This window comes from Catenulispora sp. MAP12-49 (genome assembly GCF_041262705.1).
Classification (GTDB): Bacteria; Actinomycetota; Actinomycetes; order Streptomycetales; family Catenulisporaceae; genus Catenulispora.
In genome coordinates this window covers 1-51,648 of record NZ_JBGCCP010000054.1, presented here as the reverse complement: position 1 = coordinate 51,648, position 51,648 = coordinate 1, and the positions used below count along the sequence as shown (strand labels likewise).

Genomic DNA, 51,648 nt, shown 5'->3' with positions numbered 1-51,648 from the left:
TCCTGGGCTCCATCCGGGAGACCGGCCAGCTCTCCGACGACACCGTCTCGGCGTTCAAGGACGCGGTCGCGCAGTTCAAGCGCGGCTTCGAGCTGGGCGACGGCACGCTGCTGGCGGACCAGGACAAGGCCGAGGCGATGGACCAGGACAACGTCGGCCAGGCCACGATCACCAAGCACAAGGCCTGATCGCGGTGGCCTACGACAACACCAGCTCTCGAGCGTGGGAAGGGGTGAACTGATATGGCAGGCCAGCTCCGGGTATACCGGCGCCGGATCGCCTCGGTGAAGGCGACCAAGCAGATCACCCGGGCCCAGGAACTGATCGCCACCGCCCGGATCGTGAAGGCGCAGCAGAAGGTCGCCGCCTCCACGCCGTACGCGGAGGAGATCACGCGCGCCGTCTCGGCGGTCGCCTCGCGCTCCAACGCCTCGCACGCTCTGACCACCGAGCGCGAGCCGCAGGCCGGCACCCGGCCCAAGGCCGCCGTGCTCGTGGTCACCAGCGACCGCGGGTTCTGCGGCGGCTACAACTCCAACGTCCTGAGGGAAGCCGAGCAGCTGATGCAGCTGCTGCGCGAGCAGGGCAAGGAGCCGGTCCGCTACGTGGTGGGCCGCAAGGGCGTGTCGTACAACTCCTTCCGCGAGCGGCCGATGGCCGGCACGTGGGTCGGGTTCTCCGACAACCCGGCGTACACGGACGCCCGCACGGTCGCCGACGAGGTGATCGAGGCGTTCCTGGCCGAGGACGGGATAGACGAGATCCACCTGGTCTCGACCCGGTTCATCTCGATGCTCTCGCAGCAGCCGACCACGGTCCGGATCCTGCCGCTGGCGTACGAGGAGACCACCGAGCCCCCGGCCGGCGGGGTCTTCCCGCTGTACGAGTTCGAGCCGTCCCCGGAGCGGGTGCTGGACGCGCTGCTGCCGCACTACGTGCGCGCGCGCATCTACAACGCCATGCTCCAGTCGGCCGCCTCCGAGCACGCCGCCCGGCGCCGCGCGATGAAGTCCGCGACCGACAACGCCTCGGACCTGATCGACAACCTCACCCGGCTGGCGAACGCGGCCCGGCAGGCCGACATCACCCAGGAAATCAGCGAAATCGTGGGCGGCGCCAACGCGCTGGCCGACGCGAATGTGGGAAGTGACTGAAATGACTGCGACCACAGAGACCGCGACGAAGGCCGTCGGCCGCGTCGCGCGCATCATCGGCCCGGTCGTCGACGTGGAGTTCCCCGTCGACGGCATGCCCGACCTGCTCAACGCCCTCACCATCGACTACCCGTTCCTCGGTGAGACCCGCACCCTGACCCTCGAGGTCGCTCAGCACATCGGTGACGGCATGGTCCGCGCCATCGCGCTGAAGCCGACCGACGGCCTGGTCCGCGGCGCCGAGGTGGTGAACACCGGCGGCCCGATCTCGGTGCCGGTCGGCAACGCGACCCTGGGCCACGTCTTCGACGTGACCGGCGAGGTGCTGAACCTCAAGGAGGGCGAGGAGTTCCACGCCGAGGAGCGCTGGGGCATCCACCGCAAGGCGCCCTCGTTCGACCAGCTGGACTCCAAGACCGAGATGTTCACCACCGGCATCAAGGTCGTCGACCTGCTGACGCCGTACGTGAACGGCGGCAAGATCGGCCTGTTCGGCGGCGCCGGCGTCGGCAAGACCGTGCTGATCCAGGAGCTGATCTACCGCGTCGCCGCGAACTTCGGCGGTGTGTCGGTGTTCGCCGGTGTCGGCGAGCGCACCCGTGAGGGCAACGACCTGATCGCGGAGATGACCGAGACCAACGTCATCGAGAAGACCGCGCTGGTCTACGGCCAGATGGACGAGCCCCCGGGCACCCGTCTGCGCGTGGCCCTGTCCGCCCTGACGATGGCGGAGTACTTCCGCGACGTGCAGAAGCAGGACGTGCTGCTGTTCATCGACAACATCTTCCGGTTCACCCAGGCCGGTTCCGAGGTGTCGACGCTGCTCGGCCGCATGCCCTCCGCGGTGGGCTACCAGCCGACGCTGGCCGACGAGATGGGGCAGCTCCAGGAGCGCATCACCTCGACCAAGGGCCACTCGATCACCTCGGTCCAGGCGATCTACGTCCCCGCGGACGACATCACCGACCCGGCCCCGCACACCACCTTCACCCACCTGGACGCGACGACGGTGCTCAGCCGTCCGATCACCCAGAAGGGCATCTACCCCGCGGTGGACCCGCTGGACTCCACCTCGCGCATCCTGGACCCGCGGTACATCTCGCGGGACCACTACGAGTGCGCGACCCGGATCAAGGCGATCCTGCAGAAGTACAAGGACCTGCAGGACATCATCGCGATCCTCGGCATCGACGAGCTCTCCGAGGAAGACAAGATCACCGTGCAGCGCGCGCGGCGCATCGAGCGCTTCCTGTCGCAGAACACCTTCGTGGCGAAGATCTTCACCGGCATCGACGGCTCCTTCGTCCCGCTGGACGAGACCATCGCGGCCTTCACCGCGATCGCCGACGGCAAGTACGACCACGTGCCGGAGCAGGCGTTCTTCATGTGCGGCGGCATCGAGGACCTGGAGAAGAAGGCCAAGGAGCTGGAGCGGGCATGAGCGAGTCGCACGCCGGCGCCCGCCGGTTGAACGTCTCCCTGGTGGCGGCCGACCGCAAGGTGTGGCAGGGGACGGCCGAGATGGTCATCGCCCGCACCACCGAGGGCGACACCGGCGTGCTGCCGGGCCACCAGCCCATCCTGTCCATCCTCGCGCCCTCGGTGGTGACCGTCCGCGGCACCGACGAGGGCACCATGGAGGCCGTCGTCTCCGGTGGCTTCCTGTCGGTCGCCCGCGACGACGTGTCGATCCTGGCCGAGAGCGTCCTGCTCCCGTCCGAGATCGACCTGGCGGCGGCCAAGGACCTGGCAGCCTCGGCCCGCGCGGCCGAGGACGCAGCCGGCGAGGACACCGCAGCCCGCGACCAGGCCCAAGCGGACCTCCGCTTCGCCGAGGCGCAGCTGCGCGTATCCGGCGACGCCTCCGTGGGCGCAGGACACTGAGGGCCCTGAGGTACACGTAGATGCGGCCAGGACCCGACGGTGAGGAGCTTTCGTAAATGCTCAGCGCTGTCGAGGTCCTGGCCGTCTGCTTTGTGGTGCTCTGTCTGTCGGTGGCATTCATCCCGATGCGCCGCCACCTGATCCGCCGCGGCGGCGGAGCCTTCGACTGCGCAGTCCGCTTCGGCCCCCTCCCCACCCCCGGCGACGCCTCCGGCTGGTCCTTCGCCGTCGGCCGCTACGGCGACCAGACGGTGGACCTCTACCGCGTCTTCAGCTACTCCCCGCGCCCCCGCACGAGCCTGGCTCGCCGGGGGTTCGACGTCGTGGCCCGCCGCGACGCCGCCGGCGAGGAAACCCGCACCCTGCTCCCCGGCTGGGCAGTCCTGGAGTGCTCAGCCGCCGGCCGCGTAGTGGAGCTGGCGATGTCGACGGAGTCGATGATGGCCTTCCTGACCTGGGTGGAGGCGGCACCCCCCGGCTGGGACATCTCGCGGGTGAGCTGAGCGGCGACCCGCGCGCCGCGCAGCCGGAGTGCGGCACGCACCCCACAGAGGGGGTTGTGTTCGGGGGACCCGGAACACTGGCGACCACAAGCAGCACCGCCACCGAACAACGCAACGCGCCCACGCACGAAGACAAAGCCGAACAGTCGCGGGCCGCCGGTTGCAGGAGGTCCGCAGGGGGCGCCCCCCCGCTGTAGAGCGCCCGCCGGAGGCACCTGCCTTTGATCTTAGGCACCCACCAAACGCGGCAGACGCCCGCCAGACCAAACGCGTGCGCAGTGACTTGGACCGGCGCGCACCCTTGCCCAGCCATGACCGCCGGCCGCCAGCGCTGCTCGCGTCGCTCCACCGAACCGCGCCACCAGCGGATTCCGCAAACCGTGCGCGAAGCCGTAAAAAGCTCTTGAAGCCCAACCCCGACCGCAGCCGCCCCCGAAAGCCGCTCCCACAAAACCGCCGCCGCCCCAGCCGTCCCACCCCAGGTGACACCGCCCACAATCCCCACCCCACCACCATGCACCGGCCGTACCCAGCCACTACCGTGTCCCCCATGGTGAACCTGACCCGCATCTACACCCGCACCGGCGACGACGGCACGACCGCTCTCGGCGACCTGAGCCGGGTGCGCAAGACCGACGCGCGGCTGGCCGCGTATGCCGATGTCGACGAGGCCAACGCGGCGATCGGCCTGGCCGTGGCCTTCGCGAAGAACGACCTCGGCATGATGCACGACGGGATCAGGACCCTGCTGCTGCGTGTCCAGAACGAGCTCTTCGACCTCGGCGCCGACTTGAGCACGCCGCCGGCCGAGAACCCCGAGTACCCGCCGCTGCGCATCGAGCCGGAGTACGTCGAGCGCCTCGAGGCGGCCTGCGACGAGTGGAACGAGACGCTCACCAAGCTGCGCTCCTTCATCCTCAACGGCGGCACCGTGGTCGCCGCGCAGCTGCACGTCGCGCGCACCGTGGTGCGGCGTGCCGAGCGCAGTGCCTGGGCCGCGGTCGAGGAGTACGGCGACGCGGTGAACCCGCTGGCGGTCAAGTACCTGAACCGGCTGTCGGACCTGCTATTCATCCTGGCTCGGGTGGCGAACACCGACTCGCACGGCGGCGACGGCGACGTCCTGTGGGTGCCGGGGGGCGAGCGCTAGGGCGGTACCCCCCTGCCGCCGAGGCGGCTGCGGGGTTCGGAGCGGTAGGCGCGCCTGCCGGACCGCCCTCAGTAGGCGCCTGCCGCGCCCTCAGAAGGAGCTTGAGAGCCCCGCAGCACCACTGCTGCCTGCCGGGGCTGCCCCGGAATCAGGGGACGGCGCTGGACGGCCCCGTAGACGCGCTGCCACCGCTCGCGCTGCCACCACTCGGAGTCGAGACGACCGTCGGCTTGGGCCGCGCCCCCGAAGCCGACCCCGAAGCCGACCCTGCCGGCCCCGACCCTGCCGACCCTGACACCGACCCGGACCCCGCCCCCGACACCCCCACGCCAGGCCCCGTCGTCGAATCCGGACTAGGCCGCGCCGCACCCGCACCCCCGCCGCCAGCCCGCGCCGGCACCGTCCCCCACTCCCCGCTCCCGCTGCTCCACAAGCTCATCGCCCCGTCCAGCGCGAAGTCCGCGGCGCTCCAAGCCCTCGGCGGCGTCAGTGCGACGTTCTTCGCGTCGCGTACCTGAATCGCGTCCGCGTACCGCCCCTTCACCAGCTGCCTGGTGCGGGGGAACACCGCGACGCCGTCATCGGTCTTCTCCGGGATCAGGTCGCCGCCGGTCTTCGCGTACAGCACCGTCTCGGTCTGCGGCGTGCCGAGGACCACCAGCCGGTTGCTCTGCGGCAGCCACACCGACAGCTCCGCGATCTGCTGCGTGTCGTCGGCGTCGTCGGACGAGCCGGGCCGGGCGTGGGTGAACGTCACCGGCGTCGCGTACACCGACATGCTGGACGCCTTGCCGGCCTGCGTCTCGGTCTGCGTGTAGTCGCCGACCAGGAGCTGGGCCGAGGACGGCGTGCCGTCGGGCCCGTTCGTCCAGCCCTGCATGACGTACAGCCAGGTCTTGTGCGCCTTCTGCGACACGGCCTTCGACGGCGCCTTCGACGGCACACCGTGCCCGGTCGGTGCCGCGGTCGGTGCCGCCGTGGGTGTCGCCACGGTGGTGTCCTCATCAACCTGCGCCCACAGCGTCGTGACCGTCGCGGTCGTCGTGGGCGTCGTCGGCGTGGCGGGTGCCGTGGGCACCGCTGCCGAAGCGTGCTCGACATGGTCCAGCAAGTACGACTTCGCGACATCCACCGCCTGCGCCGGCACCGCCGCCCCCCGGCTCGGCCACGTCAGCGCGTTCGCTGGCTGCGTCGGCGTCGCTACCGCGTCGTCCCCCTGCGCCGCCGCCGGCACTGGATAGGCGCTGGTCAGGTCCACGATCGCGGACGGCGGCGGCGCGGCCGAGGCGGCGCCGCCGTGCATCCCCAACTGCGAGGCGACCGACGGCCCGAGCACCGCCGCCACGACCAGCACCGCGGTCGCGGCGCCCGCACGCATCGCGCGGCGGCGCCGACGGATGCGCGTGGCCCGGGCCATCACCTCAGGGAACAGGTCGCCCTGGGGCGCCGAGGAGTAGTGGTCGGCGATCAGGTTCAGCGCCCGGCGTAGATCCGGCTCGGTCCGCGGCCCGGTCTGCGGCCCGGCCTCCCGCCCGGCCTCCCGCCCGGCCTCCCGCCCGGCCTCCCGCCCGGCATGCGGCCCGGCCTCCAGCTCGGCCTGCGGCCCGGTCTCCCGCCCGGTCTGCGGCCCAGCCTCCGTCCCAGCCCCCCGCCCAGCCCCCGCCGACCTCCCCTCGGAGATCGCCGAGGAGGCGCCGATCGGCTCATCACGGTCAGGCCGCGCGTTGTCCCAGGTGTCCATGGCGACTACGAAGACGCGAATCGAAAGCCGCAGGTTGCCTGCCGGTCACCCGGAGGCGGTAGCGGAGTGTGCCAGGATGGCCGGTCGTGGAGCGTTTCAAAGTTGCCGGAGGGGCCCGCCTGGCGGGCGAGATCGCCGTGTGCGGCGCCAAGAACAGCGCGCTGAAGCTGATGGCGGTCGCGCTGCTGGCCGAGGGCCGGACCGAGCTGCGGGGCGTCCCGCGCATCCTGGACGTCGAGCTGATGGCCGAGCTGCTGCGCCGGCTGGGCTGTGATGTCCGCCTGGACTGGGAGCCCGGGCCGGAGCGGGAGGACGGGCCGCAGAAGGGGTCGGCCATCGTCATCGACGTGCCGGCCGATCCGGGTACCGAGGCCGACTACGACCTGGTGCGCCGGCTGCGGGCGTCGATCTGCGTGCTGGGGCCGCTGCTGGCGCGGCAGGGCGAGGCCAAGGTGTCCTACCCCGGCGGTGACGCCATCGGCTCGCGCGGTCTGGACATGCACATCGACGGCCTGGAGCGGCTCGGCGCGGACATCTCCCAGGAGCACGGCTTCCTGGTCGCCTCGGCGCCCGGGGGCCTGACCGGGTCCAGCATCCTGCTGGACTTCCCGAGCGTGGGGGCCACCGAGAACATCCTGATGGCCGCGGTGCTGGCCAAGGGGACCACGGTCATCGACAACGCCGCGCGCGAGCCGGAGATCGTCGACATCTGCGCGCTGCTGGCCTCGATGGGTGCCAAGATCGACGGGGCGGGCAGCTCCACGCTGGTCATCGAGGGTGTGGACACCCTGAGTCCGGCGCCCTCGCCGCACCAGGTGGTCGCCGACCGGATCGTGGCCGGCATGTTCGCGGTCGCGGCCACCATGACCCGCGGCGACGTGCGGATCGACGGCGGCAACGCCGCGCACCTGGAGATCGCGCTGGACAAGCTGACTTTGGCCGGCGCGACGGTGCTGCCGGACGAGACCGGCTTCCGGGTGAGCATGGACCGGCGCCCCAAGGCCGTGGACATCATCACGCTGCCCTACCCGGGCTTCGCCACCGACCTGCAGCCGCTGTTCGCCGCGATGAACTCGATCGCCGAGGGCACCTCGATGGTCACCGAGAACCTGTTCGACGCGCGCTTCGTGTTCCTGCAGGAGCTGGCGCGCCTGGGCGCCTCGGTGCGCACCGAGGGCCACCACGCGATCGTGCGCGGCGTCGAGCGGCTGTCCGGGGCCCCGGTGCGGGCCACCGACATCCGGGCCGGGGCCGGGCTGGTGCTGGCCGGGCTGGTCGCCGACGGCCACACCACGGTGTCCGACGTCCGGCACATCGACCGCGGGTATCAGGGCCTGGTGACGCAGCTGCGCTCGCTGGGCGCGCAGATCGAGCGGGAGCCGGACCCCGACCCCTACCCGTGATGAGCCCTGCCCGTGATGAGCATTACGCCCCCGCCCACGCCGGGTGCGGCCGCGTCCGAGTTATCTTTTTGGACGTCCAAGCAAATCACCCCTTGTGAAGCATGAGGTAGCGCAGTGTCGAAGAAGCTGGCCGTCATCGGCGCCGGTCTGATGGGTTCGGGGATCGCGCAGGTGGCCGCGGCCGCCGGGTACGAGGTGGCGATCCGCGACGTGACCGACGCGGCCCTCAAGCGCGGCGTCGACGGCATCCGCGCCTCGCTGGAGAAGTTCGCTTCCAAGGGCCGCTACACCGCCGAGGAGGTCGAGGCCGCGATGGGCCGCATCACCGCGACCACCGAGCTGGCCGAGGCGGTCGCCGACGCGGACGTGATCGTCGAGGCGGTGTTCGAGAACGTCGAGGTCAAGCAGGAGATCTTCCGCGAGCTGGACAAGCTGGCCAAGCCCGGCGCGGTCCTGGCCACCAACACCTCGGCGATCCCGATCACCCAGATCGCGGCGGTCACCTCCCGTCCGCAGGACGTGGTCGGCACCCACTTCTTCTCCCCGGTCCCGATGATGCAGCTGTGCGAGCTGGTCCGCGGCTACAAGACCTCCGACGAGACGCTGGCCAAGGCCCGCGCCTTCGCCGAGGAGGTCGGCAAGACCTGCATCGTGGTGAACCGCGACGTCGCCGGCTTCGTCACCACCCGCCTGATCGCCGCGCTGGTGGTCGAGGCGGTCAAGCTCTACGAGTCGGGCGTGGCCACCGCCGAGGACATCGACCTGGCCTGCAAGCTGGGCTTCGGCCACGCCATGGGCCCGCTGGCGACCACCGACCTGACCGGCGTGGACATCCTGCGCAACGCGACGCGGAACATCTACACCGAGACCCAGGACGAGAAGTTCAGCCCGCCGGAGCTGCTGAACCGCATGGTCACGGCCGGTGACCTCGGTCGCAAGTCGGGCAAGGGCTTCTACAGCTACTGATACACGCTGGTTCGCCTGGCTATGAGGCCGCGGCTGCCGCCGCGAAAAATCGGCGGCCGTCGCGGCTTCGTGCTGCCAGGATCGCGATCATGACTCTTCCGTTCGCTGAGAAGCCGATCCTGCCCGGCGACCTGGTCACTCTGCGCCCGGTGAGCGTCGAGGACGCCCCGGGTCTGCTGGAACTGCTGGCCGATCCGGAGAGCTCCCGGCTGACCGCCACCCGCGCCGAACCCGACCCCGAGGTGGCGCGGCGGTGGTACGCCACCCGCGGCGAGCACGACGACCGCCTGGACCTGGCCATCGTCGAGAACGCCACCGGGACCTACGTCGGCGAGGTGGTGCTGAACGACCTGAGCGTCGACAACCGCTCCTGCGGTTTCCGGATCTCGCTGGTCGGCCCGCGCGCCTTCGGGCGCGGCTACGGCACCGAGGCCACGCGCCTGGTGCTGCGGCACGCGTTCGAGACGGTCGGGATCCACCGCGTCGAGCTCGACGTGTACCCGTTCAACCCGCGCGCCCGGCATGTGTACGAGAAGGCCGGCTTCGTGCTCGAAGGAACCAAGCGCGAGGCGCTGTTCTGGGACGGCGAGTGGTTCGACGCCTACGTGATGGCCATGCTGGAGACCGACTGGAGGGCCGCGGGCTGATCGCGGTCCAGCCGCCGCAGGCTCGCCACCCGCTGTACGACGCCCAGCCCCGTCACCACCGTACCGAGACCGAGCCAGCCGACCGGGCCCGCCGCCAGGACGGCCGTCGAGAGCACCACCGGCCCTCCGGAGCGCTCGACCGCCTGCGCCATCCCGGCGACGCCCAGGTACGAGGCCTGAGCGTCGGCCGGCGCCAGCGACACCGCCAGCTCCCACGACACCAGCGAGCGCACCAGTTCGGCGCCGGTCAGGACCACCGCCGCGGCCAGCAGCGTCACCGCCTCGACCGTGGCGCCGCCGTGGCCGCTGGCCGCGATCAGCGCGCAGCCGGCGAGCAGCCCCACGCCGTACCAGCACGCCGCCCGCGCCGCGGACCGGGCGCCGGCCACCCGGGCCGTGACCGGCATCTGCAGGAAGACGCACATCAGGGTGTTGATCACCATGACGGCCGGGATCACCGCGTGCGGCGCGTCGGTGCGGGTCACGGCCCACAGCGGGATGCCGACCGTCAGGATCGTGTCGTCCAGGTTCAGGAAGACGTCCAGCACGACGAACAGCAGGTAGCCCGGATCGCGCCAGGGATTGCGGCCGCGCGCCTTCGCCGTCTTCGTGCCCGCGGTCGCGCGCACCGGCGCCCGCTTGCTCGTCCGTATCACGATGGCCGCGATCGCCAGGTACGACAACCCGTCGAGCACCACGACGATCTCGTACACCCGCGTCGTCCCCAGGGCCACGGCGATCGCCGAGAGCCCCGCGCCCAGCGCGTACGCCGCGTTCATCACCACCCGCGACAGCGCGCGGTACGTCGTGCGCCGGTCCCCGGCGGCCTGGCCGGCGAACACGATCTCCATCGTCTTCGAGCCGCGGTCGCACAGCGTGGTCGCCGTCGTGACCGCCAGCAGCGCCACGAAACCGTGGCACAGCGGCACCGCGCACAGCGTCAGCACCCTGATCAGGTGGCAGGCCACCAGGATCGTGCGCACCGGGTGGCGCTCGGCCAGCTGGCCCACGATCGGTGGTCCGGCGATGCCCACGAGCCCGGCCACGCCCAGCAGTGCGCCGATCTGACCCGCGCTCAGGTGGGCCACGACGGTGAGGTAGAGCACCAGCGCCGAGGACCAGACGCCGTTGCCGACCCGGTCCAGGAACAGCGCCGCGAGCATCAGGCGGGCGTCGTGTCCGCCAGGTGGGTTACGCAGCTGCGCGATGGTCCCGGTGCGCTTCGGAGCCGTTCCGGCGGCCGCGGACGCACCGGTCCGGCGCCCCGTGCCGCCGGCTCCGATGCCACCGCTCCCTGATTGGCTCCTGCGCCACCCCATGTCCCACCCCTAGCGTCAGCCCTGCAGGTCCTCCTGGAGTGTGACGCAGAAGATCACTCGATGTCAAGAAGCTTGATATCGAGATATAAGTGTTCCGGCGCGCCGCGCGCCGGTGTGCGCAAGGTCACCGGTGACACTCCTGTTACCCGTCAGTAGGCTCCGGACCAAGGCGCCGACCCGACCCTGCCGGGCGGCGACACCATCCACCTTGGGAGCCCCCGTGACCGAGCGCGGCAGTTCTTCCGGCCCGAAGAGCTCTTCTGAGCCAGACCGCCCCTGGGTGATGCGGACTTACGCCGGCCACTCCACCCCGGCCGAGTCCAACGCCCTGTACCGCCGGAACCTGGCGAAGGGCCAGACCGGGCTGTCGGTCGCCTTCGACCTGCCCACGCAGACCGGCTACGACCCGGACTCGATCCTGGCCCGCGGGGAGGTCGGCAAGGTCGGCGTGCCGGTCTCGCACCTGGGCGACATGCGCGCGCTGTTCGACGGCATCCCGCTGGAGCGGATGAACACCTCGATGACCATCAACGCCCCGGCCATGTGGCTGCTGGCGCTGTACCAGGTTGCCGCCGAGGAGCAGGGTGCCGACGTCGCCGCGCTGGCCGGCACCACGCAGAACGACATCGTCAAGGAGTACCTGTCGCGCGGGACCTACGTCTTCCCGCCCGGCCCCTCGCTGCGGCTGATCACCGACACCATCGCCTACACGGTGGCGAACCTGCCGAAGTGGAACCCGATCAACATCTGCTCCTACCACCTGCAGGAGGCCGGCGCGCAGCCGGTGCAGGAGGTCGCCTACGCGCTGTCCACGGCCATCGCCGTGCTCGACGGCGTGCGCGACTCCGGGCAGGTGGCCCCGGAGGACTTCGGCCAGGTGGTCGGGCGCATCTCGTTCTTCGTCAACGCCGGCGTGCGCTTCGTCGAGGAGATGTGCAAGCTGCGGGCCTTCTCAGCGCTCTGGGACCGCATCACGCGCGAGCGCTACGGCGTCGCCGACGAGAAGCTGCGCCGTTTCCGCTACGGCGTCCAGGTCAACTCCCTGGGGCTGACCGAGGCCCAGCCGGAGAACAACGTGCAGCGGATCCTGCTGGAGATGCTGGCCGTCACGCTGTCCAAGGACGCGCGGGCCCGCGCCGTGCAGCTGCCGGCGTGGAACGAGGCGCTGGGCCTGCCGCGGCCGTGGGACCAGCAGTGGTCGCTGCGCATGCAGCAGGTGCTGGCCTACGAGTCGGACCTGTTGGAGTACCCGGACCTGTTCGCCGGCTCGAAGGTGGTCGAGGCCAAGACCGACGAGATCGCCGCCGCCGCCTGGGCGGAGATCGAGCGCATCCAGGAGCTCGGCGGCGTCGTGGCGGCCGTGGAGTCCGGCTATCTGAAGGCGCAGCTGGTCGGCGCGCACGCCGAGCGGCGCGCGAAGATCGAGTCCGGCGAGATGACGGTCGTGGGCGTCAACAAGTTCACCGAGACCGAGCCGAGCCCGCTGACCGCCGACCTGGACGCCGCGATCCAGACCGTCGACCCGGCCGTGGAGCAGCACGCCGTGGCGGCGCTGAAGGAGTGGAAGGAGCAGCGGGACGGCGCGGCGGTGGACGCCGCGCTGGACCGGCTGCGCCGCGAGGCCGCCACCGACGCCAACCTGATGGACGCGACGCTTGAATGCGTGCGCGCCGGGGTGACCACGGGGGAGTGGACCGGTGTGCTGCGCGAGGTCTTCGGCGAGTTCCGGGCGCCCACCGGCGTCTCGGGTTCCACCGGGACCGCGATCCCGTCGGAGGAGCTGGCGGAGCTGCGCCGCGAGGTGGATCAGGCCTCTGAGGAGCTCGGCCGGCGGCTGCGGCTGCTGGTCGGCAAGCCCGGGCTGGACGGCCACTCCAACGGCGCCGAGCAGATCGCGGTGCGCGCCCGCGACGCCGGTTTCGAGGTCGTCTACCAGGGGATCCGGCTGACGCCGGCGCAGATCGCGGCGGCCGCGGTGGCCGAGGACGTGCACTGCGTCGGGCTCTCGGTGCTGTCCGGCTCGCATCTGCAACTGGTGCCGGAAGTGCTGAAGGAACTGCGGGCCTCCGGGGCCGGATCGGTGCCCGTGGTGGTCGGCGGCATCATCCCCGACGCCGACGCGCGAGCGCTGCGCGAGGCGGGCGTCGCCGCGGTGTTCACGCCGAAGGATTTCGGTATCACGCAGATCCTGCACACCATCGTCGAAGAGATCCGGCGTGCCGGATCGGTCGCGGTCTGAGCGGACTCCCTCGCCGCCAGACGCGAATCGGCGCCGTTCCTAAGGGATTTCCCTCAGGAACGGCGCCGATTTGTTGGCCCGTCTGTTGAACTGTTATTCGAGCCCGAATTCACCGCGTGAATCAGGCGTCGGCCTTGGCGGCGGCTTCCTTCTCCGCGATGGCGTCCGGGTGGTGCTCCCCGGCGAATTCCCGGCCCAGCACCTCGTGCGTGGCGCGCAGGTGGTCGATGCCGGTCTCGCCGTGCTCGGCGGCGTGGCCGTCCAGGGCGTCCAGGATGCGCTCGACCGGCTCGTGGTGGCCTTCCAGGCGCTGCTCGGCGTAGTAGGCGATGCCCAGCTTCATGAACAGCTTCGCGCCGTGCCGGTGGGCGCTCCACTCCTCCAGCTGCTCGACCGTGCCCTCGAAGCTCTTCTCGGTGATCTCGAGGCACTTGGCTATGAAACTCATCGGTCTGCGACTCCTCGCGTCGAAACGGCGCCCATCGACACTATCGACGAGGCGTATGCGTGCTCCCCTCCACGCCCCTGCCGTGACGGACATGAGTGCGGGTTAGCAGCGTGTCGAGCTGAATGATAGCGGCAACTGCGAGAACGGGTTACGGCGATGTGCGTATGCGGGACTAGTACTGCGATAGGGGAAGCTCTGTGTCTGCCTCGTGGGAACATCGAGTAATGAACCAGTCGCCCTCGGCCCGCGCGCTCAACTTGATCGCCGGCCATTCCGCGCGGTCGGCGGACGCGCGCCGCGCCGCCCTGCGGTTGTTCGTGCCCGAAGACGGCGACGCGACGGTGCTGACTCCGTTTCTGTTGGCGGTGGCGGCCGACGCCTCCGAGGACGATCTGGTCCGTATCGAGGCCATCCGGGTCCTGCCGATCGCCTACATACCGCAGGGCGACCCCGTGGCCGCCGTCCGCGCGGCGCTGATCCGGCTGGCCGCGGAGGACTTCGACTCCGACGTCCGCAACGCCGCCGGCTACACCGTCTTCGATCTCCCGGGCGCCGAGGACGACGTCGCGCGGATGCGGGAGCTGATCGCCGCGGAGGAGGACGAACTCGTCGCCGAGAACATCGACGCGTCTTTGGAACTGTTCCTGGAACGCAGGAAGCGCAGAGGTGCCGTTGAGGAACCGTCGGGCTGACGGCCCCCGGCGCGCGGCCGACACCTGCGGCCGATGCGCGCAGGCAGCAGGCCGGCCCGGTAGTCGTCCAGTCACCCACGGCAGCCCGGATGCACGGCGCACCGCTTTCCCGTTGATAGGCTCCGATCCCATGCGCATCGTCATCGCCCACTGCACCGTCGACTACGCCGGCCGTCTGTCCTCGCACCTTCCGGAGGCCAAGCGGCTGCTGATGGTGAAGAACGACGGCAGCGTCTCGATCCACGCCGACGACCGCGCCTACAAGCCGCTCAACTGGATGTCGCCGCCCTGCGTGCTCAAGGAGACCGCCGGCGACGAGGACGGCGGCCTGGTCTGGACCGTCACCAACAAGGCCGGCGAGCGCCTGGTGATCACCCTGCGGGACATCGAACTGGACTCCAGCCACGACCTCGGCGTCGACCCCGGCCTGCAGAAGGACGGCGTCGAGGCGCACCTGCAGGAACTGCTCGCCGACCAGATCGAGACCCTGGGCACCGGCTGGACCCTGGTCCGCCGCGAGTACCCGACCGCCATCGGCCCGGTGGACATCATGGCCCGCGACGCCGACGGCGCCCACGTCGCCGTGGAGATCAAGCGCCGCGGCGAGATCGACGGCGTCGAGCAGCTGACCCGCTACCTGGAACTCCTCAACCGCGACCCGCTGCTCGCCCCGGTCCGCGGCGTGTTCGCGGCGCAGGAGATCAAGCCGCAGGCGCGGGTGCTGGCCGGGGACCGCGGGATCGAGTGCGCGGTGCTGGATTACGAGGTGCTGCGCGGGATGGACGACCCGAGTTCCCGTTTGTTCTGAGACTGGTTGTTCTGAGACCGGATGTTCTGAGACCTCTGCGATACCGGTGAAGCCCGGCGGCGCGATGGTGCGCCGCCGGGCTCCGTCAGTCAGCCGTACCGATGACCGCTAGCCGCCGCAGCCGTTGGGCCACTGCGGCTTGGGCGGGGCGTCGCTGGAACTGGGACCACCGCCGAACAACGAGCCGAAGAAGCTCGACACGCCGTGCCCGACGTCGTTCACGACGTCGTGGAACGGCTTCCAGTGGTGGTAGAGGTAGTCGCCGCCGAGATAGACACCGGTGCCGATCATCATGACCTCGCCGGCGACCGGTATCTCGTCGACGACCATGTTCGCCATGAGCAGGCCGCCGTTGACCGCGCCGGCGCCGCGGTCCACCCAGCCCGCCACGCCCTTGTCCGGCGGCAGGACGACGTCGCCGTAGTCGGCGACCAGGCCCAGGACCGCCGTCGTCCGGCTGGCGGCCAGGAACGGAGTCCCCTCCCGGGTGACCGCGACCAGGCTGTCGAAGTGCGTCGCCTGCAGGATCGTGTCGATCCCGTCGGCGAGCTTGCCCATCTTCAGCGCGTCCGTGATCTCCAGCATCCGGTCGATGGTGTTCAGGACCTGGGTCTCCGATGCCTTGTCCTGGGCCAGTTCGAGGATCTTGTCGAACGCTATGGCGTCCAGCGGCGCCAGGTTCTGCTCGACGTAGGAACGGACCTTCTCGTAGATCGGGAAGAACGGGTCCTCCCCGCCGTCGCCGGAGTCGCCGGAGTCCGAGGACGAGCTGGAGGAAGAGCTGCTCGTCGTCGGCGGCTTCGGCTTCGGGTAGTAGCAGATCCCGCCGGGGCCGTCCTCGCACGCCAGCATGGTCCCCGTCGGGTCCGACCCGTTGACCGGGTTGTCGCCGGCGTAGGAGTACCCGTTCAGCTGCCGCTGGTCGGTGTTCTCCTGGATCGAGTCGACGCTCAGGAACCGGCCGGTGACCGGGTCGTACTGTCGGGCGCCGAACATGTCCAGGCCGCTGGTCGGATCGCTGGGCTGGTCCAGGTACGCGCGTTGATCCGGCCAGCTCGCCGGCGCGGTGCCCCGCTGCTGCCCGAACGGGTCGTAGTACCTCAGGCTGTACGTCAGGTTCGAGGCGTTGACCTCGGCTGTCGCGGTGCCGTTGGTGTTGGTCAGCTCGTAGCCCACGGTGCCGGCCGAGGAGTGCACCACGGACACGCCGTCGGGGCTGTTGCTGACGTAGCGCAGACCGGAGACGGTGTTCCCCGGCGTGCTCAGCGTGATCTGCTCGCCCCACGGCAGGTACAGCACGTTCTGTGCCGCGGCCGGGTCGCTCTGCAGCAGCAGCGTGCCGTCCGCGTCGTAGGTGTACGTGCTGGCCACGCCGGTGCCGGTGTTCTTCACCGACTGGGTGAGCCCCATCGCGTTGTAGGTGAAGGCCTGTCCGGGGCGGCTCTGGGTCTCTCCGTTCGGGTAGTAGGTGTAGGGGGCGGTGGTCGAGCCGGACGCTCCGGATGTCGTCACCGACTGCACCGCGTCCGGGGTGGAGGCGGCGGTGGTGGTGCCGGTCGAGGCGTTGTAGGCGTTGTAGGCCAGGGTCTGCGTGACCGTGTTCGTGTTCGAGGTCACCGACGTGTCGTGGCTGGTCTCGCCGATCCGGTCGCCGAGGGCGTCGTAGGAGTACGACTGCCAGTACGGCGCGGGCCCGCTGGTGACCTTGCCCGCCGCCGGTGCACTGTCGGTGCAGCCGCCGACGCCGTCGACTTGCGCGTTGGTCGCCGGCGAGGTCTGGGTGAGGCCGCCGGAGTCGGTCCACGCGCTGGTCAGCTCGTTCAGCTGGTCGTAGCCGAAGCACTGGGTGTCAGGGGTCGAGGACCCGGTGACCGAGTTGCTCTCGGCGGTGATCGCGCCGGCCTGGTTGTAGGTGTAGGCCACGGACTGCATCGGCTTGCTGAGCGTCTGCAGCGAGTCCGTGGTGGTCAGCATGCGCTTGGTCGCCGGGTCGTAGGTCACGGTGCGGTCGTACTGCTCGCCGTTGGGGCCGTAGTCGGTCTGCAGCACCTGGCCCAGCGGGCTGTAGGTCACCGTGTTCAGCGCGGCGTACGGGCTGCCGTAGCTCGACAGCAGTCCGCTGGGCGTGTAGCCGAAGTTCACTTGTTCCTTGGGCAGGTTTCCCTCCGCGGAGTAGTGCGTGCCCGCGAGCAGCGAGGTCTGGGCCGTGTACTGGCTCGAGTCCTGATACGTGCCGGCCAGTGCGCCCTGCGAGGACGGCACGGTGACCACCTCGCCGGTCGGCTGGTACTTCGCCGTGTATCCGGCGACGGTCTCGGTCCAGGTGTTCGCCGCGTCGCCGGCGCCGTCGGTGTAGGTGGTCGACGACGTGGGCTGGCCCTTGGCCAGGGTGTCGTAGGCCCACGCGCCGATCTGGTCTGCGGCGGTCTCGGCAGCGCCGCCGGTGGTGTTGTACTCGGCCGTCTTCCGCTTCATGGCGTCGTAGACGTACGAGAGCTGGTCTCCGTTCGCGTCGGTCCGGCTCAGCAGGTTTCCGCCGGTGGAGTAGACCGACGTGGCCGTCCCGGTTCCCGGGTCGGACACGCTGGTGTTCTGCCCGAGCAGGTTGTAGCCGTACGACCAGGTGTCGCCGGCCGCGTCCTTGATGGTCGCGGGCTTCCCGGCCGGGGTGAACACGCGGCTGTTCGTCTCGGCGTCGGCCGCGTTGCCGGTCGGGGTGGCGGTCCGGTAGGACCAGGTCGCGTCCACGTTGCCGGCGGCGTCGAGGAAGCTGCTGGTCGCGGTGCCGCCGGCGGGCGGGGTGGTGTCGGTCTCGTCGGTGCCCCGGTAGCCGGTCAGCGTCGAGTACTGGTTCACCCCGAACGCGACGGTCAGGGCCTGCGCCGCGCGTCCCATCCCGTCGTACAGCGTCTCGGTCTCGGCCGGTACGACCGAGTCGTTCGCCGGGACGAAGACGGCGGCGCCGGGCGCCGTGGTCTTGTCGTAGTAGGAGTCGGTGGTCTTCACCTTCTGGCCCAGCGAGTTGTAGTGGGTGTCGGTGATCAGCCGGCCGACCTCGCCGTCGGCGGTGTCGCCCTGCTGCTGGATCTGCCGCAGCTGCCCGTCGTACAGCGCGATGACGTTCCCGTAGGAGCCGTCGTCGCGCAGCGTGGACGTCGTGACGGCGGTCGGCGCCGTTCCGGTCAGGGCGTAGGCGTACTTGTAGTCCGCCGGAGCCTTGGCGGCCTGGCTGTGCAGCGGCGACCACACCGCGGTGACCCGGCCCAGACCGTCATAGGTCCTGGTGGTCAGCTCGTTGTCGACGTCCGTGCTGGAGACCGGCTGTCCCCGGCCGGGGTCCAGGATCTGCTTCGTGACCCAGCCCATCGGATTGGTGACGGTCACCGTGTCGGACGCGGCGCCCGGAACGCTGTAGGCGGTACCGGTCGTGTTGCCGTCGGCGTCGGTCGCCGAGGTGACCTGACCGTAGGAGTTGTACTGGGACTTGGCCGTCGTGACGTACACCGGCGCGCCCGCGGTGGTGTAGGACGCGGCCTTCTGGGTCGTGGTCGCGTCGCCGGTCGAGCCCAGCGAGCCCAGCGTGGACGAGCCGTCGTAGAACGTCAGCGTGTCCGACTGGGTGGTGGCCGCCGACGGCTTGGTCGAGCAGGAGCCGGTGACCGTCAGGGACTCGTCGGGGTAGGTGTCCATGTTCGCCGCGGCGTTCGCGGCGTACTTGGTGGTGGTGCACTGTTCCGGCAGCGCCGAGGGCCCGGAGTAGGTCGTGTCCGAGGTGGCCTGCTGCGCCTGGGCGTTGTAGGTCACCGCCAGCTTGGACTGCTCCCAGGTGCCGTCGTGCCAGAGCTGGTACTTGCGGTCGGTGGAACCCGCCGGCATGCGGGAGACCAGCGCCGGCATGGAAGAGGCCTGCGATTCCGAGGCGGTCTGGGCGAAGGTCCAGGGGCCGCCGACTTCCTTGTTCTGTGCCACGCCGCCGACGCCGAGCAGGCTGTCCTTCTCCAGGAGCTGGCCGGCCAGCCAGTTGTCGTCGGTGACCGTGTCCCCGACGGAGTCGGTGACGCTGACACTGCGCTTGGCCCCGGACGCCTGGACGTCGCCGTCCATGCCCTGCAGGAAGGTCGTCACGGTCTGGGTCGGCGTGGACTGGACCGAGGACGCGCCGGTGGTCGCGGTGACCGTGCGGAACCCGCGGAACTGGTCCCAGGTCCGCTGGGCCGAGGGCGTCAGCGGCGAGTCGTCGCGGTGCCAGGCGGCGCCGTCGTACTTGTACGAGGTCACCGACGCCTCGTTCCAGGCCCTGGGTGCCACCAGATCGTTCACCGTGACGGAGGTGACCTGGTAGGTGGTGAACCAGTCCAGGACCGGGTTCTGGGCGCCGTTGGGAGTCCAGTACTGCGGATAGCAGTTCATCGTGTCGGCGTCCGGCGAAGCGGGCAGCTTGTTGCCCGTCCGCGAACACTGCGACGAGCTGTAGGCGATGACGGTCTGCGCCCCGGAGTCGGTGGTGATCTCCGTCAGCCGCGGCCGGTACAGCGCCGCCGCCCCGGTGGTGTTCCCGTCGACCCGGTTGGGCATCTCGTCGGCGGTGAACACGGTTTTCGGCAGCGGCGGCGCGGCCGCGCCGCCGCCGAGGGTGTCCAGACCCGTGCGCTGGATCGAGTCCAGCCACATCACGGCGACGGTGCCGTCCCCGGGATTCGAGGCGCTGACACTGGATCCGGCCGGGACCAGGCCGGCCTGCGGCGCCGGGAAGGACTGGGACAGCGTGTAGCTGTCCACCGGCTGGTACCCCGAGCCGACCAGGACCGCGGTGCTGATCGAGGTCAGACGCTTGGTGGTGAAGTATGTCGGGGAGTAGTTGGCGCACGAGGTGGTCTTGTCCGTGCAGATCTGGTTGAACGGCACGTCCGGCCAGTTCCCGGCGGTGGTCGAGCTCAGGTTGGAGTTCGCGCAGTTCGTGAACGACGAGCTGGTCAGACAGCGCTCGTCGACGCCGAACGTCACGGTCTCGGCGGGCTTGGCGCCGGCGGTCGCCGCGGACAGCGAGTAGCCGTAGCCGATCGAGGTCAGGTAGCCGCCCCGGTCGTAGGACGTGAGCTTCCCGCTGTTGTTGTTCTGGCCGTAGCCCATCTCGTACTCGTCGGTCTCGGGCGTCCAGGAGTACGTGTGCAGGTTGCCGTGCGGGTCGACGACGTAGTCCAGGTTCCAACGCCACGCCATGTTGGTGACGACCGAGCCGGTGCCCTTGCCCGAGTCGTAGCAGCTGCCCGCGGGCGGGCCGTCTCCGGACTTGGGGCAGTAGACCGGCTGGGTCCACACGCTGTTCGTCGCCGCGTCGGTGCCAGAGCCACCGGGCAGATAGTCCTGCCCGAAGTAGTAGCGCGTGCCGTCGGGGGCGACGATCTCCCACGCCTCGCCCTGCCACGCCCCGTTCGAGACGCCGGTCAGCGGGATCACCTTGTCGCCGGAGTCGGACTGGGAGTGCCAGGCGCCGGTGGTGTCGTCGCGGATCAGGGTCCCGCTCAGTCCGGCCATGCTCAGGGTGACCTGGTTGCCGGCCCAGCACACGTCACCGGAGTTCTTGATGCCGTCCTGGGAGCACGGCTGGTAGGAACGCTCGATGAAGCCCGGCGAGTAGTCCCAGCCGTCCCCGATCCAGGAGGCCTGGGCGTTGGTGACCGAGGTGCGGCCGTCCACGCTGCCCGAGTCGTAGGACAGCGCGACGCTGGGCGCCGTGCCGCCGGAGGCCGGGGGCACGGCGATCGGATAGCTGTAGCCGAACGAACCCGTGTTGCCGCCGCTGGACCACGAGCCCTCGGGCGACAGCGAGGTCGCCGAGTAGTCGCCGACGCCGCCGGAAGCCTGCGGCGAGGCGGCCAGCACCATCGGTGTCGCGGACAGGGCCACCCGCGCCGACAGCGTGCCGGACGCGGTGTCGTTCTTGGCGGCGATCGGGGTCTGCGCGCGGCACGCCGGCACGGTCGGCGTCGTCAGTGCGCACGCCGGCAGCTCCACCAGCGTCAGGCGGTCGGCGTAACCGCCGCCGCTCGCCGTCGCGAAGCCCTTGTAGTCCAACGACAGATCGACCGGGGTGGCCGTCCGTCCGCCGTCGGTGCGGGACACGGTGAGGATGACGCCGTCCACGCCCGCCGCCGTGACGGCGGCGCGGGGTGCGAACGCGACCGTGGCGGCGGCGGTGCCGCCGGCGGAGGCCAGGGTCACCGGCAGACCGGTGAGTCTGGTCGCCGGACCGGCGGAGTTCGACGCATTCGCCGCGTTCGGTGAGGAGTCGGCAGGCGGGCTCGTGGGGTGTCCGCCGGATCCGCTCGCGGGCTTGGGCTTGGGTTCGGCGGCCGCGCCCGCCGCGGGAGGGACGGGTGCGGCGAGCGTCGCAGAAGCCTGACCCGCCGGCCAGACCGGTGCCGTCGCCCGGTAGGCGACCGGCGGCACGCCGTGGTTCGCGGTCGAGGACGGCGCGGACTGCCCGGCGGGCACTCCGGCGTGGCCGGGCACCGACGGCGTCTTCTGCGTGGCGACCGGCTGCCAGTGCTTGCCGGCGCCCGCCGTTACTGCCTGGGCCGGGCCCAGGCCGCTGCCGGCGAGCATGGCGCCCGCGGCCGCGACGGTGGTGAGGCGGTGTCGCCATCGCGCGTGCCGGCGTCTGCCGGACGGCGGAGGGGACATCCCGATCATGGGTCACTCCCTGGTTCGGAAAAGGGGTGGGGACGACCCGGGCGATCGGTTCGCGCGGCAGCCACAGGATCTTCCTGTGGCCCGACTCCTGGTGGCTCCAGGCGCGCGCTGACTATCGTCCAGGCCTGATCCGAGGAAGTCCCAACCTCATCCGACCAGGAGTTACCAGAGTGCTGACTCGCTCCGCCCCTCATGCAAGCAAACCCCGGCGCCGGTTGGCAAGCCTGGTCACCGCGGCGGTCTGTTCCGCCGCGGTGGCGATGCCGAGCGTCGCCGCAGCCGGTACCGGCATGCCCTTCGCCGGGCCGGCGGCCGGCGGTACCGGACCCTCGTCGACCGCGGCCACCCCCCACGGCGCCGCGGCCGCCGCCGATCCGCTGGCCGCCGCCTCGCTCCAGGCGCGCGCCTCCGGCAAAGCCGTCGCCGTCGGGGCCCTGACGACCGAGACCTCCACCACGACCGCGAACGCAGACGGCACCTACACCGTGGCCACCGATACCGAACCGGCCAGGACGAAGGACGCCGCCGGGCACTGGGTCGCACTGGATCCCACGCTGCGGCGCGCCGCCGACGGCACGCTGAGCCCGGTCGCGACGGCGGACAGCCTCACGCTGTCCGGCGGCGGCTCCGGCCCGGTCATCCGGGTCGCGGACCACGCCGGACACGCCATGGCGCTGTCCTTGCCGGTCGCCCTCCCGGCTCCGGCGCTGAACGGCGCGAGCGCGACCTATGCGGGGATCTACCCGGGCATCGACCTGACCGTGACCGTGGACCGGGAAGGCGGGTTCAGCGAGGTCTTCACCGTCCACGACGCGGCAGCCGCGGCGCGGGCCGCGCACCTGTCGTTCCAGACCAGCCTGACCGGCTTGCGCCTGCAGGCCGATCCGGGCGGCAACCTGCACGCCGTGGACAGCGTGACCGGGGCGGCGATCATGTCCGCGCCGACCGCCGCGATGTGGGACTCGGCGACGGCCACCGCGCCCGGAACCGCCGGCGCCGACACCGATCCGCTGGCCACCGACGCTCCGGTGTCCAGCGCGTCCGGTCCGGGCCGGCGTGCGCACAGCGCCGCGCTGAAGGCGACGCCGACCGCGACCGGCATCGCTTTGGACTCCGACTTCTCGCGGTTGTCATCCGCTTCGGGGTCCGGTTCCGGTTCCGCCGCCCCGGCGTATCCGCTCTACGTCGACCCGACCTGGAGCGCGCCGAGCACCTCGCCCGGGATCCTGGACTCCGACGAGGTCCAGTCCGGCTGCTCGGGCACGTCGAACTACAACACGATCACCGATCTGGGCGTGGGCTACAACGAGTTCTCCGGCTGTATCGGCATCGAGCGCAGCCTGCTGTTGCTGAGCCTGTCGGGACTGTCGAAGAGCACGCATGTGCTCACCTCCGACTTCAAGATCACCTCGGACTACTCGGCCTACGACAGCTGCGGCCAGGCCACGTACACGGTCGCCCTGGCCTGGACCGGTCCGTTCGGGAGCAGCACGGACTACGGCAACCAGCCGGCCCGCGACAGCAACGCCTCGGTCCCGAACCCGATGTCCACGCGCAGCGTGAAGACGAACGGGAACTCCCTGGGCACGCAGTGCGGCGGCGGCGTGCCGGTCGACTTCTCGATCACCGGTCCGATCTCGTACTTCGCCTCGCAGGGCGTGGGCAGTCTGAGCGTCGGGCTGTACGGCTATGAGAGCGCCAGCAGCAGCCTGGAGCGGTTCAACCGGTCCACCGCGGTGCTGGTCACCACCTACGACCTCACGCCCGGCACGCCGAGCGCCCTGACCGCCTCCCCGACCCCGGTCCTGACCGGCGGGACCGCGGCGCCGTGCGGCAGCACGTCGGCGCCGGGCTGGCTCGGGATCACGAACCTCGGCGGCAAGACGGTCGCGACGCTGTCCGCGAAGGCGGCCAGTTCCGTCGCCGCGGCGGAGATGTACGGGATCTACTCGATCACCGACGCGACCACGGGCGTCAAGACCACGACGAACTCCTCCGGGTACGTCAAGAACGGCGGCACAGTCAGCGTGAACACGCCGACGCTGGCCGACGGCAACGAGTACGACTGGTCGCTGCACACCTCCGACCAGTACTTGTCGTCGGCGCAGACCGGGACGTGCGCGTTCCGGGTCGACAAGACCGCGCCGAACGATCCGGCGACCACCTCGGCGAGCTTCCCGTCGCTGGACAGCGGGCAGACGCCGACGCTCACCACCGGCCAGGCCGGCAGCCTCACCCTGGCTTCGACCGACCCCGCGCCGGCTGCCGGGACGGCGTCCGGGCTGCGCGGCTTCGACTACTCCTTCGACACCCCGGTCCCGGCCTCCGGCGCGACGTTCGCGGCGGCGACTTCGGGCTCTGCGACGCTGAGCTTCACCACGCCGCAGTGGGGCGTGCACACGCTCTACTCGCAGGCCACGGACAACGCCGGGAACGTGTCGGCGCAGAGTGCTTACTCGTTCTACGTTCCCTGGAACCCGGCGGCGAAGGTGAGCGCCGGGGACGTCTCCGGTGACGGCGTGCCGGACCTGGTCGCCACCGACAGCGGCGGGAACCTGGTCGAGTACGCGGGGAACGCCGGTCCCGGCGCGGCGGCGGTGCCGCTGGCGGCGCCGGCGACCAGTCCGGACGGAACCTCGCCGTGGTCGGCGTACCTGTACACGCACAACGGGTCCTTCACCAACGGCGCCGTCGACGACCTGTGGGCCTACGACACCGCGAACCACAACCTGTACCTGGACAAGAACAGCCGCAGCGCCACCGGGGGCAACTTCGCCGACCCGGCGGACGTCGTGAACGTCACCAAGGCCGGCGTGCTCTCCGACGAGGAGAACGACAGCTCGGCCGGGGACGCGAGCACGACCACCGCGTGCTTCACGACGTCGACCGGCTCCTGCGCGGGGTACGACGACACGGACTGGAGCACGGTGACCCAGGTCGTGGCGCCGGGCGACCTGTACGCCGGCGACCCGGTGGCCGGGATCGACAACGGCGCGCCGGGCTTGCTCACCGTGGAGAACGGCGCCCTGTGGTACTACCAGGGGCAGACGATGCAGGACTTCGTCGGGACGGCGATCCAGCTGGGCACGAGCGGCTGGGACGGCGTGACGGTGCTCGGTCCGGGCGTCGTCGGCGGGCAGCACGTGATCTGGACGCGGGACGCCTCCGGGACGCTGCGGCAGTACCCGATCACCTTCGACGCGGCCGGCTACCCGGTGAACCTCGGCACGCCGACCGGTGCGTCCGGGACGGTGCTGAGCGTCCCGGCGGGCGTCACGCCGACGGGGACTCAGGTCACTGCGATTCCCGGCGCGCAGTACCCGGCGGTCTACACCGCCGATCTGCACGGGACCGGACAGCCGGACGTGATCGCCGTGACCGGGGACGGCATCGTGGACGACTGGGCCGGCGGGGCGGCTTCCAGCGGGCTGGCGACCTTTGGAGATCCGCAGGCCATCGGCGACACCGGTACGGCTTCCGGGTCGATCACCGTCGCCGAGGGGCAGACCCTGCACGCGAACGGCGCGGCGTGGTCCAACGCCAAGACCACGGTGCGGCTGGACGACGGTGTGCTCAGCCTGACGGACACCGCGACCGGCACGGTGCTCAAGACGTTCGGCACCGGCGGGAACCCCGACGCGTACCTGGTCCTGGGGACCGACGGGAACCTCGCGGTCTACAGCAAGGCCACCGGTGGGACGGTGACGTGGTCCGCCGGGACGTCCGGGACGGGGGAGTCGCTGCAGCTGCTGGCGACCGGCAATCTGGTCGTGGTCAGCAGTGCCGGGCTCGTCGTGTGGCAGAGCCTGACAGCGCACTGATCTTGACAGCGCACTGATCTTGAGCTCCGACGGCCGCGGGGACGGGGTTTCCCGCGGCCGTCGTGCTGCCTCGTCCCCGTCCCGTTTTCGTCCCACTTCCTTGGCTCCGGCCGGGGTGGTGAATCAGGATATTGCCCTAACAGAACCCGAGATGGTTCCACACGGTGGGAGCGAAGATGCAACTCAGCAGAAGGACTCTGCTCGCGGGGGCGGCGGCGGCCGTCGCCGTGCCGGCCACGATGTGGTCGGCCGAGGGGTCGGCCCAGGCCGCCGCGAGCTACGACGTCGCTGTGTGCGAGCAGTACCGGAACCAGATACAGATCTACTCCTCGGCGGCGGGCTGGACCTCGCCGCAGTGGGTGTGGTCGCCGGGCGGGGGCGACTGGTCGAACCTGTCGGACGTGAAGTTCCGCAGCACCGCGCAGTTCGGCGAGGTGGCACTGGTCGCGGCCTCCGGGGGCAACGTCGGGATCATCGACAAGAACGCCTCGGGCACCCAGGGCACCGGCAGCCTGTTGTGGCACGCCACCCCGGGCTCCAACCCGCACGCGATCGAGCGGATCCCGAACATCGGCGCCGTCGTCGCCGCCTCCTCCGGCGGCTACCTGCACGTCTACGGGCCGACCGCGATCAGCGACCCGAGCACGCTGGCCCTGGTGCAGACCATCAGCTTCCCCGGCGCGCACGGCCTGTGGTACGACGACGTCCACAGCCGCCTCTGGGCGGTCGGCCAGGGCAAGGCGACCTCCTACGCGGTCAGCGGCACCTATCGCGACACCCGCCTGACCGGCGGGGTCGACGTCTCGATCGGCGCGAGCAACCTCGGCCACAGCCTGGACGCCTCGTACAAGGACAGCGGAATCCTGCTGGTCAGCCACAGCACCGCGGTGGTCTCCATCAACAAGACCACCCACGCGGTGAGCACGGTCCACGCCAACCACGCGGTGAAGTCCTTCAGCCAGCACTCCTCCGGCGAGGCCTTCTGGGTGCAGAGCACCGGCAAGACCTACCACGGCGACACCCGCAACTGGGTGAACCCGGACGTGCAGTTCTTCAACGCGGCAGGCGTGACCTCCTTTACCCGGGGCCTGTCCTACGGAGCGGAGTTCTACAAAGCCCGCCTCCACGCTGTCGGCTATCACTGATGATCGCCACCGACAGCCCCTGACGGACGACCTGCCATGCAAACGCCCGACGTGCGCCTGCTCAGGTCCTTCCTGGCCGTGGCCCGCGAGCGCAGCATCAGCGGCGCGGCCCGCCGCCTGTTCATGTCCCAGCAGACGCTCTCAGAGCAGATCCGCCAACTGGAGAAGACCCTCGGAGTCCCACTCCTGCTGCGCGGCTCCCGCGGCGTCACCCTGACCGCGGCGGGGGAACGCCTCGCGGCCGGCGCCGCCTCGGTCACCGCGGAGCTCGACGCGCTGGTGGCCGAGGTGCGCCGGATCGCTTGAGGGGCGGGGGACAGCAGCCCGGAGGTGGGGAGGGCTGAGGGCCGGCGGCTGGGGATGCGCCACTGACGTGGCGGATCGCCGGTCGCCGGTCGCGTTGGCCCCTCGCCTCAGGCCTCTGATTCCGACGCTCCACCCCGAGCCGAGATCCCGAGCGCCGCCCAGATCTCCTTCGCCCGGCGCGTCAGCTCCTGCGCCCTGTCCGGCTGGTCGTGAAGCGTCGCGAACTTCGCGAGGAGCATTGACGCGCGAGCTTCCTCGTACGGGTTGTGGAGTTCCAGGGCGAGGGTCAGGGCGCGCTCGGCGGATGCTTCGGCCTCCTTGTCCCGGCCGGCGGCGAGTTCGGTGCGGGCGCGTTCGTTCAGGGATTCCGGGATGTCGGCGTGGGCGATGTCGACGTCGGTGAGGAGTTTGTCGAGGCGGTCGTGATAGCGCAGGGCTTGGGTGAAGTCGGCCAGGTCGCGGTGGCTGATGGCCAGGCCCTGGAGGGAGCGGCCGGTGCCGTCGAGGTAACCCTGTTCCTCGGCCGCGTGGAGTGCGGCCCGGTAGTGGTCCAGTGCTTGGTGGGGGCGGTTGGTGGCGCGCTTCGCGTCGCCGAGGACGATCAGGGCCGCGCTGCGTCCGGTTTCGTAGCCGCCGCGCTCGAAGAGGGCGAGGGCTTCGGTGGCCAGGGCGATGGCTTCTTCCGGGTGGTGTTGGCGGTTGGCGATCTCGCCCAGGTTCGTCAGGGCCAGGCCCAGGTGGTGGAGGTCGGGGTTGGCGCGGAAGTAGGCCACAGCCTGTTCGCCGTATTTGCGGGCGTCGGCCAGGCGCCACAGGGATGTGGCGGTGAGGGCCAAGGCGCCGATCAGGGTGGCGCGCAGGGCGTCCCCGGCACCGATCAGCGCGGTCTCGTAGTGCTCGATGGCTTCCTCGGGGCGGCCCGCGATCTGGGATGCGATGCCCAGCATGCGCGCGGCCCAGGCGTGGTCTTGTTCCATGCCGGGGGAGCGGGTGCCGGTCCGGGCGAGGCGGCCCAGTGCGGTCATGGCGGCGGGCCGGCTGCTCGTCCAGAGGAAGCACACGCTGTTGCGGAGCAGTGCCAGCGATCGTTCGTCGAGGGCGGTCCCGGACAGGTGGATCAGGGTCGGCAGGTTCTCCTCGAACCAGGCTCCGCCTTCTGCGGCGTCCACGAATTCCGGCAGCCGGCCGTCGGGCAGGGCCGGCTGGATCAGGCCGATCCGGCTCGCGCCGTACGGATCGAACGCCGTCGAGGCCGCGGCCGCCGCGGCGATGTAGTAGTCCACAAGACGCCGCTCGGCCGCCGCGCGCGCCGGTTCCCCCATGGCCCGGGCGTGGTCGCGCGTCAGGTCGTGCAGCCGGTAGCGCCCGGCCGCCGACTCGTCGAGCAAGTGCGCGTCCACCAGCGTCTGCGACAGATCCTCGGCGTCGGCCGGATGCGCGTCGAGCAGCGCGGCGGCGGCGTACGCGTCGAACTCCGGACCCGGCAGCGATCCCAGTAGTGCGAACCCCGAGCGCTCGGTGTCCGTCAGGTGCGCCACTGACAACGCCAGTGCCGCGTCCACGCCGCCGCCGTCCGCCGCCAGTTCGCGGCGCCGCCGATTCTCGTCGCGCAGCCGCTCGGCCAGGAAGGCCGCGCTCCACGCCGGCCGGTGCCGCAGCCGCGCCGCGCACAACTGCACCGCCAGCGGCAGGCGGCCGCACGCCTCGATGATCGCGTCCACGGCCTCCGGTTCGGCCGCCCGGCGCTGCGGCCCGGCGATCACGTCCACCAACTCGCGGCACTCCGGCAGCGAGGGCACCGCCAGCGTCAGCGACCGCGCGCCCTCCAGCGACAGCAACCGCCGCCGGCTCGTCACCAGGACCACGGCGTCCGCCGCCCCCGGCAGCAGCGGACGCACCTGCGCGGAGTCCATGGCGTCGTCGAGCACGACCACCGGCGTCCGCCGCGCCGCCTCGCCCCGCCACAGCGCCGCTCGCAGGTCCGGATCCTCCGGAATACGTTTGTCCGGCACGCCGATCGCGGTCAGCAGCGCCGCCAGCGCGTCACTCGGCGCCATCGGCGCGCGGTGCGAGGTGTGGCCGTGGAGGTCGAGATACAGGGTTCTGCGACGCTCGGCCTCGGCCAGGGTCCGCGCGGCACGGACCGCCAGCGTGCTCTTGCCGACCCCCGCCATGCCGTCCACGACCCAGACCCCGGGCGTCGTCACCAGCGTCGCCAGTTCCGGACCGCGTCCGACGAAGCCGAGGGGGGCGCGCGGGAGGTCGTCGCGCTCCCACGCGGCCGTACCACCGACGCCACCACCGCGACCGCCGACGCCGCCGCCGACACCGGCGGCACCACGCGGGACGTTCAGCCGCGCGCCGCGTGCCGCCGCCCACGCCGTGCGCAGTCCGTCGGGATCTCGGCGGGCCAGGCGGCTCATCGCCTGCACCACCGTCCACGGCGGCACCGAGCGGCCGGCCAGGTAACGGGACAAGGACGAGTCGCTGACGTGCGTGACCCGTTCCAACTCCTTGAGGCTGAGCCCCGTGGCCTCCTGCACCGCCAGCAACTCGGCGGCCAGCAGCGCGCGCGGATCCGGCGGAGCGCTCTGGGCCTCGTCCACGTCGCCATCCCGACTCTGGTCCGCCGCGCTCCTCCCGGGGTGCGCGTCCTTCGACAGCTTGTGCGCCTGAAGGGTATCCGCCCCAGCTCCGCAGGGCGATGGTGGAAAGACGTTGGACATCAGTCGTGTGCTGATGTCGCTTTGAAAGCCCTTCGCCCCGACAGGTTAGAAGACCTCCGGGTTGGGCCATGCCTCTAGGTGTATCCCCTACCGGGAGGAGTCCTCTGATATGTCCCTCGATGTTTCCCCGGATCTGCTTGACGCCGCCGAGCGCGGCGAGGTGACCGACGAGCAGTTCGCCGAGTGCGTCCGGGACTCGCTGCCCTACGCGTGGCGGATGGTCAGCGACCTGTCGACCCGGCTGCACGTCGACGGCGCGGACGGGACCGGCTTCGTGGACAACACCACGCCGCCGCCGGACGAGCAGGCCCGCGGGCAGCTGCTGCGGGCGCTGGCCAGCGACGCCATCCGCGGCTGCCTGGAACGGCACTTCGGGGTCAGGCTGGCGTTCCAGAACTGCCACCGGGTCGCGGTCTTCCCCGCGGGGACGTCCGCGGACTCCGAGGTGTACAGCCGGTTCACCTCTGTTCGTTCTCAGCTGCTGAACCAGTCGCCGCTGCTGCGCGACTGCTGAGCCGCGGGTCCTGCGGAGCTGGTGGGGACGGTTCGGGTTCGGATAGCCGTACTGAGAACGGGCTGGTGCGGGCATCCCGAATCGAGGCCGGAGGACTTGCGAAAGGCCGGTGGCGTCCCAGGGGGCAGGGGACGCCACCGGCTCTTCTTTGTCTTTTGTCGCCGGCAGCACTCCTACCCGCTCAGGCGTTGCGTAATAGCGGTAGCACTGAACTTCCCAAAGTCTTGATGTTCTCCAGCGTGTGCTCGGGGCCGCCGCCCTCGACGAAGAGCAGGAAGTGGTCGATCCCGGTGGCCTGCCGGGCCTGCAGGATGCGGTCGGCGCAGTACGAGGCCGGCCCGATCGGGTGGATCGCCGTCAGGTGCTCGGCGTAGGCGTCGGGGTCGCGCATCGGCTGCCTGGTCCCGTCGAACCGGACGTGCGCGTCCATGCCGGGGCGCAGCCACGCCGGCATCGTCTGTCGCAGAAGGCTGATACCCGCCGCGCGGGATTCGGCGACGTGGGCCACCACGACCGAGGCATGCGGCGCGCGGACTCCGTGGGCCCGCACCATCGCCGCCTTCTCGGCGTCGTCGCAGTGCATGCCGAGCAGCATCGGCAGCCGTCGGGCGGCCGCCATCGCCGCCGTCTCCGGCGAGGTGCACGCCACCAGCATCCGCGGACGCCCGCGCGGCACCACGGGGACCTCGCGGAACCGGTGGAACTCGCCGTCGTAGGAAACAGAGTCCTGCGAACGCCAGGCGCACAGGACGTCCAGCCCCTCGGCGAAGGCCCGGTGCGACAGCCCCTCCATCCCGGTGCCGAAGACCTCCAGGTCCACCCACGGCCCGCCGCGCCCGACCCCCAGCGTGAACCGCCCGCCGGTGAGCACGTCGAGCATCGCCGCCTGCTCGGCCACCGCGACCGGGTGCGCCGTGGACAGGACCGTCACGGCGGTCCCGATCCCGATCCTCCGGGTGCGTCCGGCCAGCAGTGCGGCGAAAGTGAGAGCTGAAGGGCAGGTGCCGTACGGCATGAAATGGTGCTCGGCCACGAAGACGTCGTCGAACCCGGCGTCCTCGGCGGCGGAGCCGTACTCCAGAGCGGTGCGCAGCGTCTGCTCCGGGGAGACGCCCGGAAAGCCCGCTGCCAACAGGAAGACGCCGATCCGCATGCTCCCAGTGTCCGCCCGTGTGGGCACTCTCACAGGGAAGAAGGTGCTGTCAGAACGGGGGTGTCGCGTGGATACTGACGAGTAACCGCAGACTCCATCCCTCTAAGGAGCTGCGAGTCACCAAAACTCAAGGAGACGGATACCCATGCCCCGCGAGTTCACCACCATCGGCGTCGTCGGCCTGGGCACCATGGGTGCCGGCATCGCCGAAGTCATGGCCCGCAACGGCATCAAGGTCATCGGCGTCGAGGTCGACGACGCCGGCCTGGCCCGCGGCCGCGGCCACCTGCAGGCCTCCGTGGCGCGCGCGGTCAAGCGCGGAAAGCTGACCGACGCCGAGGCCGCCGAGCTCACCGACCGGATCACCTTCAGCACCAGCCTGGACGACCTGGCCGCGGCCGAGCTGGTCGTGGAGGCCGTGCCGGAGGACCTGGCGCTCAAGCGCTCGGTCTTCCAGCGGCTGGACGCGATCTGTCCCCCCGAGACGGTCCTGGCCACCAACACCTCGGCGCTGTCGGTGACCGAGATCTCGGTGGCCACCGCGCGGCCCTCGCGCGTGGTGGGCGTGCACTTCTTCAACCCGGCGACGGTCATGAAGCTGGCCGAGGTGGTGCGCACCGTGGTCACCGACCCGGAGGTGGTCGACGACGTCGAGGCCCTGGTGCGCCGGCTCGGCAAGGACGACGTCACCTGCGGCGACCGCGCCGGCTTCATCGCCAACGCGCTGCTGTTCGGCTACCTGAACCACGCGGTGTCGATGTACGAGCAGAAGTACGCCACCCGCGAGGACATCGACACCGCCATGAAGCTCGGCTGCGGCCTGCCCATGGGCCCGCTGGCGCTGCTGGACCTGATCGGGATCGACACCGCCTACGAGATCCTGGACACGATGTACAAGCAGGGGCGCGACCGGCTGCACGCCCCGGCGCCGATCCTGAAGCAGATGGCGACCGCGGGCCTGCTCGGCCGCAAGACCGGCCGCGGCTTCTACACGTATGAGAGCTCTGACTCCCCGGTCGTGGTCGACGACGAGCAGACCCCGGCCGCCGGCGGCGCCCGGCACGGCGACCAGGTGCGCCAGGTGCGCCGGATCGCCGTCGTGGGCTCGGGCACGATGGCCAACGGCATCGCGGAGGTCTGCGTCAAGGCCGGGTACGACACCGTGCTGGTGGCCCGGGCCACGGCCAAGGTGGAGGCCGCCCGCGCGGCGATCGGGCGCTCGCTGGAGAAGGCGGTGCAGCGCGGGAAGCTCACCGAGCAGGACCGGGACGCGGCGCTGGCCCGCCTGCACGGCACCGTCGACCTGGCCGAGCTGGCCGAGGCCGACCTGGTGGTCGAGGCGGTCGTGGAGGACGTCGAGGTCAAGCGCGCGCTGTTCGCGAACTTCGACGAGCTGTGCAAGCCCGGCGCCATCCTGGCCACCACGACCTCCTCGCTGCCGGTCATCGAGTGCGCGATGGCCACGCAGCGGCCGGCCGACGTGGTGGGCGTGCACTTCTTCAACCCGGCGCCGGTGATGAAGCTGGTCGAGGTGGTGCGCACCGTGAAGACCGCGGACGACGTGGTCGCCACGGTGCACGCCGTGTGCGCCAAGCTGGGCAAGGTGGCGGTGGACTGCGGCGACCGCGCCGGGTTCATCGTGAACGCGCTGCTGTTCCCGTACCTGAACGACGCGGTGAAGATGCTGGAGGCGCACTACGCCACCAGCGAGGACATCGACACCGCGATGAAGCGCGGCTGCGGCTACCCGATGGGCCCGTTCGAGCTGCTGGACGTGGTGGGCCTGGACGTGTCACTGGCCATCCAGCGGGTGCTGTACCTGGAGTTCCGCGAGCCCGGCTTCGCGCCGGCGCCGCTGCTGGAACACCTGGTGACCGCGGGATACCTGGGACGCAAGGCGGGTCGCGGGTTCCGGGACTACGGGTCCCGCTAGCCGAGACGGTTCCGAGCGGCGCGGTGACCGGGTGGCCGAATGCCGGGCGCGGGCTGATTACCCTGGAGGTATGAGCCCGCGCCGCCGCCCGCCCCGCCGCTCCGACGTCCCCGACGACGAACAGGACGGCGCGAACGCCCGCATGGCCTCCCGGGTCCTGGGTTTCGACCGGATCGAGAACGGACCCGACGGCCGGGACTGGGCCGTGCGTGGGATCCCCGGGCAGGCCGCGCAGAAGGTGTACCGGTGCCCGGGCTGCGAGCAGGAGATCCGGGCCGGGGTGCCGCACATCGTGGCCTGGCCCAAGGAGGACCACGGCGTCGGTGTGCAGGACCGGCGGCACTGGCACACGCCGTGCTGGAACGCGCGGTCGCGGCGCCGGTCCAGGTAGAGGGCCCGCCCGTCTCCCACCACCGCTCGTTAAGGAAACGCTTCGCGTCGCAAGTTTGATTAAAACTCAGGGCACCGACACGCCGCGCTCTTGGCGATCGACGCACCGACCCGCGATCATTTCCGCCATGGACCGCACATTCGAGGATTTGATCGCGGAGGCCGACGCGGTCGACGTCAGCGGCTGGGACTTCTCCTGGCTGGACGGCCGCGCCACCGAGGAGCGCCCGCCGTGGGGCTACCAGCGGCAGATGGGTGAGCGCATCGGCCTGGCGCACCTGCACCTGGACATCCAGACCGGCGGCGGCGAGGTGCTGGCCGGGGTGCCGCAGCGGGCCTCCGGGGCCATGGCCGCCACCGAGGGCTGGCCGCCGAACGTCGCGGTCGCGCAGAAGAACCTGCGGGACAAGGGCGTGGTGGTCGTCTTCGACGAGGACGAGCCGCCGCTGCCCTTCGCCGACAACGCTTTCGACCTGGTCACCAGCCGCCACCCGGTGATGGCGCACTGGCGGGAGATCGCGCGGGTCCTGGCGCCCGGCGGGACCTACTTCTCCCAGCACATCGGCCCGGACAGCGGCCACGAGGTCTACGAGTGGTTCCTGGGCCCCAAGCCGACCGGCAAGAGCTTCCGCGAGCCGGAGCTGGCGCGCCAGGAGGTCGCGAAGAACGGCCTGGAGCTCGTGGGCCTGCAGGAGGCCGAGCTGAAGATGGAGTTCTTCGACGTCGGCGCGATGGTCTACTTCCTGCGCAAGGTGATCTGGTTCGTTCCGGACTTCACCGTCGAGAAGTACCGTGACGACTTGCTGCGGCTGCATGAGCACATCGGCCGCGAGGGGTCTTTCGTGGCGTATTCACGGCGGTTCCTGATCGAGGCGCGCAAGCCCGAAGCCTGAGATCCCTTATAGTCCCCGGCATGACCGCACTCACGGGGGCCTCACGAGTTTTCTCCCGGTCGGACCTGATCCTGTTCGGGCTGACCGGGCTCGCGGTCCTGGGCTCGGCACTGGTGACGTCGGGCTCCCTGCTCCCGTTCCTGGTGACCGGTGTCGCCGTCACCCTGGTGGCGGCGATGGTCGGGCGCGCGGTGGACCACCTCGCCGACCGGCTCGGGGCCGGGGCAGTCGGCGTCCTGCAGGGGGCGCTGGGCAACCTGCCGGAGCTGTTCGTGTCGGTGTTCGCGCTGCGCGCCGGCCTGACCACCGTGGTCAGTTCGGCGATCATCGGCTCGATCATGGCGAACCTGCTGCTGGTGCTGGGCCTGTCGTTCGTGGTGGGCAGCGCGCGGCACGGGATCCTGCGGTTCTCGATCCAGCGGGCGCGGCTGATCATGGGCCTGATGATCCTGTCGGTGGCCTCGATGCTGATCCCCAGCCTGGCCGCCTACATCCACTCCCCGGCGGCCGGGCACGAGGTCGCGCTGGCCCGGGTCACCGCCGTGGTGCTGCTCGCGGTCTTCGCCCTGTCGATCCCGGTGAGCCTGCGCCGCGACCTGGAACCCACCGCGGCCGAGGACGCGGCGGAGGTGAAGCAGGAGCTGGACGCCGACAACCCCTGGCCGCTGTGGGTCGCGATCGGAGTGCTGGTCTGCGCGGCGGCCGGTGCGGCGTACGTGTCCGACCAGTTCGTCAAGGCCCTGACGCCGGCGATGAACGCCCTGCACATCTCGCAGGCGTTCTCCGGCCTGGTGATCGTGGCCCTGGCCGGGAACGCCGTCGAGAACGCGGTCGGGGTGAAGCTGGCCTGGCAGAACCGCACCGACCACGCGCTGTCGGTGGTGCTGAACAGCCCGCTGCAGATCGCCCTGGTGCTGGCGCCGGCGCTGGTCCTGCTCTCGCCGGTGATCGGCGGGCCGGCGTTCACCCTCGTGTTCAACCCGATGCTGGTGACCACGGTCGGGATGGCGACCCTGTCGGTGCTGTATCTGATCTCCGACGGGGAGTCGGACTGGCTGGAGGGCTCTGCGATGATCGGGCTCTACGTCCTGATCGCCGCCGCCTTCTGGTGGGGGTAGGGCGCGCGGCCGCTAGGCGTCGCGCCGTTTCAGCAGCCACCCGGCGACGACCAGCAGGAGCGCGGTCCAGAGCGTGAACACGCCGAATCCCTGCCAGGCGGACAACAGGTCGTTCTTCCCCGGCACCGTCTGGGCGACCAGGTGCCCGGCCTCGGTCGGGAGGTAGGCGTGCACGTGCTTGCCCCACGAGCCCGGCAGCAGCTGGGCCAGCGGTGCCAGCACCTCGACGAACGCGATGACGCCGGTGATGGCGGCCGCGGTCTGCCGCAGCAGGGCGCCGATCGCCAGCGCGAACAGGCCGAGCATCATCAGGTACAGACCCGCGCCGAACAGGGCCCGCAGCACGCCCTTGTCGCCCAGGCTCACCTGCACCTTGCTGTGGATGATCGGGGCCGCGATGAAGAACGCGCCGAAGGCCACGATCTCGCCGATCACGAACGTCACGACGGCGAACACCACGACCTTCGCGGCCAGCATGGGCGTCCGCTTGGGGGCCGCGAGCACCGAGGCGCGGATCATGCCGGTGCTGTACTCGGTCGTGATCACCATGGCGCCCAGGACGCAGATCGCCAGCTGGCCCAGCACGAAGCCGGAGCCCAGGATGTTGCCGGTCGCGTCGCGCCGGTAGGACTCCTGCTGGCTGGGGTCGAGCTTGTCCCACTGGTTCACCTGCAGCCAGGTGAGCAGGGCGGACAGGCCGAGCGTCAGGATCACGAAGGCCAGCAGCGACCACACCGTGGAGCGCACGCTGCGCAGCTTGGTCCATTCCATCGCCAGCAGGCGCGGGAACGCGGCGCCGCCGCGGGCTTCGACCGCGGGGGCCGGGACGGTGTCGGGGGTCGTGGCGGTCATTCGGCGGCCTCGCTCTCGGAAACCGGCGCGGCCGCCGGGACCACGGGTACGTCCTGGGGCGGGACCGGAGCCGGGTCGCGGTGCTGGTCCAGTTCCACGTGGTACTCGACCGCGCCGCGGGTCAGCTCCATGAACGCCTCTTCCAGCGAGGCCCGCTGCGGGGTCAGCTCGTGCAGGACGACGCGGGCCGCGGCGGCCTTCTCGCCGATCTCGGCGGCATCCATGCCGCGCACGATCAGGGCGCCGTCGTCGGCGGTGGTCACGGTCACCGCGCCGTCGGAATCGTCGTCGGAGGCGGGGCTGGAGCCGTTGCCGTTGCCGTTTCCATTGCCGTTTCCGTTGCCCGTGATCGCGTCCCGGGCCAGTTCCTTGGCCAGCTGCGCCGGCTGCGGCGTGCGCACCAGCACCGAGCGTTCCGAGGAGCGCGCGATGAACGCGTCCTTCGACTCGTCGGCGATCAGCCGGCCGCGTCCGATCACCACCAGGTGGTCGGCGGTCTGCGCCATCTCGCTCATCAGGTGGGAGGAGACGAAGATGGTCTTGCCGGCGTCGGCCAGCGACTTCATCAGGTTCCTGATCCACAGCACGCCCTCCGGGTCGAGCCCGTTGACCGGCTCGTCCAGGATCAGCACCTGCGGATCGCCCAGCAGCGCGGCCGCGATGCCCAGGCGCTGGCCCATGCCCAGGGAGAAGCCGCCGGCCCGCTTGCGCGCCACCTCGGTCAGGCCGACCAGGGCCAGGGCCTCGTCGACCCGGGACTTGGGCAGGCCCTGGCTCTGCGCCAGGCACCACAGGTGGTTGTAGGCCGAGCGGCCGGTGTGCACGGCGCGGGCCTCCAGGAGCGCGCCCACCTTGCGCAGCGGTTCGCGCAGGCCCGCGTAGGGGACGCCGCCGATGGTGGCCCGGCCGGAGTGCGGGCGGTCCAGACCCAGGATCAGCCGCATCGTGGTGGACTTGCCGGCGCCGTTCGGGCCCAGGAAGCCGGTGATCCGGCCCGGTTGCACAGCGAACGTCAGATGGTCCACGGCGATCTTGTCGCCGTACCGTTTGGACAGGTCGTGCACTTCGATCACGGCGGGCCCCCTGAAGACAGCACGAGACGGAGCCGGCCTGCGACCGGCTCCGCCTCAGCTTACTGAAAAGGCCTGAAAAAGCAGTCCCTACGCGTCTTTCTTGCGCATGACGATCGCGCCACCGATCACTGCTGCCGCGGCATATGCGGCGAACACCGCGAACCCGGCCCACGGCGAGAGCATGTCGTCCTGCGGCCGGGTCGTGATGATCTGCAGCCCGGCGTTGAACGGGATCCACTTGCTGATGTCGGTGCGCCAGGTGCCCGGCAGGAACTGCACCAGGATGAACAGCACGAACAGCAGGCCCACCGCGGTCGTGATCGCGCCGGCGGTGTGCCGCAGGATCGCGCCGAGCCCGAACGCCAGCAGTGCGGTGCCGGTCATGTACAGGCCCCCGCCGATCACCGCGCGCAGCACGCCGGGGTCGGACAGGCTCACGGTGATGCCGTGCCCGGAATAGATGGCCGTGGCGATGAAGAAGGACACGAACGAGCAGACCAGCCCGACCACCAGCGCCACCGCCGCGACGATCGCGGCCTTGGCCCAGAACAGCGTGCCGCGGCGCGGCTGGCTGGTCAGCGAGGTGCGGATCATGCCGGTGCTGTACTCGGCGGTGATCGCCATCGCGCCGAACACCACGATCACCAGCTGCCCGAAGAACAGACCGGACATGGAGTTCGCGGTGAAGTCGTCATCCGGCGAGGGGTGGCTGGAGGAGCCCAGGGCGATCAGCGAGCCCAGGCCGATGGTGATGACCATGGTGATCAGCAGCGTCCAGAAGGTGGACCGGACGCTGCGGATCTTGGTCCACTCCGACTGCAGCGCGGCGCCGAAGCTCGCCTTGGCCTGCGGGAAGGGGTCGGGGCCGGCGAAGGCGGGCTGCTGGTACTGATTCTGGTGCTGGTTCGGGGCGAAGCCGGGCTGTCCGTACTGACCGGGTCCGGGCTGGCCCTGCTGAGCGGGTATGCCGGGCTGGCCGGCGAAGCCGCCTTGCTGCGGCGGCGGCCCGTAGCCCGCGGCGGCGTTCGGCTGCTGCCCGGCCGCGTATCCCGGCGCCGGCACCTGCTGTGTCGCGAAGTGGTCCTGCGCGGCGGAAGCCGGGCCTGCGTTGGGCTGCTGCCCGGCCGCGTACCCGGGCGCCGGCACCTGCTGCGTCGCGAGGTGGTCCTGCGCGGCGGGCGCGGGGCCTGCGTTCGGCTGCTGCCCGGGCGCGTTTCCCGGCCCCGGCACCTGCTGCGTGGTCATCTGGTCCTGTCCCGAGGGGGTGCTCATCTCAACGGGCTCCGATCATCTGGCCGGGGGCGGCGTACGGGTTCTGCGGCGCGCCGGGGCCGCCCGGGCCGCCGGGGCCCTGCTGGCCGACGCTGACGGCCCGGTACTCCACGTCGTCCTTGGTCATCTCCATGAAGGCCTCTTCCAGCGAGGCCTGGTGCGGCGCGAGTTCGTGCACCCGGATCTGGTTGTCGAAGGCCAGGTCGCCGATCTGCTGGGGGCTGGCGCCGCGGACCGTGATCAGGCCGCCGTCGTCGTTGGTGACGCGCGCGCCCTTGCCGGCCAGCAGTTGCATCAGCTTCATGGCGTCCGGGGTGCGGACGGTGACGGTCTGCTCGGAGTTGCGGGCGATGAACTCCTTCACCGTGCAGTCCGCCTGGAGCCGGCCGCGGCCGATCACGATCAGGTGGTCGGCGGTGTGCTCCATCTCGGACATCAGGTGCGAGGAGACGAAGACCGTGCGGCCCTCGGAGGCCAGCTTGCGCATGAACTCGCGGATCCAGCGGATGCCGTCCGGGTCCAGGCCGTTGACCGGCTCGTCGAACATCAGCACCCGCGGGTCGCCGAGCAGGGCCGCGGCGATCCCCAGCCGCTGGCCCATGCCCAGGGAGAAGCCCCCGGAACGCTTCTTGGCCACCTCGCGCAGGCCGGTCAGCTCCAGCACCTCGTCGACCCGGCGGGCCGGCAGGTGGTTGGACTGCGCCAGGCACAGCAGGTGGTTGTAGGCGGAGCGGCCGCCGTGGATCGCCTTGGCGTCCAGCAATGCGCCGACCTCGCGCATCGGGGCCACGGCCTTGGCATAGGGGCGGCCGTTGACGGTGACCGAGCCGGACGTCGGCGCGTCCAGTCCCAGGATCATCCGCATGGTCGTCGACTTTCCGGCACCGTTGGGTCCGAGGAAGCCGGTCACCACCCCCGGTCGCACGGTGAACGTCAAGCCGTCGACGGCTTTCTTGTCGCCGTACTGCTTGGTGAGCCCTATAGCTTCGATCATGTCCAAGACCGTATCGGGGTTGAGCTCGGCACGTCGTCGCTCTCAAGTCTTTCGTTACCGGCCTCGGTATTAGCCCTTCGTAGGGGGGAGGTACCGTTGATCCCGATGAGCATCGACATCCGCGCCACCACGATCCTGCCGGCCCAGCGGCGTCCGGTGACCCTGACCACCGCCGACGGGCTGGACCTGGTCGGCGAGCTGGCGCTGCCCCCGGAGGGCCGGACGCCGGCCGGGACGCTGGTCACGCTGCATCCGCTGCCCACGCACGGCGGCTTCATGGACAGCCACGTCTACCGCAAGGCGGCCTGGCGGCTGCCGGCGCTGGCGGACCTGGCGGTGCTGCGCTTCAACACCCGCGGCACGGTCTCGCCGGCCGGCCGCAGCCAGGGCGAGTTCGACAACGCCGTGGGGGAGCGCTTCGACGTCCAGGCCGCCATCGAGTTCGCGGACTTCTCGGACCTGCCGAACCGCTGGCTGGTCGGCTGGTCGTTCGGGACCGACCTGGCGCTGATGTACGGCGAGGACCCCACGATCGACGGCCTGATCCTGCTCTCCCCGCCGCTGCGCTACTCGCGCCCGGAAGACATGGACCGCTGGGCGGCCTCCGGCAAGCCGGTGGTGGCGCTGGTGCCGGAGTTCGACGACTACCTGCGTCCGGCCGAGGCCGCCGAGCGGTTCGCCAGGATCCCCCAGGCCGAGGTGATCGGCGTCGAGGGCGCGAAGCACCTGTGGGTGGGGGAGAAGTACGTCCAGCGGGCGCACAACGAGATCGTCAAGCGCGTGAACCCGGCGGCGTATCCGCTGGCCACGACCTGGGACGGCGAGTTCGAGACGTTCGCCGAGTAGCGGATATCCGGTTGGCGCCGACTCGCCCCGCGGCGAGTATCGAAGCCATGGACAAACCACGCCAGGCAGCCGACCGGGGTTCGGGAAGCACCGACCCGCAGATCATCCAGTGTTACAGCCACGGCCGGGTCGTGCAGATGCCGTCGTTGCGCGGCCGCAGCCAGGACCTGCGCGACCGCCTGCTCAAGCACATCGCGGCCCGGGCCTTCGAGCCGGGGCGCGCGTACACCGAGCAGGAGGTCAACGCGGCGCTGATGTCAGTCTTCGACGACTACGTCGCGCTGCGCCGGTACCTGGTCGAGAGCAGGCACCTCAGACGGGATCAGGCTGGACGGGAGTACCGACTTCCGACTCCGACTCCCGATCCGGTTCTGACGCCGACGTCGACTCCGACTCCGACGCCCACGCCGACCCCGGCGTAGGCGGCTGCGAGTCCGGGTCGCGGTCCTGCGCCGGCAGCACGATCTGCCGCACGATCACCAGCAGCCCGGCGGTCAGCGGGATGAACAGCAGCGCGCCGGAGACGCCCAGGATGGTGTAGCCGGCCAGCGCCGCTATCACCGCGACCGCCGGCGGCAGGTCGACGGTGCGCGACATCACGCGCGGGTAGATCAGGTAGTTCTCGAGCTGCTGGTACAGGATGAAGAAGATCAGCGCCGCGAGCGCCTTGACCGGCGAGTCCAGCAGCAGGATCACCGCACAGGCGATGAACGCGCCGAAAGTGGCCCCGATGATGGGGATCAGGTCGGTCAGGCCCACCAGCAGCGCCAGCGGCAGCGCGAACCGGACGCCCATGATCGCCATGGCCAGCCAGCTGGCCAGCGTCGCGCAGGTGGAGACCACCAGCGCCCCCGACACGTACCCGCCGACCCGGTTCAGCACCCGGTCGGTGAGGTCCGCGGCGCGCTCGCGGCGGGAGCGCGGCACCAGCTTGAGGCCGCCGGAGGTCATCGAGGGCAGCGAGCCGAGGAAGTACAGCGTCAGCATCAGGATGGTGAAGGCCTTGAAGACGCTGGTGAGCACTGCCTTGCCGAACCCGAACGCGCCGCCGGCCAGGGTCTTGGTGGTGTCGGCGGTGGTGAACCAGTTCTGCAGCTTGGTGATCAGGTGGTACTTCTTGTCGAGCCTTTGAACCGTGGAGTTCTCCTGGAGCTTCTTCAGCCCGTCGGGAACCCCGTTGTGCACCAGTGACGACGTCTGGTCGGTCAGCGGCTTGGCGATGACGATGATGAACCCGGCGAACAGCGCCAGCGCGGCGAGCGCGACTATCGTCACCGCCCACCGCCGGTGGAACCCGCGCGCGGTGAGCATCTCCACGAACGGGTTGAGCCCGGCGGCCAGCACCAGGGCCATCGTGATCATGACGATGATGTCGACGACGTTGGTGAGCGTCTTGCCCAGGTAGTAGGCGGCCAGCACCCCGAACCCGCCGACCAGGCCGATCGCGAACGGCGGGGTCCGCGTCAGCGCCGGCTTGAGGGCCGAGGACCGTCCAGGCGCACTGCTCTCGGACTCGGCAGGAACCTGATCGGCGGCGGTCATGGGGCGAGTTTAGTTGAGGCGCACGCCGCGGGGGCGGTGGCGCAGCGCCGGAACGGTGCGTGACCGTGGCGCCGCGGCGGGAATTCAGCCGCTGTTCGGCGGGGGTTTCGGCAGGGGGTTCGGCGGGAGTTTCGGCAGCGGGGCAACTTCGGCGCCCGCACCCCGGGTCTGCAAGGTCGGAAGGAGGTGCCGATGAGAGTCGAGGACGAGGCGGAGTTCCGGGAGTACGCCGCCGGCCGGTGGACCTGGCTGGTTCAGGCCGCGGTGCTGCTCACCGGGGATGCGGGCCATGCCGAGGATCTGGCGCAGACGGTCCTGGTGCGGGTGTTCGCTTCGTGGGCGCGGGTGCGCGGGGCGGACAACATGGACGCCTACACCATGCGGATCCTGATCAACCAGAACAAGAACCGCTTCCGTAAGCGGCGGGTTGTGGAGGATCTCACCGCCGCGCCGCCGGAGCGGGGCGGCGGGGATCCGACGTCGCGCGTGGACCAGCGGGCCGGATTGATGGCGGCGCTGGGTTCGCTTCCCAAACGGCAGCGGGAAGTCGTGGTGCTGCGGTACTGGGAGGACTACAGCGAGGCGCAGACCGCGCAGATCCTCGGCTGTTCTGTCGGCACCGTGAAGAGCCAGGCCTCCAAGGCGCTGGCCAAGTTGCGCACGCACGCCTCGGTGCTGGCGGCGCGCTGATCCACCGATTACACAGGAAGGACATCCATGAACGACAACGAAGAGTTCGACGGCTCGGCGCTGCGCGAGCTGCTGTCGCCAGCGGTCGCCGACCGGGGGCTGGCGTCCGCGCCGACCGACGCGATCGTCGCCGCCGGGCGCCGCCGCGTCGTGGGGCGGCGGACGGCGGTGGCCGGCGGGGCGCTGGCGATCGTCGCCGCCGTGCCGCTGGGCGCCTCGGCCATCGCCGCCGGGCCCGGGACGGCCACGCACGCGGCGGGCACGATGCACGATCCGGCCGCCACGCCGACCCGCATCGCGGCGCCGCCGCACTCCGATGCCCCGGCGCACTCCGACGCCCTGGCACAGACCGAGGGCCAGGCACAGACCGAGGGCCAGGCACAGACCGAGGGTCGGACACAGACCGAGGGCCAGGCGCTCGCGAGCCCGCCGCAGTCGAAGCCCGCTGCCGGTGAGAGCCTGCCCGGCAAGCCGATCGTCATCGACTCCGGAACCGTGGAGGGCGTGCCCTGGTCGATGTCCGCGCTGGCCACGCCGGGTAACAATGCCCTGACCGCGAAGGACCAGTGTCTGGGGCTGACCCTCACGGTGAACGGCCACGGCACCTTCATCGACGGGAACCAGGTCTTCTTGCCCTACTGCCTGCCGGTGCAGGACCCCGGGCAGTACCAGTGGGCCATGCAGTACACGTTGCAGTACTACTACGTCGGCGGAAAGGGCACCCTGCAGATGGGCATGGTCCCGGCCGACGTGGCGACGGTCGTCACGCACGTGGACGGCCTCGCCCCGGTCACCACCAAGACCGTGCCCGCGCCGGGCTTCGCCGGCGAGGCGTTCTACTTCGCCTCGATCCCGAAGGACGGCCAGGGCTTCCGCGCATCCTTCGACGAGTACAACGCTCAGGGCGTGAAGACCGGCAGCTTCAACAACTGGACGCCGACCCCGCCCGGGAAGTAGGCCGCCGACGGTGACGCAAAGTGCCCCCGGACCCACCCAGAGGGTCCGGGGGCACGCTCGCGACACGCGGTCAGCCGCCAGAGGATTCCAGACGAAGCGGCCCCGCCGGTCACCGGCGGGGCCGGCGCCTCAGCGCTGCGCCGGGATCGAGGCCTCGTCGGCCTGCTCCAGCTCGTCCTCGGCCTCGTTCAGCGCCGCCAGGGCGTTGACGTTCACCGCGCCGCCGGTCAGCGTGGCCAGCATCTCGCGCACGTTGTGCAGCTGCGCGTTGATGCTGTCGCGGCGGTGGGTCAGCGCCGCCAGCTCGCGCTCGGCCTCGCTGCGGATGCGGTCGGTCTTGCTGCGCGCGTCGGCGATGATGTCGTCGGCCTGGCGCTGCGCGGTCTCGATCGTCGAGCGCGCGCGGCGCTCGGCGTCGGTGCGCATCTTCTCGGCCTCCAGGCGCAGCTGCTCGGCCCGGTTCTCGATCTCGGCCAGCCGCTTCTCGGCCTTGGCCTGGCGCGCGGCCAGGTCCCGCTCGGACTGCTCGCGGCGCTTGGCCAGCTTGGTCTCGAAGTCGGTGGCGGCCGCCGCGGCCTTGGCGCGGGTCTCCTCGAACAGCGCCTCGGCCTCTTCGCGCTTGGTCGCCGCGTCCTTGGCGGCGGTGGCGCGGACCTGGTTGGCGTCGTCCTTGGCCTTGTCGACGATCCGCACGGCCTCCTCGTCCGCCTTGGCCTTGCGGTCCTTGGCGTACTGCTCGGCGTCGGTGCGGACCTTCATCGCGGCCTGGTCGGCCAGCTCGCGGTGCGCGTCGGCGGCGCGGCGGGCCTCCTCGCGCAGGTCCTTGGCCTCCTCCTCGGCCAGGCGCAGGATCTTCTCCACGCGCGCGCCGAGACCGGCGTAGCTGGGCTCGCTGTCGGCCAGCTGCGCCTGCACCGTCTGGTTCTCCAGGTGGAGTTCCTCGATGCGCTTCTCCATGGAGGAAGACCGCGAATGCGCCGCGTCCCGCTCGGCGATCAGCTTGGTGATTCGGTCGTTGACCTGGACCGGGTCGTACCCGCGGCGCACTTGCTCGAAGCCGTGCGGCGAATGCATGTCGCTCATGAGATCCCTGTCGCGATTCACTGGCCCGCGTCGGGCCGGGGGTGAGTGAACAATCTACAAGTGGCGGTGAAGGTGTACCGAGGAGAGGTGGTGTAAGGGGAATCCTGGCATGAATCGCGTCCGGCTTCGACCGGGTGGCGCTTAATCGAACATACGGTTCCGGAATCCCCGCCTCTGACGAGTGTTTCTGATCACGGGCCCACCCGTCTCCCACCACCGCCCGTCATCGAGTCGCTGGCGCTCCGCAAGCCGATTATGGACTGTGGGCACGGACCTGCGGGGTGTCAAGGCGAAGCGGCGGCGTCGGAACGCACACGATGAATCTCAGTCCTCCGACGGCGGCCCGACGGGGACGGAGACCGATGTCGCCAGCGCGTCCAGCACACCGTGCACCCGCGACATCTCGGCCTTGATCTCCTGCTTGCGGACCTCGATCTCCTCGACCTCGCGCTGGGCCTCGGCGCGCAGCTGCTCGGACTCGTCCTTCGCCTTCGACACCAGCTGCTCGGCCAGCTCGCGGGCCTCCGCGACCGTCTCAGCGGCCTGCTTGCGGGCCGTGGCCAGCGCGGTCTCGGCCTCGGAGTTGGCCTGCTCCCGGGTCTCCAGCGCCTTCTTGTCGGCGGCTTCCAGCACGCCGTCCGCGGTCCGCCTTATGCGCTCGACGTCCGCCTTGGCCCCGGTGGTGACGCGCTCGGCGTCGTTCTCCGCGGTGGTGGTGACGCGGGCGGCCTCCTCGCGGGCGGCCGTGAGCAGCCGGTCGACCTCGTTCTCGCTGTCGGCGCGCACCTTGACCGCCTCGGAGCGGGCCATCGCGACCAGCTTGTCGGCGTCCCGGCCGGCGGACTCCAGCTTGCGGCCGGCCTCCTCGCGGGCGTCGCCCCGGATCTTGTCGGCGTCCACCCGCGCCGCCTCGGCGCTGGCCGCCGACTCGTGATGGATGCGCTCGGACTCCGACTTCGCGGCCTTGACCATGGTGTCGGACTTGGTGCGGGCCTCGGCCAGCGAGGCCTCGGCCTCGGCGCGCATCGCGGCGGCGTCGCGGCGGGCCTCGGCACGGACCTGGACCGCCTCCTCGGCGGCCTCCACCCCGAGCACCGCGGCGGCCGCCTCGGCCTCGCCGCGGATCCGCTCGGCGTCGCCGACCTGGCGGTCGGCGGCGGCCTGGGCTTCTTCCACTATCCCGGCGACCTCGGCGCGTACGGCGGCCGCGTAGCGCGTGCCCTCCTCGCCGATCTTGCGCGCCTCGGCCTGCGCGGCCTCCAGCGCCTCGGTGGCCGTGGCCTCGGCCGCCTGCCGGGTCTGCGCGGCATAGGAGTCGGCCTCGGCGCGCGTGACCTCCGCGGCGCGGTCGGAGTCGGCCTTGGTGGTGGCGGCGTACGCCTCGGTCTCGGCGCGCAGCGCGGCCGCGTAGTCGTCCGCGGTGCCGCGCACGATCTCGCCTGCGCGCTCGGAGTCCGCTTTCGTCTTCGCCGAGTACACGTCGGCCGCGGCGCGCGTGGTGTGCGAGTACTTCTCCGCCTCGGCCCGCGTCTCGTCGGAGGCGCGCTCGGCGTCGGCCTTGGTCTGCGCCGCGTAGCCGTCGGCCTCGGCCCGCAGGCCGGTGACGTAGTTGTGGGTCTCGGTCCGCAGCTGTTCGGCGACGTGCTCGGAGTCGGCCTTGGTCTTGGCCGCGTAGGCGTCGGCCTCGGCGCGCACGCCGCCGGACCAGTTCTCGGTGTCGATCCGCAGCTGTTCGGCGAGCTGCTCGGCCTCGGCCTTGGTCTGCGCCGCGTAGCCGTCCGCCTCGGTCCGCAGACCGGCGGAGTAGTTCTCCGCGTCGGCCCGCACGCCGCCGGCCCAGCCCTCGGTCTCGGCCCGCAGCTGCTCGGCGATCTGCTCGGCGTCGCTCTTGGTCTTGGCCGCGTAGGCGTCGGCCTCGCCCCGGACGCCGTCGGCCCAGTTCTCGGTCTCGGCGCGCAGCTGTCCGGCGACGTGCTCGGAGTCGGCCTTGGTCTTGGCCGCGTAGGCGTCGGCCTCGGCACGCACGCCGCCGGACCAGTTCTCGGTGTCGATCCGCAGCTGTTCGGCGACGTGCTCGGCGTCCGACTTCGTCTTGGCGGCGTAGGCGTCCGCCTCGGCCCGCACCCCGGTCGAGTAGTTGTCGGTGTCGATCTGCAGCTTCTCGGAGGCGAGCTCGGAGTCCGCGATCGTCTTCGCCGCGTAGGCGTCGGCGTCGGACCGGGTGCTCTCCGAGTAGGAGTCCGCCTCGCCCCGGGTCTGCGCCGAGTACTGGTCGGCGGCCTGCTGCATCTGCTGGGCGTAGCCGTCGGCGTCCGCGCGGGTCTTGCCGGCCTCGGCGTCGGTCGTGGCCCGGATCTGCCCGGCGTAGGTATCAGCGTCCTGCCGTGTGGTGCGCGCGTACTGCTCGGTGTCGGCGCGCAGCTTCTCGGTCTCGGACTGGACCGCGTTGCGGGTCTTGTCGGCGTAGACGTCGGACTCGGTCCGGGTCTTGGTCGCGTAGGTGTCCGCCTCGCCGCGGGTGTTCTGCGAGTAGTGGTCCGCCTCCGCGCGCGCCTTGGCGGCCTCGGCCTCGGTACGGGCCTGCAGCTCGTCGATCCGCGCCTGGGACTTCTCGCGCAGCCGCTGGAGCTCCTCGCGGGTGGCCTTCTGCATGGCCTCGACACCGGCCTCGGTGTCCACCCGCAGCTGCTCGGCGGACGCGTGCGCGTCGTCGTGCGCCTGCTGCGCCGACGCGTGCAGCTCGCTGGCCTGCGCATGCAGCGCCTCGATCTGGCCGCGCAGCGGGGCCACGTCCTCCTCGGCCGCCACCCGCGTGGCGTCGGCGTCGGAGTGGCCCTGGGCGATGAGCTCCTCGACGGTCCTGGCGACGTGGTCCAGCCGGGAGGCCGCCTGCTCCTCGGCCTCGGCCAGGATCCGCGCGGCGTTGCCGGTGACCTGGTCGGCCTCGGCGCGGGCCTCGGCGCGCATCCGCGCGGCGTCGTTCGCCGCCTCCTGGCGCGCCTGCTGGGCGGCGCCCTCGGTCTCGATGCGCAGCTGGTGCGCCGCGGCTTCGGCGTCCCCGCGCATCCGCATCGCGTCGGCGTTGGCCTCCGCGCGGGTCCGCTCGGCCTGCGACCCGGACTCCATCAGCACCCGGGAGGCCTCGGCGCGCGCGGAGTTCACCGCGGCGTCGGCCTCGGACTTGGCGGTGGCCCGGATCTGGGCCGCGTGCTCCTGGGCCGCGACGGCCTGGCCGCCGGCCGCGGTCAGCATCCGCTCGGCCTCGGCGTTGCCGGCCTCGCGGGTCTTCTCGGCCTCGGCGCGCGCCGAGGTCCGCATGTTCTCGGTCTCCATGCGGACGTGCTCGATGGCCTGCGCGGTCTCCATCGCTATCCGGTCGCGGCCGGCCTCGACCTCGCCCCGGGCCGCCTCGATGATCCGGCCGCGGTGCGCCTCGGTGTCCGAGCGGACCTTCTCGGCCCACGCGGCCATCTCGTTGACCTGAGCCTCGGCCTGCTGGCGCTTCTCGGTCAGCTCCCGGTCCAGCGACTGCCGCCGGTTGCCGACCTCGGTGTGCCACTCGGCTTCCAGCTCCGCGGAGCGGTGCGCGGCCTCCTCCAGCAGGCGCGCGGTCTTGGCGCGCGACTCGCGCAGCTCGCGCTCGGCGGCGGCGCGGACCTGGTCGGCCTGGATCTGGGCGTTGCGGAGCATCTGCTCCACCTGCCCGGAGATGTTGTCGAAGCGCGGCTGGGCGGCCAGGCGGCGCTGCTCGTGCAGCTTGGAGCGCAGGACCTCGATCTGGTAGCGCAGGTCCTCGGTGTCGGTCAGGGCCTCGTCGCGGGCCGTACGGAGCTTGTCGAGCTCCTTCTCCATCTCGGAGAACGTGGCCTCGACGTCGTGCTTGTCGTAGCCGCCGGGCTCGTCGTCCCAGGACTCTCCGTAGGGCGCGCGGGATCGCGGCGGGTATCCGCCGGGTTGCGCGGTGTTGGCGCCGCGTCGCGCGTGGGATCCGCGATCGCCGGCACGATCGCCGTAGCGATCGGTGCTGCGTTCGTCGAGGCGCCCTGGTCCCATGACAGTGAATCGTGTCAGATTTCCGGCCGGATGACACCTAGTCGGGCCGGGGAATGAGTAGAGGTTTTGGATACTACCAGCCCGAAACCGCAGGCCCGGCGACCTCGCCGGGCGGCGGGGGAATCAGAGCCTTGTGGAAGCCTCGCAGGCCCCGGCGGTTTGGTCGCGCTGTGCTGTCCCGCCGCTACTTTCCGTGGCACCGGAATTCGAAAAGCCGAGCGAAGGCACATACCGCCTCCGCCCGGCCGTCCGCTCACGCCGATCCGGTTCAGACGTTGCGGAACCGGTTGATCGCGGGGAGCAGCCGCGCCCGCTTGGCCTCGTCGCGCACTCCGAGCCCTTCCTCGGGGGCCAGGCACAGCACGCCGACCTTGCCCTGGTGCAGGTTCTGGTGGACGTCGTACGCCGCCTGTCCGGTGTCCTCCAGCGCGTAGGACTTGGACAGCGTGGGGTGGATCATCCCCTTGTCGATGAGGCGGTTGGCCTCCCAGGCCTCGCGGTAGTTCGCGAAGTGCGAGCCGATGATGCTCTTGAGGTTCATCCACAGGTAGCGGTTGTCGTAGCTGTGCTGGAAGCCCGAGGTGGACGCGCAGGTGACGATCTTGCCGCCGCGCTTGGCGACATAGACGCTGGCGCCGAAGGTCTCCCGGCCCGGGTGCTCGAAGACGATGTCCGGGTCCTCGCCGCCGGTCAGTTCCCTGATGCGGGCGCCGAAGCGCTGCCACTCCTTGGGGTCCTGCTCCTCGTCGTTCTTCCAGAACCGGTAGCCCTCGGCCTTGCGGTCGATGATGAGCTCGGCGCCCATCGCCCGGCAGATGTCGGCCTTGTCCGGCGAGGAGACCACGCACACCGGGATCGCGCCGCCGTTCAGCGCCATCTGCGTGGCGTAGCTGCCCAGGCCCCCGGAGGCGCCCCAGATCAGCACCACGTCGCCCTGCTTCATCGCCGCGCCGTTCTTGGAGACCAGCTGGCGGTAGGCGGTGGAGTTGACCAGGCCCGGGGAGGCGGCCTCCTCCCAGGTCAGGTGCGCGGGCTTGGGCATCAGCTGGTTGGTCTTCACCAGCGCCAGGTGCGCCAGGCCGCCGAAGTTGGTCTCGAAGCCCCAGATCCGCTGCTGCGGGTCGAGCATGGTGTCGTCGTGGCCCTCGGCGTCCTCCAGCTCGACGCTCAGGCAGTGCGCGACGACCTCGTCGCCCGGCTTCCACTTGTTGACGCCCGGGCCCGTGCGCAGCACCACGCCGGCCAGGTCCGAGCCGATCACGTGGTAGGGCAGGTCGTGGCGGCGGGTGAGTTCGGACACCTTGCCGTAGCGCTTGAGGAAACTGAAGGTGCTGACCGGCTCGAAGATCGAGGTCCACACCGAGTTGTAGTTGATGGCGCTGGCCATCACCGCGACGATGGCCTCGCCCGGGCCCAGCTCCGGCGTCGCCACGTCCTCCACGTGGAGCGAGCGCCGCGGGTCCTTGTCCCGGCTCTCCAGGCCCTTGAACATTTCGGCCTCGTCGGCGTGGACGGTGACCGCGCGGTAGGAGTCGGGAAGCTTCAGGTGCGCGAAGTCCGCGGCCGGGGTGTCCCCGGCTTGGATCGCGGCGAGGATCTCTTGCGTCTCGTGCTGCATCGTCGGCCTCCAAGGGTCGGCGGCGTCGCGGGCCGGTGCTTGCCGTCTGTGAGGGCAGTACGGCAGTCGGCCCTGGGAGTGAGGGCGGGAGCTACTCATTGGTAACTATGGCGCTCCGTCCGCACCCTGGCTAGGTGGGCCTTGTCACAGATTCCGCCGGGTCCCTATCACCCTGCAACATCTTGACTGGAGAGGCGACGTGAGTGATAGCGGTGCGCTGTCGCGTAGCCGAGGGACGTATAGAGCGCAAGCGCGGGAGCGTTCTCTTCCTCGACTTCCAGGTAGGTGTTCTCGGCGCCGTGCTCGCCGGCGAACGCCACCAGGTCCCGCAATACGATCCGCGCCAGTCCGCGGCGCCGTGCGGCTTCCGCGGTGGCGACCGCGGCGATCCCCGCATAGCCGCTTCCGGCGTCAATGGCGACGCGGCCGACAGAGAGGGCATCGCCGTTGTCGGCGCGCACCACGGCAAAGGCGATGAGGGCGTCGCCTGAGGTGAGGATGGACCGGAACTCGGGGATGCCGTGGCCGCGGCGATAGGCGTGGAAGTAGTCCTCGGGGAGTTCTGTAGTGACTTTCGCTGCATGGTGGGGGTCCGAAGAACTCCTAAGGGCTTCCAACGCGGGTGCCAACGGAGCGGATTGACGCAAAGCGGGACGCTCGGTTTCCAGATGGCCCAGTTCGACAAGCGCTTGGTCCAGAGGACTGCCGTCGACGGTCTGTACCCGTGCGGGCAGTCCGCGCTCTACGTACCATTCCCGGACCGCTTCCAGAGTTCGGTCGAGCGGCATTCCGGAATCCCCTATAGGGATCGCTGAGTTGGCGCGCGAGGTGTGGCCGCCGGCGGCACGCAATTCCCAGCCGCCTATATAAGCGCGTTCTGTGTAGCCCCATCCTGTCGCCGCGATCGTTTGGAGATCCATGCGCGGAGGCTAGTGCAGCGCCGCATTGATCCTTCGGGGGTCATGCGGCTTTGAGTGGGCTGCCGTCGTAGGTCCAGCGGTAGGGCTTGGCGTCGTGTTCGT

The 51,648-nt window shown here is 70.9% G+C and carries 38 protein-coding genes and 1 pseudogene; 25 read left to right on the top strand and 14 right to left on the bottom strand.

What is annotated here, in order from left to right; translation table 11 throughout:
- The 10 genes and pseudogenes from ABIA35_RS46175 to ABIA35_RS46130 all read left to right on the top strand — a co-directional run.
- Positions 1–188 (top strand): annotated as a pseudogene (locus ABIA35_RS46175) (F0F1 ATP synthase subunit alpha); the annotation flags it as partial.
- 54 nt (positions 189–242) lie between these two features.
- A complete protein-coding gene (locus tag ABIA35_RS46170) occupies positions 243–1,154 on the top strand; it encodes a F0F1 ATP synthase subunit gamma (protein WP_370342589.1) in 912 nt (303 codons plus the stop codon).
- 1 nt (position 1,155) lies between these two features.
- Complete coding sequence (gene atpD / locus ABIA35_RS46165; RefSeq protein WP_370342588.1) at positions 1,156–2,595, top strand: F0F1 ATP synthase subunit beta; 1,440 nt, start codon at positions 1,156–1,158, stop codon at positions 2,593–2,595.
- The gene (locus ABIA35_RS46160) at positions 2,592–3,038 is read left to right on the top strand and encodes a F0F1 ATP synthase subunit epsilon (protein ID WP_370342587.1); all 447 of its coding nucleotides are present in this window, start codon (positions 2,592–2,594) and stop codon (positions 3,036–3,038) included. The genes atpD and ABIA35_RS46160 overlap by 4 nt, the downstream gene beginning before the upstream one ends.
- A gap of 56 nt (positions 3,039–3,094) precedes the next feature.
- Positions 3,095–3,541 (top strand): DUF2550 domain-containing protein, encoded by a 447-nt coding sequence (locus ABIA35_RS46155; protein WP_370342586.1) that lies wholly within the window; start codon positions 3,095–3,097, stop codon positions 3,539–3,541.
- Positions 3,542–4,091: 550 nt separating this feature from the next.
- The gene (locus ABIA35_RS46150) at positions 4,092–4,691 is read left to right on the top strand and encodes a cob(I)yrinic acid a,c-diamide adenosyltransferase (protein ID WP_370342585.1); all 600 of its coding nucleotides are present in this window, start codon (positions 4,092–4,094) and stop codon (positions 4,689–4,691) included.
- Between the two features lie 1,244 nt (positions 4,692–5,935).
- Positions 5,936–6,148 carry an MYXO-CTERM sorting domain-containing protein gene (locus ABIA35_RS46145; RefSeq protein WP_370362242.1) on the top strand — a complete coding sequence of 71 codons (213 nt, stop codon included), beginning with the start codon at positions 5,936–5,938 and terminating at the stop codon, positions 6,146–6,148.
- Positions 6,149–6,518: 370 nt separating this feature from the next.
- Positions 6,519–7,835, top strand: a complete 1,317-nt coding sequence (gene murA / locus ABIA35_RS46140) for a UDP-N-acetylglucosamine 1-carboxyvinyltransferase (protein WP_370342582.1) — start codon at positions 6,519–6,521, stop codon at positions 7,833–7,835.
- Between the two features lie 114 nt (positions 7,836–7,949).
- Entirely contained in the window at positions 7,950–8,801 is an 852-nt protein-coding gene (locus tag ABIA35_RS46135) for a 3-hydroxyacyl-CoA dehydrogenase family protein (protein ID WP_370342580.1), read from the top strand.
- Between the two features lie 89 nt (positions 8,802–8,890).
- On the top strand, positions 8,891–9,448 hold the full coding sequence (locus tag ABIA35_RS46130) for a GNAT family N-acetyltransferase (RefSeq protein ID WP_370362241.1): 558 nt from the start codon (positions 8,891–8,893) through the stop codon (positions 9,446–9,448).
- Here the strand turns inward: ABIA35_RS46130 and ABIA35_RS46125 are convergent.
- On the bottom strand, positions 9,403–10,767 hold the full coding sequence (locus ABIA35_RS46125) for an MFS transporter (RefSeq protein WP_370362240.1): 1,365 nt from the start codon (positions 10,765–10,767) through the stop codon (positions 9,403–9,405). The two genes, ABIA35_RS46130 and ABIA35_RS46125, sit on opposite strands and share 46 nt — an antisense overlap.
- 283 nt (positions 10,768–11,050) lie before the next feature.
- On the opposite strand from ABIA35_RS46125, the gene ABIA35_RS46120 reads away from it, so the two are divergent.
- Entirely contained in the window at positions 11,051–13,006 is a 1,956-nt protein-coding gene (locus tag ABIA35_RS46120; RefSeq protein ID WP_370342618.1) for a protein meaA, read from the top strand.
- 121 nt (positions 13,007–13,127) lie between these two features.
- On the opposite strand, the gene ABIA35_RS46115 is transcribed toward ABIA35_RS46120, so the two are convergent.
- Positions 13,128–13,454, bottom strand: coding sequence for a hypothetical protein (locus ABIA35_RS46115; protein WP_370342577.1), 327 nt, complete (start codon positions 13,452–13,454; stop codon positions 13,128–13,130).
- Between the two features lie 224 nt (positions 13,455–13,678).
- On the opposite strand from ABIA35_RS46115, the gene ABIA35_RS46110 reads away from it, so the two are divergent.
- Both ABIA35_RS46110 and nucS read left to right on the top strand, forming a co-directional pair.
- Positions 13,679–14,146 (top strand): hypothetical protein, encoded by a 468-nt coding sequence (locus tag ABIA35_RS46110; protein ID WP_370362239.1) that lies wholly within the window; start codon positions 13,679–13,681, stop codon positions 14,144–14,146.
- Positions 14,147–14,276: 130 nt separating this feature from the next.
- Positions 14,277–14,954 (top strand): endonuclease NucS, encoded by a 678-nt coding sequence (gene nucS / locus ABIA35_RS46105; protein ID WP_370342573.1) that lies wholly within the window; start codon positions 14,277–14,279, stop codon positions 14,952–14,954.
- A 108-nt stretch (positions 14,955–15,062) separates the two neighbouring features.
- On the opposite strand, the gene ABIA35_RS46100 is transcribed toward nucS, so the two are convergent.
- A complete protein-coding gene (locus ABIA35_RS46100; protein WP_370362238.1) occupies positions 15,063–21,647 on the bottom strand; it encodes an RHS repeat-associated core domain-containing protein in 6,585 nt (2,194 codons plus the stop codon).
- 170 nt (positions 21,648–21,817) lie between these two features.
- Between ABIA35_RS46100 and ABIA35_RS46095 the strand changes: the two genes are divergently transcribed.
- The 3 genes from ABIA35_RS46095 (at position 21,818) to ABIA35_RS46085 (ending at position 26,919) form a co-directional block, all read left to right on the top strand.
- The gene (locus tag ABIA35_RS46095) at positions 21,818–25,468 is read left to right on the top strand and encodes a hypothetical protein (protein ID WP_370362237.1); all 3,651 of its coding nucleotides are present in this window, start codon (positions 21,818–21,820) and stop codon (positions 25,466–25,468) included.
- 176 nt (positions 25,469–25,644) lie between these two features.
- Complete coding sequence (locus tag ABIA35_RS46090; RefSeq protein ID WP_370362236.1) at positions 25,645–26,613, top strand: hypothetical protein; 969 nt, start codon at positions 25,645–25,647, stop codon at positions 26,611–26,613.
- Between the two features lie 36 nt (positions 26,614–26,649).
- Positions 26,650–26,919 carry a LysR family transcriptional regulator gene (locus ABIA35_RS46085; protein ID WP_370342567.1) on the top strand — a complete coding sequence of 90 codons (270 nt, stop codon included), beginning with the start codon at positions 26,650–26,652 and terminating at the stop codon, positions 26,917–26,919.
- Positions 26,920–27,026: 107 nt separating this feature from the next.
- On the opposite strand, the gene ABIA35_RS46080 is transcribed toward ABIA35_RS46085, so the two are convergent.
- The gene (locus ABIA35_RS46080; protein ID WP_370362235.1) at positions 27,027–29,525 is read right to left on the bottom strand and encodes a tetratricopeptide repeat protein; all 2,499 of its coding nucleotides are present in this window, start codon (positions 29,523–29,525) and stop codon (positions 27,027–27,029) included.
- A 229-nt stretch (positions 29,526–29,754) separates the two neighbouring features.
- Here ABIA35_RS46080 and ABIA35_RS46075 point away from each other — a divergent pair, with 229 nt between their 5' ends.
- Positions 29,755–30,159, top strand: a complete 405-nt coding sequence (locus ABIA35_RS46075) for an SCO5389 family protein (RefSeq protein ID WP_370362234.1) — start codon at positions 29,755–29,757, stop codon at positions 30,157–30,159.
- 181 nt (positions 30,160–30,340) lie between these two features.
- Here ABIA35_RS46075 and ABIA35_RS46070 read toward each other — a convergent pair whose 3' ends face one another.
- Positions 30,341–31,312, bottom strand: coding sequence for an LLM class flavin-dependent oxidoreductase (locus ABIA35_RS46070; RefSeq protein ID WP_370362233.1), 972 nt, complete (start codon positions 31,310–31,312; stop codon positions 30,341–30,343).
- A 145-nt stretch (positions 31,313–31,457) separates the two neighbouring features.
- On the opposite strand from ABIA35_RS46070, the gene ABIA35_RS46065 reads away from it, so the two are divergent.
- The 4 genes from ABIA35_RS46065 to cax all read left to right on the top strand — a co-directional run bounded on the left by ABIA35_RS46065 (position 31,458) and on the right by cax (position 35,646).
- Positions 31,458–33,245: a 3-hydroxyacyl-CoA dehydrogenase family protein gene (locus ABIA35_RS46065; protein ID WP_370342562.1), complete on the top strand. Its 1,788-nt coding sequence runs from the start codon at positions 31,458–31,460 to the stop codon at positions 33,243–33,245.
- A gap of 70 nt (positions 33,246–33,315) precedes the next feature.
- Positions 33,316–33,636, top strand: coding sequence for a hypothetical protein (locus ABIA35_RS46060; protein ID WP_370342561.1), 321 nt, complete (start codon positions 33,316–33,318; stop codon positions 33,634–33,636).
- A gap of 127 nt (positions 33,637–33,763) precedes the next feature.
- Positions 33,764–34,528, top strand: a complete 765-nt coding sequence (locus ABIA35_RS46055; RefSeq protein ID WP_370342560.1) for a class I SAM-dependent methyltransferase — start codon at positions 33,764–33,766, stop codon at positions 34,526–34,528.
- A 20-nt stretch (positions 34,529–34,548) separates the two neighbouring features.
- The gene (cax, locus tag ABIA35_RS46050) at positions 34,549–35,646 is read left to right on the top strand and encodes a calcium/proton exchanger (protein WP_370342559.1); all 1,098 of its coding nucleotides are present in this window, start codon (positions 34,549–34,551) and stop codon (positions 35,644–35,646) included.
- Positions 35,647–35,658: 12 nt separating this feature from the next.
- Here the strand turns inward: cax and ABIA35_RS46045 are convergent, their stop codons facing one another.
- The 4 genes from ABIA35_RS46045 to ABIA35_RS46030 form a co-directional block, all read right to left on the bottom strand.
- Positions 35,659–36,498 (bottom strand): ABC transporter permease subunit, encoded by an 840-nt coding sequence (locus ABIA35_RS46045; protein WP_370342557.1) that lies wholly within the window; start codon positions 36,496–36,498, stop codon positions 35,659–35,661.
- The gene (locus ABIA35_RS46040; protein ID WP_370362232.1) at positions 36,495–37,571 is read right to left on the bottom strand and encodes an ABC transporter ATP-binding protein; all 1,077 of its coding nucleotides are present in this window, start codon (positions 37,569–37,571) and stop codon (positions 36,495–36,497) included. The genes ABIA35_RS46045 and ABIA35_RS46040 overlap by 4 nt, the downstream gene beginning before the upstream one ends.
- A gap of 87 nt (positions 37,572–37,658) precedes the next feature.
- Complete coding sequence (locus tag ABIA35_RS46035; protein WP_370362231.1) at positions 37,659–38,843, bottom strand: ABC transporter permease; 1,185 nt, start codon at positions 38,841–38,843, stop codon at positions 37,659–37,661.
- A gap of 1 nt (position 38,844) precedes the next feature.
- Positions 38,845–39,837, bottom strand: a complete 993-nt coding sequence (locus ABIA35_RS46030) for an ABC transporter ATP-binding protein (RefSeq protein ID WP_370362230.1) — start codon at positions 39,835–39,837, stop codon at positions 38,845–38,847.
- Between the two features lie 105 nt (positions 39,838–39,942).
- On the opposite strand from ABIA35_RS46030, the gene ABIA35_RS46025 reads away from it, so the two are divergent.
- The gene (locus ABIA35_RS46025) at positions 39,943–40,683 is read left to right on the top strand and encodes an alpha/beta hydrolase (protein WP_370362229.1); all 741 of its coding nucleotides are present in this window, start codon (positions 39,943–39,945) and stop codon (positions 40,681–40,683) included.
- A 47-nt stretch (positions 40,684–40,730) separates the two neighbouring features.
- Positions 40,731–41,105, top strand: a complete 375-nt coding sequence (locus tag ABIA35_RS46020) for a DUF2087 domain-containing protein (RefSeq protein ID WP_370362228.1) — start codon at positions 40,731–40,733, stop codon at positions 41,103–41,105.
- On the opposite strand, the gene ABIA35_RS46015 is transcribed toward ABIA35_RS46020, so the two are convergent.
- The gene (locus ABIA35_RS46015; RefSeq protein WP_370362227.1) at positions 40,996–42,225 is read right to left on the bottom strand and encodes an AI-2E family transporter; all 1,230 of its coding nucleotides are present in this window, start codon (positions 42,223–42,225) and stop codon (positions 40,996–40,998) included. The genes ABIA35_RS46020 and ABIA35_RS46015 overlap by 110 nt on opposite strands.
- A 192-nt stretch (positions 42,226–42,417) precedes the next feature.
- On the opposite strand from ABIA35_RS46015, the gene ABIA35_RS46010 reads away from it, so the two are divergent.
- Together ABIA35_RS46010 and ABIA35_RS46005 are read left to right on the top strand one after the other, a co-directional pair.
- Positions 42,418–42,915 (top strand): SigE family RNA polymerase sigma factor, encoded by a 498-nt coding sequence (locus ABIA35_RS46010; RefSeq protein ID WP_370342548.1) that lies wholly within the window; start codon positions 42,418–42,420, stop codon positions 42,913–42,915.
- A gap of 27 nt (positions 42,916–42,942) precedes the next feature.
- Positions 42,943–43,872 (top strand): hypothetical protein, encoded by a 930-nt coding sequence (locus ABIA35_RS46005; protein ID WP_370362226.1) that lies wholly within the window; start codon positions 42,943–42,945, stop codon positions 43,870–43,872.
- A gap of 129 nt (positions 43,873–44,001) precedes the next feature.
- On the opposite strand, the gene ABIA35_RS46000 is transcribed toward ABIA35_RS46005, so the two are convergent.
- The 4 genes from ABIA35_RS46000 to ABIA35_RS45985 all read right to left on the bottom strand — a co-directional run bounded on the left by ABIA35_RS46000 (position 44,002) and on the right by ABIA35_RS45985 (position 51,546).
- Complete coding sequence (locus ABIA35_RS46000) at positions 44,002–44,955, bottom strand: cellulose-binding protein (protein WP_370342545.1); 954 nt, start codon at positions 44,953–44,955, stop codon at positions 44,002–44,004.
- Positions 44,956–45,279: 324 nt separating this feature from the next.
- Positions 45,280–49,008 carry a hypothetical protein gene (locus ABIA35_RS45995; protein ID WP_370362225.1) on the bottom strand — a complete coding sequence of 1,243 codons (3,729 nt, stop codon included), beginning with the start codon at positions 49,006–49,008 and terminating at the stop codon, positions 45,280–45,282.
- 268 nt (positions 49,009–49,276) lie between these two features.
- Positions 49,277–50,626: a crotonyl-CoA carboxylase/reductase gene (gene ccrA, locus ABIA35_RS45990; RefSeq protein ID WP_370342543.1), complete on the bottom strand. Its 1,350-nt coding sequence runs from the start codon at positions 50,624–50,626 to the stop codon at positions 49,277–49,279.
- A gap of 167 nt (positions 50,627–50,793) precedes the next feature.
- On the bottom strand, positions 50,794–51,546 hold the full coding sequence (locus ABIA35_RS45985) for a GNAT family N-acetyltransferase (protein ID WP_370362224.1): 753 nt from the start codon (positions 51,544–51,546) through the stop codon (positions 50,794–50,796).
- Positions 51,547–51,648 lie beyond the last annotated feature (102 nt).

Bases quoted from the DNA above. Each gene is read 5' to 3' on its own strand.
- ABIA35_RS46055 (WP_370342560.1), top strand. From the start codon at position 33,764: ATGGACCGCACATTCGAGGATTTGATCGCGGAGGCCGACGCGGTCGAC.
- ABIA35_RS46170 (WP_370342589.1), top strand. From the start codon at position 243: ATGGCAGGCCAGCTCCGGGTATACCGGCGCCGGATCGCCTCGGTGAAG.
- ABIA35_RS46010 (WP_370342548.1), top strand. From the start codon at position 42,418: ATGAGAGTCGAGGACGAGGCGGAGTTCCGGGAGTACGCCGCCGGCCGG.
- ABIA35_RS45985 (WP_370362224.1), bottom strand. From the start codon at position 51,546: ATGGATCTCCAAACGATCGCGGCGACAGGATGGGGCTACACAGAACGC.
- ABIA35_RS46015 (WP_370362227.1), bottom strand. From the start codon at position 42,225: ATGACCGCCGCCGATCAGGTTCCTGCCGAGTCCGAGAGCAGTGCGCCT.
- ABIA35_RS46075 (WP_370362234.1), top strand. From the start codon at position 29,755: ATGTCCCTCGATGTTTCCCCGGATCTGCTTGACGCCGCCGAGCGCGGC.
- ABIA35_RS46125 (WP_370362240.1), bottom strand. From the start codon at position 10,767: ATGGGGTGGCGCAGGAGCCAATCAGGGAGCGGTGGCATCGGAGCCGGC.
- nucS (WP_370342573.1), top strand. From the start codon at position 14,277: ATGCGCATCGTCATCGCCCACTGCACCGTCGACTACGCCGGCCGTCTG.
- ABIA35_RS46120 (WP_370342618.1), top strand. From the start codon at position 11,051: ATGCGGACTTACGCCGGCCACTCCACCCCGGCCGAGTCCAACGCCCTG.
- ABIA35_RS46030 (WP_370362230.1), bottom strand. From the start codon at position 39,837: ATGATCGAAGCTATAGGGCTCACCAAGCAGTACGGCGACAAGAAAGCC.
- ABIA35_RS46035 (WP_370362231.1), bottom strand. From the start codon at position 38,843: ATGAGCACCCCCTCGGGACAGGACCAGATGACCACGCAGCAGGTGCCG.
- ABIA35_RS46130 (WP_370362241.1), top strand. From the start codon at position 8,891: ATGACTCTTCCGTTCGCTGAGAAGCCGATCCTGCCCGGCGACCTGGTC.
- ccrA (WP_370342543.1), bottom strand. From the start codon at position 50,626: ATGCAGCACGAGACGCAAGAGATCCTCGCCGCGATCCAAGCCGGGGAC.
- ABIA35_RS46070 (WP_370362233.1), bottom strand. From the start codon at position 31,312: ATGCGGATCGGCGTCTTCCTGTTGGCAGCGGGCTTTCCGGGCGTCTCC.
- cax (WP_370342559.1), top strand. From the start codon at position 34,549: ATGACCGCACTCACGGGGGCCTCACGAGTTTTCTCCCGGTCGGACCTG.
- ABIA35_RS46000 (WP_370342545.1), bottom strand. From the start codon at position 44,955: ATGAGCGACATGCATTCGCCGCACGGCTTCGAGCAAGTGCGCCGCGGG.
- ABIA35_RS46020 (WP_370362228.1), top strand. From the start codon at position 40,731: ATGGACAAACCACGCCAGGCAGCCGACCGGGGTTCGGGAAGCACCGAC.
- ABIA35_RS46100 (WP_370362238.1), bottom strand. From the start codon at position 21,647: ATGATCGGGATGTCCCCTCCGCCGTCCGGCAGACGCCGGCACGCGCGA.
- ABIA35_RS46090 (WP_370362236.1), top strand. From the start codon at position 25,645: ATGCAACTCAGCAGAAGGACTCTGCTCGCGGGGGCGGCGGCGGCCGTC.
- atpD (WP_370342588.1), top strand. From the start codon at position 1,156: ATGACTGCGACCACAGAGACCGCGACGAAGGCCGTCGGCCGCGTCGCG.
- ABIA35_RS46005 (WP_370362226.1), top strand. From the start codon at position 42,943: ATGAACGACAACGAAGAGTTCGACGGCTCGGCGCTGCGCGAGCTGCTG.
- ABIA35_RS46060 (WP_370342561.1), top strand. From the start codon at position 33,316: ATGAGCCCGCGCCGCCGCCCGCCCCGCCGCTCCGACGTCCCCGACGAC.
- ABIA35_RS45995 (WP_370362225.1), bottom strand. From the start codon at position 49,008: ATGGGACCAGGGCGCCTCGACGAACGCAGCACCGATCGCTACGGCGAT.
- ABIA35_RS46160 (WP_370342587.1), top strand. From the start codon at position 2,592: ATGAGCGAGTCGCACGCCGGCGCCCGCCGGTTGAACGTCTCCCTGGTG.
- ABIA35_RS46025 (WP_370362229.1), top strand. From the start codon at position 39,943: ATGAGCATCGACATCCGCGCCACCACGATCCTGCCGGCCCAGCGGCGT.
- ABIA35_RS46085 (WP_370342567.1), top strand. From the start codon at position 26,650: ATGCAAACGCCCGACGTGCGCCTGCTCAGGTCCTTCCTGGCCGTGGCC.
- ABIA35_RS46115 (WP_370342577.1), bottom strand. From the start codon at position 13,454: ATGAGTTTCATAGCCAAGTGCCTCGAGATCACCGAGAAGAGCTTCGAG.
- ABIA35_RS46045 (WP_370342557.1), bottom strand. From the start codon at position 36,498: ATGACCGCCACGACCCCCGACACCGTCCCGGCCCCCGCGGTCGAAGCC.
- ABIA35_RS46110 (WP_370362239.1), top strand. From the start codon at position 13,679: ATGAACCAGTCGCCCTCGGCCCGCGCGCTCAACTTGATCGCCGGCCAT.
- ABIA35_RS46150 (WP_370342585.1), top strand. From the start codon at position 4,092: ATGGTGAACCTGACCCGCATCTACACCCGCACCGGCGACGACGGCACG.
- ABIA35_RS46065 (WP_370342562.1), top strand. From the start codon at position 31,458: ATGCCCCGCGAGTTCACCACCATCGGCGTCGTCGGCCTGGGCACCATG.
- ABIA35_RS46155 (WP_370342586.1), top strand. From the start codon at position 3,095: ATGCTCAGCGCTGTCGAGGTCCTGGCCGTCTGCTTTGTGGTGCTCTGT.